The 57,671-nt window shown below is 62.9% G+C and carries 47 protein-coding genes (2 of these 47 running past the window's edge); 31 read left to right on the top strand and 16 right to left on the bottom strand.

Features of this window, described 5'->3' with window-relative positions; genetic code table 11:
• Both EOC94_RS08320 and EOC94_RS08315 read left to right on the top strand, forming a co-directional pair.
• Positions 1 to 89, top strand: the end of a protein-coding gene (locus tag EOC94_RS08320; protein WP_127289691.1) for an ABC transporter permease subunit. 1,894 nt of this gene lie to the left of the window's left edge; 89 of the gene's 1,983 nt are visible here — the last part of the coding sequence; its start codon lies off the left edge, out of view; the stop codon is at positions 87 to 89.
• A 49-nt stretch (positions 90 to 138) separates the two neighbouring features.
• Entirely contained in the window at positions 139 to 1,164 is a 1,026-nt protein-coding gene (locus tag EOC94_RS08315; RefSeq protein ID WP_127289689.1) for a serine hydrolase, read from the top strand.
• A 186-nt stretch (positions 1,165 to 1,350) separates the two neighbouring features.
• Here EOC94_RS08315 and EOC94_RS08310 read toward each other — a convergent pair whose 3' ends face one another.
• Positions 1,351 to 2,709, bottom strand: coding sequence for an NAD(P)/FAD-dependent oxidoreductase (locus tag EOC94_RS08310; RefSeq protein WP_127289687.1), 1,359 nt, complete (start codon positions 2,707 to 2,709; stop codon positions 1,351 to 1,353).
• A 257-nt stretch (positions 2,710 to 2,966) separates the two neighbouring features.
• On the opposite strand from EOC94_RS08310, the gene EOC94_RS08305 reads away from it, so the two are divergent.
• Positions 2,967 to 3,677, top strand: a complete 711-nt coding sequence (locus EOC94_RS08305) for an XRE family transcriptional regulator (protein ID WP_095483896.1) — start codon at positions 2,967 to 2,969, stop codon at positions 3,675 to 3,677.
• Between the two features lie 214 nt (positions 3,678 to 3,891).
• Here the strand turns inward: EOC94_RS08305 and EOC94_RS08300 are convergent, their stop codons facing one another.
• The 4 genes from EOC94_RS08300 to EOC94_RS08285 are packed head-to-tail and all read right to left on the bottom strand — an operon-like array spanning position 3,892 to position 7,648.
• On the bottom strand, positions 3,892 to 4,932 hold the full coding sequence (locus EOC94_RS08300) for a DUF3445 domain-containing protein (protein WP_126103350.1): 1,041 nt from the start codon (positions 4,930 to 4,932) through the stop codon (positions 3,892 to 3,894).
• Positions 4,933 to 4,941: 9 nt separating this feature from the next.
• Positions 4,942 to 5,907 (bottom strand): PDR/VanB family oxidoreductase, encoded by a 966-nt coding sequence (locus EOC94_RS08295; RefSeq protein ID WP_127289685.1) that lies wholly within the window; start codon positions 5,905 to 5,907, stop codon positions 4,942 to 4,944.
• Complete coding sequence (locus EOC94_RS08290; protein ID WP_127289683.1) at positions 5,904 to 6,500, bottom strand: dimethylamine monooxygenase subunit DmmA family protein; 597 nt, start codon at positions 6,498 to 6,500, stop codon at positions 5,904 to 5,906. The genes EOC94_RS08295 and EOC94_RS08290 overlap by 4 nt, the downstream gene beginning before the upstream one ends.
• Before the next feature lie 14 nt (positions 6,501 to 6,514).
• Positions 6,515 to 7,648, bottom strand: a complete 1,134-nt coding sequence (locus EOC94_RS08285; RefSeq protein ID WP_127289681.1) for an aminomethyltransferase family protein — start codon at positions 7,646 to 7,648, stop codon at positions 6,515 to 6,517.
• Between the two features lie 168 nt (positions 7,649 to 7,816).
• On the opposite strand from EOC94_RS08285, the gene EOC94_RS08280 reads away from it, so the two are divergent.
• From EOC94_RS08280 to EOC94_RS08215, 12 genes are all read left to right on the top strand, one after another.
• Entirely contained in the window at positions 7,817 to 9,214 is a 1,398-nt protein-coding gene (locus tag EOC94_RS08280) for an ammonium transporter (RefSeq protein ID WP_127289679.1), read from the top strand.
• A gap of 22 nt (positions 9,215 to 9,236) precedes the next feature.
• Complete coding sequence (locus EOC94_RS08275; protein WP_127289677.1) at positions 9,237 to 9,455, top strand: hypothetical protein; 219 nt, start codon at positions 9,237 to 9,239, stop codon at positions 9,453 to 9,455.
• 131 nt (positions 9,456 to 9,586) lie between these two features.
• Positions 9,587 to 10,483: a glutamine amidotransferase family protein gene (locus EOC94_RS08270; RefSeq protein WP_127289675.1), complete on the top strand. Its 897-nt coding sequence runs from the start codon at positions 9,587 to 9,589 to the stop codon at positions 10,481 to 10,483.
• 4 nt (positions 10,484 to 10,487) lie between these two features.
• Positions 10,488 to 11,219 carry a GXGXG domain-containing protein gene (locus EOC94_RS08265; protein ID WP_127289673.1) on the top strand — a complete coding sequence of 244 codons (732 nt, stop codon included), beginning with the start codon at positions 10,488 to 10,490 and terminating at the stop codon, positions 11,217 to 11,219.
• A 6-nt stretch (positions 11,220 to 11,225) separates the two neighbouring features.
• Positions 11,226 to 12,554, top strand: a complete 1,329-nt coding sequence (locus EOC94_RS08260; protein ID WP_127289671.1) for an FMN-binding glutamate synthase family protein — start codon at positions 11,226 to 11,228, stop codon at positions 12,552 to 12,554.
• A gap of 36 nt (positions 12,555 to 12,590) precedes the next feature.
• Entirely contained in the window at positions 12,591 to 13,898 is a 1,308-nt protein-coding gene (gene glnT / locus EOC94_RS08255; RefSeq protein WP_127289669.1) for a type III glutamate--ammonia ligase, read from the top strand.
• Between the two features lie 85 nt (positions 13,899 to 13,983).
• The gene (locus EOC94_RS08250; protein WP_127289667.1) at positions 13,984 to 15,237 is read left to right on the top strand and encodes a sarcosine oxidase subunit beta family protein; all 1,254 of its coding nucleotides are present in this window, start codon (positions 13,984 to 13,986) and stop codon (positions 15,235 to 15,237) included.
• A 16-nt stretch (positions 15,238 to 15,253) separates the two neighbouring features.
• The gene (locus EOC94_RS08245; protein WP_095483884.1) at positions 15,254 to 15,529 is read left to right on the top strand and encodes a sarcosine oxidase subunit delta; all 276 of its coding nucleotides are present in this window, start codon (positions 15,254 to 15,256) and stop codon (positions 15,527 to 15,529) included.
• Positions 15,529 to 18,513 carry a sarcosine oxidase subunit alpha gene (locus tag EOC94_RS08240; protein WP_127289665.1) on the top strand — a complete coding sequence of 995 codons (2,985 nt, stop codon included), beginning with the start codon at positions 15,529 to 15,531 and terminating at the stop codon, positions 18,511 to 18,513. The genes EOC94_RS08245 and EOC94_RS08240 overlap by 1 nt, the downstream gene beginning before the upstream one ends.
• Positions 18,506 to 19,132, top strand: a complete 627-nt coding sequence (locus tag EOC94_RS08235) for a sarcosine oxidase subunit gamma family protein (protein ID WP_127289663.1) — start codon at positions 18,506 to 18,508, stop codon at positions 19,130 to 19,132. The genes EOC94_RS08240 and EOC94_RS08235 overlap by 8 nt, the downstream gene beginning before the upstream one ends.
• A 270-nt stretch (positions 19,133 to 19,402) precedes the next feature.
• The gene (locus EOC94_RS08225) at positions 19,403 to 21,772 is read left to right on the top strand and encodes an aminomethyltransferase family protein (RefSeq protein ID WP_127289659.1); all 2,370 of its coding nucleotides are present in this window, start codon (positions 19,403 to 19,405) and stop codon (positions 21,770 to 21,772) included.
• 362 nt (positions 21,773 to 22,134) lie between these two features.
• A complete protein-coding gene (locus EOC94_RS08215) occupies positions 22,135 to 23,844 on the top strand; it encodes an APC family permease (protein ID WP_127289655.1) in 1,710 nt (569 codons plus the stop codon).
• A gap of 164 nt (positions 23,845 to 24,008) precedes the next feature.
• Here EOC94_RS08215 and EOC94_RS08210 read toward each other — a convergent pair whose 3' ends face one another.
• From EOC94_RS08210 to EOC94_RS08195, 4 genes are all read right to left on the bottom strand, one after another.
• On the bottom strand, positions 24,009 to 25,502 hold the full coding sequence (locus tag EOC94_RS08210) for an aldehyde dehydrogenase family protein (protein WP_127289653.1): 1,494 nt from the start codon (positions 25,500 to 25,502) through the stop codon (positions 24,009 to 24,011).
• An 84-nt stretch (positions 25,503 to 25,586) separates the two neighbouring features.
• Positions 25,587 to 28,733 (bottom strand): efflux RND transporter permease subunit, encoded by a 3,147-nt coding sequence (locus tag EOC94_RS08205; RefSeq protein WP_127289651.1) that lies wholly within the window; start codon positions 28,731 to 28,733, stop codon positions 25,587 to 25,589.
• Positions 28,734 to 28,980: 247 nt separating this feature from the next.
• On the bottom strand, positions 28,981 to 30,141 hold the full coding sequence (locus EOC94_RS08200; protein WP_185928189.1) for an efflux RND transporter periplasmic adaptor subunit: 1,161 nt from the start codon (positions 30,139 to 30,141) through the stop codon (positions 28,981 to 28,983).
• Positions 30,142 to 30,194: 53 nt separating this feature from the next.
• Positions 30,195 to 30,803: a TetR family transcriptional regulator gene (locus EOC94_RS08195; protein ID WP_095483877.1), complete on the bottom strand. Its 609-nt coding sequence runs from the start codon at positions 30,801 to 30,803 to the stop codon at positions 30,195 to 30,197.
• Between the two features lie 241 nt (positions 30,804 to 31,044).
• On the opposite strand from EOC94_RS08195, the gene EOC94_RS08190 reads away from it, so the two are divergent.
• Both EOC94_RS08190 and EOC94_RS08185 read left to right on the top strand, forming a co-directional pair.
• Positions 31,045 to 31,398, top strand: coding sequence for a VOC family protein (locus EOC94_RS08190; RefSeq protein ID WP_095483876.1), 354 nt, complete (start codon positions 31,045 to 31,047; stop codon positions 31,396 to 31,398).
• A gap of 25 nt (positions 31,399 to 31,423) precedes the next feature.
• On the top strand, positions 31,424 to 32,320 hold the full coding sequence (locus EOC94_RS08185; protein ID WP_127289647.1) for a PhzF family phenazine biosynthesis protein: 897 nt from the start codon (positions 31,424 to 31,426) through the stop codon (positions 32,318 to 32,320).
• A 30-nt stretch (positions 32,321 to 32,350) separates the two neighbouring features.
• On the opposite strand, the gene EOC94_RS08180 is transcribed toward EOC94_RS08185, so the two are convergent.
• The 3 genes from EOC94_RS08180 to EOC94_RS08170 all read right to left on the bottom strand — a co-directional run bounded on the left by EOC94_RS08180 (position 32,351) and on the right by EOC94_RS08170 (position 35,142).
• Positions 32,351 to 32,869 carry a DUF417 family protein gene (locus EOC94_RS08180; protein ID WP_127289645.1) on the bottom strand — a complete coding sequence of 173 codons (519 nt, stop codon included), beginning with the start codon at positions 32,867 to 32,869 and terminating at the stop codon, positions 32,351 to 32,353.
• Positions 32,870 to 32,983: 114 nt separating this feature from the next.
• Positions 32,984 to 33,394, bottom strand: a complete 411-nt coding sequence (locus EOC94_RS08175; RefSeq protein WP_210212066.1) for a nuclear transport factor 2 family protein — start codon at positions 33,392 to 33,394, stop codon at positions 32,984 to 32,986.
• Between the two features lie 107 nt (positions 33,395 to 33,501).
• Entirely contained in the window at positions 33,502 to 35,142 is a 1,641-nt protein-coding gene (locus EOC94_RS08170) for an acyl-CoA synthetase (RefSeq protein ID WP_127289862.1), read from the bottom strand.
• A 190-nt stretch (positions 35,143 to 35,332) separates the two neighbouring features.
• Between EOC94_RS08170 and EOC94_RS08165 the strand changes: the two genes are divergently transcribed.
• Both EOC94_RS08165 and EOC94_RS08160 read left to right on the top strand, forming a co-directional pair.
• Positions 35,333 to 36,298 (top strand): sugar-binding transcriptional regulator, encoded by a 966-nt coding sequence (locus EOC94_RS08165; protein ID WP_127289643.1) that lies wholly within the window; start codon positions 35,333 to 35,335, stop codon positions 36,296 to 36,298.
• A gap of 88 nt (positions 36,299 to 36,386) precedes the next feature.
• Positions 36,387 to 38,441, top strand: a complete 2,055-nt coding sequence (locus EOC94_RS08160) for a bifunctional aldolase/short-chain dehydrogenase (RefSeq protein ID WP_127289641.1) — start codon at positions 36,387 to 36,389, stop codon at positions 38,439 to 38,441.
• A 70-nt stretch (positions 38,442 to 38,511) separates the two neighbouring features.
• On the opposite strand, the gene EOC94_RS08155 is transcribed toward EOC94_RS08160, so the two are convergent.
• The 3 genes from EOC94_RS08155 to EOC94_RS08145 form a co-directional block, all read right to left on the bottom strand.
• Positions 38,512 to 39,567, bottom strand: coding sequence for a substrate-binding domain-containing protein (locus tag EOC94_RS08155; RefSeq protein ID WP_127289639.1), 1,056 nt, complete (start codon positions 39,565 to 39,567; stop codon positions 38,512 to 38,514).
• 61 nt (positions 39,568 to 39,628) lie between these two features.
• Positions 39,629 to 40,648 carry an ABC transporter permease gene (locus EOC94_RS08150; RefSeq protein ID WP_245461494.1) on the bottom strand — a complete coding sequence of 340 codons (1,020 nt, stop codon included), beginning with the start codon at positions 40,646 to 40,648 and terminating at the stop codon, positions 39,629 to 39,631.
• A gap of 36 nt (positions 40,649 to 40,684) precedes the next feature.
• Complete coding sequence (locus EOC94_RS08145; RefSeq protein ID WP_127289637.1) at positions 40,685 to 42,211, bottom strand: sugar ABC transporter ATP-binding protein; 1,527 nt, start codon at positions 42,209 to 42,211, stop codon at positions 40,685 to 40,687.
• Between the two features lie 137 nt (positions 42,212 to 42,348).
• On the opposite strand from EOC94_RS08145, the gene mtnK reads away from it, so the two are divergent.
• From mtnK to EOC94_RS08100, 9 genes are all read left to right on the top strand, one after another.
• Entirely contained in the window at positions 42,349 to 43,620 is a 1,272-nt protein-coding gene (mtnK, locus tag EOC94_RS08140) for an S-methyl-5-thioribose kinase (protein ID WP_127289635.1), read from the top strand.
• Positions 43,617 to 44,708 (top strand): S-methyl-5-thioribose-1-phosphate isomerase, encoded by a 1,092-nt coding sequence (gene mtnA / locus EOC94_RS08135; protein ID WP_127289633.1) that lies wholly within the window; start codon positions 43,617 to 43,619, stop codon positions 44,706 to 44,708. Before mtnK ends, mtnA begins: the two co-directional genes overlap by 4 nt.
• A gap of 348 nt (positions 44,709 to 45,056) precedes the next feature.
• Positions 45,057 to 45,884: a phosphogluconate dehydrogenase C-terminal domain-containing protein gene (locus EOC94_RS08130; RefSeq protein WP_127289631.1), complete on the top strand. Its 828-nt coding sequence runs from the start codon at positions 45,057 to 45,059 to the stop codon at positions 45,882 to 45,884.
• Between the two features lie 299 nt (positions 45,885 to 46,183).
• The gene (locus tag EOC94_RS08125; protein ID WP_095483864.1) at positions 46,184 to 47,125 is read left to right on the top strand and encodes a D-ribose ABC transporter substrate-binding protein; all 942 of its coding nucleotides are present in this window, start codon (positions 46,184 to 46,186) and stop codon (positions 47,123 to 47,125) included.
• 76 nt (positions 47,126 to 47,201) lie between these two features.
• On the top strand, positions 47,202 to 47,861 hold the full coding sequence (locus EOC94_RS08120) for a DUF2291 family protein (protein WP_095483863.1): 660 nt from the start codon (positions 47,202 to 47,204) through the stop codon (positions 47,859 to 47,861).
• Positions 47,858 to 49,414 carry a sugar ABC transporter ATP-binding protein gene (locus EOC94_RS08115; protein ID WP_095483862.1) on the top strand — a complete coding sequence of 519 codons (1,557 nt, stop codon included), beginning with the start codon at positions 47,858 to 47,860 and terminating at the stop codon, positions 49,412 to 49,414. The genes EOC94_RS08120 and EOC94_RS08115 overlap by 4 nt, the downstream gene beginning before the upstream one ends.
• Positions 49,407 to 50,471 carry an ABC transporter permease gene (locus EOC94_RS08110; RefSeq protein ID WP_127205350.1) on the top strand — a complete coding sequence of 355 codons (1,065 nt, stop codon included), beginning with the start codon at positions 49,407 to 49,409 and terminating at the stop codon, positions 50,469 to 50,471. The genes EOC94_RS08115 and EOC94_RS08110 overlap by 8 nt, the downstream gene beginning before the upstream one ends.
• Positions 50,472 to 50,473: 2 nt before the next feature.
• A complete protein-coding gene (locus tag EOC94_RS08105; protein ID WP_127289629.1) occupies positions 50,474 to 51,508 on the top strand; it encodes a Gfo/Idh/MocA family oxidoreductase in 1,035 nt (344 codons plus the stop codon).
• Complete coding sequence (locus EOC94_RS08100) at positions 51,505 to 53,343, top strand: hypothetical protein (protein ID WP_127289627.1); 1,839 nt, start codon at positions 51,505 to 51,507, stop codon at positions 53,341 to 53,343. Before EOC94_RS08105 ends, EOC94_RS08100 begins: the two co-directional genes overlap by 4 nt.
• A 2-nt stretch (positions 53,344 to 53,345) precedes the next feature.
• Here EOC94_RS08100 and EOC94_RS08095 read toward each other — a convergent pair whose 3' ends face one another.
• Positions 53,346 to 54,059 carry a transcriptional regulator NanR gene (locus tag EOC94_RS08095; RefSeq protein ID WP_095483858.1) on the bottom strand — a complete coding sequence of 238 codons (714 nt, stop codon included), beginning with the start codon at positions 54,057 to 54,059 and terminating at the stop codon, positions 53,346 to 53,348.
• Between the two features lie 141 nt (positions 54,060 to 54,200).
• On the opposite strand from EOC94_RS08095, the gene oiaX reads away from it, so the two are divergent.
• The 3 genes from oiaX to EOC94_RS08080 form a co-directional block, all read left to right on the top strand.
• Positions 54,201 to 55,451 (top strand): 3-oxo-isoapionate-4-phosphate decarboxylase OiaX, encoded by a 1,251-nt coding sequence (gene oiaX / locus EOC94_RS08090; RefSeq protein WP_127289625.1) that lies wholly within the window; start codon positions 54,201 to 54,203, stop codon positions 55,449 to 55,451.
• A 13-nt stretch (positions 55,452 to 55,464) separates the two neighbouring features.
• The gene (locus EOC94_RS08085; protein ID WP_127289623.1) at positions 55,465 to 56,799 is read left to right on the top strand and encodes a four-carbon acid sugar kinase family protein; all 1,335 of its coding nucleotides are present in this window, start codon (positions 55,465 to 55,467) and stop codon (positions 56,797 to 56,799) included.
• Positions 56,800 to 56,968: 169 nt separating this feature from the next.
• Positions 56,969 to 57,671, top strand: the 5' portion of a protein-coding gene (locus EOC94_RS08080; RefSeq protein ID WP_127289621.1) for an AraC family transcriptional regulator. It continues 182 nt past the right edge of the window; the window shows 703 of its 885 coding nt (coding positions 1-703); the start codon lies at positions 56,969 to 56,971; its stop codon lies beyond the right edge, outside the window.

Here is a 57,671-nt window from a genome sequence, read left to right as displayed (position 1 = left end):
TCGCCGGGCTGGCCATCGCCTTCATCGGCATCGTCGCCGACCGGCTGTTCAACGCCTGGACGGCGAAGGCACGGGCAAGGCTGGGATAGGATCGCGCCCCACCTTCGTCTTGCCCAAAATGCATCCCAAGCTGGCTTCATGCTGAAGCGCCCCACAGTGATTCTAGCTTTCCTCCTCATCCTTTCCGTCGCTGCTCACGGTGCGGATGGCCTGGAGGAGCGGCTTGAAAAGCTCTTTGATGAGGCCGAGCGCCTGACGCCGCTGCGCACGGTTGCCATCGCGCATGAGGGCGCGGTGGTGGCGGAACGTGGCTATCGCGGCCACTCTCCGGCACGTCCGGCCAACATAAAATCCGCCTCCAAGTCGATCATCTCCGCACTCGTCGGCATCGCCATCGACAAGGGCATGCTCCAAGGCATTGACCAGAAGATCGCTCCGCTTCTTCAGGCCGACCTGCCCGCCGACGTGGATCCGCGGCTCCAGCAGGTTACGATCGGTCATCTGCTTTCCATGCAAGCAGGGCTGGGTCGGACCTCCGGCCCAAACTACGGGCGCTGGGTGGCAAGCGACAACTGGGTGCGGACAGCGCTCGCCATGCCCTTCGACGACGAACCGGGCGGTGCCATGCTCTATTCCACCGGCTCGACCCATCTCCTTTCGGCGATCCTGACGCGCCGGACCGGCCGCTCAACGCTGGAACTGGCACGCGAATGGCTGGGGCCGCAGGAGGGCTTTTCCGTCGCCGCCTGGGACCGGGACCCACAGGGCATCTATCTCGGCGGCAACCAGATGGCCATGAGCCCGCGCTCGCTGCTCGCCTTTGGGGATCTCTACCGCAGCGGCGGGATGAGCCGCGGCGGGCGGCAGCTCGTGCCGGCCGATTGGATCAAGCTCTCCTGGCAGCCACGCACCGCCTCCCGTTTCACCGGTGACGGTTATGGCTATGGTTGGTTCATCCGTCAGATCGCGGGCGAAGCGGTCTTCTACGGGTGGGGGTATGGCGGGCAGATGGTCTATGTTGTGCCCGGGCGCGCGCTGACCGTGGTCATGACATCCGATGAAGACGGCCCCGCAGGCCGCAGCGGCCACCGCGACGATCTCCATGCCTTGCTCGAGCGGATCATTGAGGCGACGAAAGACGTGCGCGAGGCCCGCAGCAAGTAATGCATGTCGCGCAAAAGTGCGCAGCGGGTTTGCGGTAACGACATGCATAAAAAGAACTTAAAGCGCGTCGCATAAATCCATCCAAACGCGAAGCGCCTTAACTAGACCCTCTGCATAGAGGATTTGACGGTTCGATGGGTTGCAAGCTGGCAGGCTGTCATGCAGTCCGGCCCCGCGAGGAAGTCGCTATTCCGCCGCCACCCCTTTCACCTCCAGATAGCTCTCCATCGAATCGTCCATCGCCTGCAGCCACGGCGTATGGTGCAGCGGCGCCATCGTGCCGGTCATCAGCGAGCGGTAGGCGTGGTCGCGGAAGCTCATAATGTCTTCCACCTTGTGGTGCTCCCACTCCATGAAGGTCTGGTTGACAGCCTCGACGTCGAAGCCGGGATAGTCGGTCTGCTCCATCAGCTCCTTGGTGTAGTCGCCCTGGAACCAGATCATCTGCTCGGCGTCTTCCAGCGTTTCCTCGCGCGCCCGCCACTTCCTGCCGTGTTCCGCCATCGCCTCGGCCGAAGGCAGCTTGATGCGGCCCATGATGACATCGCGGGCGAACCAGGCCTGCGCGTCGAACATGTTGAAGGTGTAGAACTGGTCCTGCATGCCGATATAGGACAGCCGCGGGTTCTTCTCCCAGACGACGCCCTCGTAGAGCCCGTCCGGCCACATGCGGTTGGCGGTCTTGAGCTTCAGATCCTCGGTGAGGAACGGGAAGGCGTGCAGGTAGCCGGTGCACAGGATGATGGCGTCGACATCCCTGGTGCTGCCGTCCTTGAAATGCGCGGTCTTGCCGATGACCTTCTGCAGCAGCGGCACTTCCTTCCAATTCTCCGGCCATTTGAAGCCCATCGGCTTCGAGCGGTAGCTGGAGGTGATCGATTTCGCGCCGTATTTGTAGCATTGCGAACCGATGTCCTCGGCCGAATAGGAGCGGCCGATGATCAATATGTCCTTGCCCTTGAATTCCATGGCGTCGCGGAAATCGTGGCTGTGCAGGATGCGGCCGTTGAAGGTCGAAAAGCCCTCGAAATAGGGGACGTTGGGCACGGAAAAATGCCCGGAGGCAACGACGACGTTGTCGAACTCCTCCGAATAGGTGACGTCGTTGGCGCGGTCATGCGCGGTGACGGTGAACTTTTTCGTCGCGTCGGAGAAGGTCACCATGCGCACCGGGCTGTTGAAGCGCACCCATTTGCGCACGCCGGATTTTTCGACGCGGCCCTTGATGTAGTCCCACAGCACGGCGCGCGGCGGATAGGAGCCGATCGGCCGGCCGAAATGCTCCTCGAACGTATAGTCGGCGAATTCGAGGCATTCCTTCGGTCCGTTCGACCAGAGGTAACGGTACATCGAGCCATGCACCGGGTCGCCATGCTCGTCGAGGCCGGTGCGCCAGGTGTAATTCCACAGGCCGCCCCAGTCGGACTGCTTTTCGAAGCAGACGATTTCCGGGATGTCCGCGCCCTTGTCGGCAGCCGACTTGAAGGCTCGAAGCTGTGCCATGCCGGAAGGTCCGGCTCCGATGACGGCAATACGACTTTTCATTGCGGGCCTCCCGGTCTCATTTCTCTAACGAAACAAATTTCACTGACAGGACAGTAATTGCCCCTTCGATGCTGTCAACAGGCCTTGTTGCGAAACCTTGTTTTCGCCAGACTGGATCTCAGCGGAACCTGATCGTCACGGGTATGGAAAACAAACAAATCGATCGTGGATCGCTTGTGTGGCGGTTGCGCTCCTGTATCGGCACCGAATATGTTCACCGTGAGTGAAATAAATCCGCAAAACCCCGGGGTGGCGACATGGCGAAGAAAGCTTCCAATTTCAGGAATGGGGCAGCCCCCGCCAAGACCAAGCCATCGCCGAAGGGCGTGGCAACGATCCGGACGCCACTGACCCAGGACCCGCACGCCGTTCGCGATATCCGCGAAAAAGTCCTGGAGGTGGCGATCGGCCGCGAGGTGCGGGCGTTTCGCAAAAAACTCGGCATCACCGTCGCCGATCTTGCGGCTGCCACCGACATTTCGCTTGGCATGCTGTCGAAGATCGAAAACGGCATCACCTCGCCGTCGCTGACGACATTGCAGGCGCTGTCACGAGCGCTCGGCGTTCCGGTCACCGCTTTCTTTCGCCGCTTCGAGGAAGAGCGCAGCGCCGTCTTCGTCAAGGCCGGCGAAGGGCTCGATGTCGAGCGCCGCGGCACGCGCGCCGGCCACCAGTACAATCTGCTCGGCCATATCGGCTCGAACACCAGCGGCGTTGTCGTCGAGCCCTATCTGATCACGCTGACCGAGGATTCCGATGTGTTTCCGACCTTCCAGCATGAAGGCATGGAGTTTCTCTACATGCTCGAGGGCGAGGTCGTTTACCGGCACGGCAGCAATCTCTACCCAATGAAGCCCGGCGACAGCCTGTTCTTCGACGCGGATGCGCCGCACGGACCGGAAGTGCTGACGCAACTGCCGATGCGCTATCTCTCGATCATCTGCTATCCGCAGAGCAGCGCGGGGTGAGAGTTCGATCTCCCCCCTCGTGGGGGAGATGTCCGGCAGGACAGAGGGGGGCGCCATAGAGCGCCAACCTCGCGCCTGTCCTACGACCAGCAGAGAACCAGGTTGAGGGCGCAATTACGATCGATTGAGAGGTTGGCGGGACAGCGCCCCCCTCTGCCCTGCCGGGCATCTCCCCCACGAGGGGGGAGATTGGCAGCTTCGGCGACGGCAGCAGTCAATCCGGCCCGAAGCCTGCTGACGTCGGGCTGCCATCATCCAGCTTCGACAGCCACTCGAGCAGCGTCGGCCGATAGCGCGTCAGGCCTTTGTAATTGACGAGTTCCTCGGGCAGGTCGCGGATGACGCGATGCAGGCGCCTTGCCCATTTCGGCTGCGTCACTAGCTCGTCCATCTTGATCAGATAACAGCGGATCGGGAAGACGATGCCGTTCGAGCGCGGCAGCCGCCAGAAGCTCTGCAATTCGACGCGCAGATGGACCTTGTCGCCGACGTTTTCGGGCGTCACCGTCGTCCGGTCCGGTCCCCATTTGTGATAATTTTCCGGACTGGTGTCGAGGCGCGGATTGATGGTCATCGTCCAGTTCAGGCGGCGCGCCGGCTTGCCTTGCTGGATGTTGGTAAGGAACTTCAGCGCTCGGACGAATATGCCCTTCTCATGCGCCAGCGGAACCGGCGCGTGCCACTCGAAGAAGTTCATGCCGATATCGAAATCCAGCGACCAGTCGGCCTGGGTGGTGACCATGCCGGCATCCATCCACAGATTGCCGTCGCGCTGGTCGAGGATGCAGAAATCGCCCTGGCTCTGGCGCGTGATGTATTCCATCGGCCCATAGGGCAGCGTCGAGACGTCGCCGAAGGTGAAGGTGTCGTCGATGCCGAGCGGCCGGTTGATCCAGCGCCATCTGTCACCGTCGCGCGTCAGCGTGAAATGCTCGGGATAGCCCAGCGCCTGCTGTTCCATCAGAAGTTCGAGCAGGTCCCAGCCGGCCAGTGTCATGTGCGGCAGCGACTGGCAGCGCAGCGGGTCCTCCGCCAGCACCAGCGCGCGGTCTTGCATCTCGGCGACATAGTGCTCGTCGACGTCGATCAGGTTTTCGAGCACGCTGCCCTTCGGCCCCAGAACATGAGGTTCGATGTTGACCGCATACATGTAGCTGTCTTCGTGGAACGGGAACGGAAACCGCCTGATGTGCTCCGGGCTGTTCTTGAAGGTGAAGTCGTCGCGGAACGTTTCCTTGCGAAAGGTGATGCCCAAGCTCGCCTCCTATCTTTCCAGCACCAGCGACCTGCCCTCGAAGCGCGACACGCAGGGCATGATCTTCTTGCCGCAACGATGCTCTTCCTCGCTCAGCCAGTGGTCGTTGTGAATGAATTTGCCGTCCGAAGAAATGACGTTGGTTTCGCACTGGCCGCAGACGCCGCCGCGGCAGAGATAGGGCGGATCGACGCCGGCGGCCTCGATCGCCTCGAGCAGGCTCTGCTGCTCGCCGACGCGGATCGTCTTGCCGCTGACAGCCAGCGTCACGTCGAATGGGGCGCCGGGCTGGGGGGCTGCGAAATGCTCGAAATGCACGGTTTCCGCCGGCCAGCCGAGCGCGGCGGCACGGTCGCGCACCCAGTCGATCATGCCGGACGGACCGCAGACATAGAGATGCGTGCCGAGCGGCTGCGACGACAGCAGCCGATCGAGCTCGATGCGCTCGTCGCGGTCGTCGTGGTAGAGCCTGACCCGGCGGTCGTAACGCTCTCTGAGCACATCGGCATAGGTGCCGAGCGAGGCGGTGCGGCAGGTGTAGTGCAGCTCGAAATTGCCGCCATCCGCCGCCAACTGCGCGGTCTGCGCCATGAACGGCGTGATGCCGATGCCTCCCGCCAGCATCAGATGCTTCCTGGCGCGCAAATCGAGCGAGAACAGATTGACCGGATAGCTGATCACCATCTCCATGCCGGGCCTGACATTCCTGTGCATGAACAGCGAGCCGCCGCGGCCGACATCGTCGCGGCGCACCGAGATCGTGTATTCGCGCGTATCGAGCGGCGAGCCCATCAGCGAATAGGGATTGAGCCTGGTCCGCTCGCCGTCGCGCATTTCGACGACGACATGGGCGCCGCCGGAGAACGTCGGCAGCAGCTGCCCGTCACGCCTGCGGAAATGGAAGCGCGTCACCAATTCGTTGACCGGAACGACATCGCTCACCACGACGTCAAGCTTGGTAGTGCCGGTGCTCATCGAAAGATCTCCTCCGCCGGAGGAATTTCGCTGCGGTCTTCCGCATTGATGCAGACGCCCTGGAATGCCGCGAGGCGCCTGGAATAGTGATCGCGTACCAGAAGAAGCAGGCCGCAATGCGAACAGGTTGCCGGCTGCGTCGTGACGTTCTCGGTGATGCCCTTGCAGTGAACGCACTGCATGCGGCGCGCCAGCGAGCCGCGGTGCTCGGTCTGGATCGAGGTATGGTCGATACCGGCTTCGAGCGCCGCCTGCATGGCTTGGCCGATCAGCCCCTCGGTGCCGGCGAGATAGAGGCGCAGGCCCATATGGGCGTTGGCAAGGGTCTGCTTCAGCCGCGGCAAGGCGCTGGCAAAGGAAGGTCCTTGGTAGAGTTGCGCCGGCTTCAGCGCCTCAAGGGCGGCGACATGCTTGCCCTCATCGCCGGGGATGAAGATGATGTGCGCATCGGCAAAGAAGCCGGCGGGCACCTTGGGTGACAGATCCGTTATCGCCAACGCGCCCTCTGCATCCGCCACGAAAAGATGGTGCTTGCCGGGCTGCGGAGACAGGGTTCCGTAGACCGGCCGGCTGATGATGCTTTTCGCTGCCATCCTCTCAGTATGCCTCAGCCTTTAGCCGTGCGCTTGGTCTTCTTCGGATCATCGAACGGAAGCGGCTCAGCCGTCGCGCTGATGGCGCCGCTTTGGTTGCGGATCTCGAGCCTGGTGCCTTGGACGGCACAGTCGACGTCGAGCCGGGCGATGCCCATCGATTTCTTGACCAGCGGCGAATACATGGCGCAGGTCACCACCCCGACCTTTTTGCCGTCGCGATATACCGGTGCGCCCTCGTCGGCCGGCTCCTCGCCTTCGAGCAGCACGCCGAAGATCTTGAAGCGTTCCTTGCCCTTGAGGCGGTAGTGCTCCTCGGCGCCGCGAAAGCCTGTCTTGCCGGGGCTGACGGTGAAGTCGAGGCCGAGCTCCCACAGCGTATCGCCGGGGCCTTCGTTCTCGAACGGATACTTCTGCGAATTGTCGTAGGGGTAGAACAAGAGATAGCTCTCGACGCGCAGCATATCGAGCGTGGTGAACCGGCACGGGATGATGCCGGCGCTCTTGCCCTCGTCGAGAATGGTGTCCCAGATCGTGCCGGCATCCTGGCCGCGGCAGAAGATCTCGTAGCCGCGTTCGCCGGTGTAGCCGGTGCGCGAGATCATCACCGGAAAACCGAACAGCCGGGTCTGCATGTGATGGAAATAGGCGAGGTCGCGAATGCCGGGGACATGCTTTGCCAGATAGTCGACGGCTGTCGGCCCCTGCAGCGAAAGGTCGTGCAGATTGTCGTCGAAGCGCAGCGAGACATCGCGGCCCATCGCGGCGCGTTGCAACTCCTCATGGCCGGTGCCCGAACCATGCACGACCATCCAGGCATTCGGACCGGTGCGGTAGAGGATGCAGTCGTCGGTGAATTTTCCCGCCTCGTTGAGCATGCAGGCATAGGCCGACTTGCCAGGATATATTTTCTCGACGTCGCGCGTCGTCGCCAGGTCGATCAGATGCGAGGCATGCGGCCCGGTGATGTGGACCTTCTTCAGGCCCGACACGTCCATCAGCCCGGCTTTGGTGCGGATGGCGATGTATTCCTCGTCGGCGTCCTTGTCGTAGGTCCAGGCGGTGCCCATCCCGCTCCAGTCTTCGAGCTTCGAACCGAGCGCGCGATGGCGATCCGCCAAGGTCGAAAATCTCCAGGATGCCGTCATGGACTTGCTTCTCCTCAACATGATTGCCGACGTTTCGCCACTGCAGGGCACTGAGGCCCATGCGGCGGTCCGCGCCATATTGACTCAAAACTCCAAAAGCGCGCAATACTAAGATGCAAAAAGTTTTACTGAGAGGCAAGGAACGCAACTAAACGGAGGGGACATGAAATGGAAGGGAATCTCAACGCTCTGACGACCATTTTCACGGAGTTCTATTACTGGGTGACCATCGTCATGATGTTCCTCATCCATGTCGGGTTCTGCATGTACGAGGTCGGCGTGTCGCGTCGGCGCAATCACCTGAAAACGCTCATGAAGAACGCGATGGCGATCCCGCTCGTCACGATCACCTTCTATTTTTTCGGCTGGTGGATCTATTTCGGCTTCCCCAACGGGCCGGGCATCGCGGGCGGACTTGTCACCGCACCATTTGCCGAACCATGGAATCCGCTGATGGGCACCCACCTCTCCGGTGTCAATCCAGGCGAGACGGGGGTCACGCCTACCGATGCTGCGCTGTGGCACCGCCTCAACGGCGTGTTCTGGGGCGCCTTCCTGCTGTTTTCCATCACGACGGCGTCAATCATCTCGGGTTCGATCATAGAGCGCGCGCGCTCGGGTGCGTTCTGGATCGTCGCGGTGCTGGTCGGTTCGGTCCTGTGGATCCTCGACGCGTCCTGGGGCTGGCATCCGCAGGGCTGGATGGTGAAGCTCTGGGGCTATCATGATGCCTATGCATCGGGGGTCGTGCACGCGATCGCAGGCGGAGCGGCGCTCGCCTTTCTCATCGTGCTCGGTCCGCGCATCGGCAAGTTCAGGCCCGACGGCACGGCGCGCGACATCCCACCCCATAATGTCTGGCTGGTCACGATCGGCCTGTTCCTGATCTTCACCGGCTTCTGGGGCTTCTATGCCGCGTGCAACATTCCGCTGATCAGCCCGGCCACGATTGCCGGCCAGATCACCGGCGAAACCTGGACGGCAACCAACATCTATCTTGCGCCGACCACGCTCTCGGCGATCACCTTCAACTTCCTGATGTCGCTATCGGGCGGTATGCTGGCCGGCTACATCGTCTCGAAAGGCGATCCCTTCTGGACATTCTCCATGGGGCTTTGCGGCGTCATCTCAACCTCGGCCGGCAACGACCTCTATCACCCGATCCAGGCACTGCTGATCGGCGCGATCATCCCGACCATCTGCTACAAGCTGCACTATTTCGTCGAGCGCCGCTTCAAGATCGACGATGCGGTGGGCGCTGTTGCCGTGCATGGCTATGGCGGATTCCTCGGGGTCGTGGTGGCGGGCTTCATGCTGTGGGGACAGCCATCCTCGCCCTACGAGGGCTTCGCGCATATCAACCCGCTCGGCAATTTCGCTGGTGCGGTGCTGATGTTCATGCTCGGTTTCGTCCCCACCTTTGTAGTCTGCAAGATCCTCAACAGCATGAACCTCCTGCGCGTGCCGGCGAAGGTGGAACTCGAGGGCGTCGACTTTGCCCTCAACCATGCTTTCGAGGCCTCGGTCCGCGAAGTGGGAACCGCCGAAAAGGCCATGATCAAATAGCCAACGGGCAAGGAGAACCGCAATGTCTACCAATGGAATGGAAAGCTGGGCCGTCGACCTCAAAGACGTCGGCGCGATTTACCCGTTTCAGGGCTCTGAAGTCGTGATGGTCATCATCGGCCTCGTCTTCTGGATCGGGTGGCACGTCGTCCAGACGCGCCACGAGAGCGCTGAAATCGAAGCCGATATGGCCGCGGATCGCAGCGGAGAGGAAACGAGAAAGGCGATCGACCGCCATTAAGTCGCCACCGGGTCGTCTGGCGCGTCATTGCGCCAGACGACTTGTCCAAGATGAAAAAAACTTTCATACGAGTTGAATTCAACTCATGAAGCTGGTAGCACCTAAATCATACCTTACCTCGGGAGCCTGACATGTGCGGAATCGTCGGACTGTTTTTGAAGGACAAGTCGCTCGAGCCTCAGCTCGGCTCGATGTTGTCGCAGATGCTGATCTCGCTCAGCGATCGCGGTCCCGACAGCGCCGGCATCGCCATCTACGGCGCGCCAGCCGGCAATGAGGCTAAGATCACCATCCAGTCGGCAAAGCCGGAGCGTGACTTCCGCGGTCTCGACGCCGAACTGGCCAAGGCCATCGGAGCCCCAGTCAGCATTGCGGTGAAGTCGACCCATGCAGTCGTCAGGACCACGCCCGTCAAGATCGATGAAGCGCGCGAGGCCATCCAGACGCTTCGCCCTGATATCCGCATCATGGGCGCCGGCGATGTTGTCGAGATCTACAAGGAAGTCGGCCTGCCCGAAGCGGTCGTCGATCGTTTCGACGTGCGCAGCATGACCGGCACGCACGGCATCGGCCATACCCGCATGGCGACGGAATCGGCTGTCACAACGATGGGCGCGCATCCGTTCTCGACCGGCGCCGACCAGTGCCTTGTGCACAATGGCTCGCTGTCCAATCACAACAATGTCCGCCGCGAGCTGATCCGCGAAGGCATGAAATTCGAGACCGAGAACGACACCGAAGTCGCGGCCGCCTATCTCTCGTCGCAGATGGCGCATGGCAAGAATCTCGGTGAAGCGCTGGAAGGCACGCTGAGCGACCTCGACGGCTTCTTCACCTTCGTCGTCGGCACCAAGAACGGCTTCGGCGTGGTGCGCGATCCGATCGCCTGCAAGCCCGCCGTCATGGCCGAGACCGACCAGTATGTCGCCTTCGGCTCGGAATATCGCGCGCTCACCAAACTGCCCGGCATAGACAATGCGAGGGTCTGGGAACCCGAGCCCGCAACCGTCTATTTCTGGGAGCACTGAGTCCATGCCGGCAATCAACGTCTCCAAAGCACTCGACCAGAGCCATGCGTCACGGGTCTTCGACCTCAGCGGAATGCCGCTGCGCGATCTCAATCAGGCGCTTCACGATTTGACCCCCGGTTCGAACGAGACCGCCTGGGAAGTGCTTCATCCGAAAGGCAGCCACTCGGTCGCCGTCGGGGTCGACCAGCCGATCACCATCGATGTCCGCGGCAGCGTCGGTTATTATTGCGGCGGCATGAACGACGGCAGCGCCATCACCGTGCATGGCTCGGCCGGGCCCGGCGTCGGCGAGAATATGATGTCGGGCTCGATAACGGTGAAAGGCGACGCCAGCCAGTATGCCGGTGCCACCGGCCGGGGCGGGTTGCTGGTCATCGAAGGCAATGCGTCGTCGCGCTGCGGCATTTCGATGAAAGGCATCGACATCGTCGTTCATGGCAATATCGGCCACATGTCGGCGTTCATGGCGCAGTCCGGCAATCTGGTGGTGCTGGGCGATGCCGGCGACGCACTCGGCGATTCCATCTACGAGGCGCGGCTCTTCGTGCGCGGCAAGGTCGAAAGCCTCGGCGCCGACTGCATCGCCAAGGAGATGCGGCCCGAGCATATGGAATTGCTGCAGGGCCTGCTCGAACGCGCCGGGGTGACCGGCGTCAAAGCGGCGGAATTCAAGCGTTACGGCTCGGCGCGCACGCTCTACAATTTCAACATCGACAACGCCGACGCGTATTGAGGCAGCATGACCTATCGCAACCCGCCGACGACGCCGCGCAAATCCGCGACCTTCGACGACTACACGCTCTCCGAGATCCGCCGCGCGGCGGCGACCGGCATCTATGACATCCGCGGCGCCGGCGCCAAGCGCAAGCTGCCGCATTTCGACGACCTGCTGTTCCTCGGCGCCTCGATCTCGCGTTATCCGCTCGAAGGCTATCGCGAGCGCTGCGACACCAGTGTCGTGCTGGGCTCGCGCCATGCCAAGAAGCCGATCGAGCTGAAAATCCCGATCACCATCGCCGGCATGAGTTTCGGGTCGCTGTCCGGCCCGGCAAAAGAGGCCTTGGGCCGCGGCGCGACGCTGTCCGGCACCTCGACGACCACCGGCGACGGCGGCATGACCGAGGAAGAGCGCGGCCACTCGCAGACGCTGGTCTATCAATATCTGCCTTCGCGCTACGGCATGAACCCGCGCGATTTGCGCCGGGCCGATGCGATCGAGATCGTCGTCGGCCAGGGCGCCAAGCCCGGCGGCGGCGGCATGCTGCTTGGCCAGAAGATCTCCGACCGGGTCGCCGAAATGCGCACGCTGCCGAAAGGTATCGACCAGCGCTCGGCCTCGCGTCATCCCGACTGGACCGGGCCGGATGATCTCGAGATCAAGATCCTGGAGCTGCGCGAAATTACCGACTGGGAAAAGCCTATCTACGTCAAGGTCGGCGGCGCGCGGCCCTATTACGATACAGCCCTTGCGGTGAAGTCAGGCGCGGACGTCGTCGTGATCGACGGCATGCAGGGCGGCACCGCCGCAACCCAGGAAGTGTTCATCGAGAATGTCGGCCAGCCGACACTTGCCTGCATCAGGCCGGCGGTGCAGGCGCTGCAGGATCTCGGCATGCACCGCAAGGTGCAGCTGATCGTCTCCGGCGGCATCCGCAACGGCGCCGATGTCGCCAAGGCGCTGGCGCTCGGCGTCGATGCTGTTTCGATCGGCACGGCGGCGCTTGTCGCGCTCGGCGACAACGACCCGCGCTGGGAGGCGGAATACAACGAACTCGGCACCACCGCCGGCGCCTATGACGACTGGCATGAGGGGCGCGATCCGGCCGGCATCACCACGCAGGATCCCGAGTTGATGAAGCGGGTCGATCCGATCGCTGCCGGACGGCGATTGGCGAATTACCTGAAGGTGATGACGCTGGAGGCGCAGACCATTGCCCGTGCGTGCGGCAAGAACAGCCTGCACAATCTCGAGCCCGAGGATCTCGTCGCGCTCACGATCGAAGCCGCCGCCATGGCCGGCGTGCCGCTGGCCGGCACCAACTGGATACCGGGGAAGAACGGCTTCTAAGACGTCACAACAAAATTCCATAAGCGAGGAACTATAATGGGGAACGATCTCGCCGCCTTTGCCAAAGAGAAGGGCGTCAAATATTTCATGATATCCTACACGGACCTGTTCGGCGGCCAGCGCGCCAAGCTGGTGCCGGCGCAAGCCATCGCCGACATGCAGAAGGACGGTGCCGGCTTTGCCGGCTTTGCCACCTGGCTCGACCTGACGCCGGCGCATCCCGACATGCTGGCGGTGCCGGATCCGGATTCGGTCATCCAGTTGCCGTGGAAGCCGGAGGTCGCCTGGGTCGCCGCCAACTGCATCATGGACGACAAATCGGTCGCCCAGGCGCCGCGCAACACGCTGAAGCGGCTGATTGCCGAGGCAGCCGGCGACGGCATGCATGTCAAGACCGGCGTCGAGGCCGAATTCTTCCTGATCTCGCCGGACGGCAAGACGATTTCCGACGAATACGACACGGCGTCGAAGCCCTGCTACGACCAGCAGGCGGTGATGCGCCGCTACGATGTCATCGCCGAGATCTGCGACCACATGCTGGCGCTCGGCTGGGGCGCCTACCAGAACGACCATGAGGACGCTAACGGCCAGTTCGAGATGAACTGGGCTTTCGACGATGCGCTGGCGACCGCCGACAAGCATTCCTTCTTCAAGTTCATGGTGAGGTCCGTTGCCGAAAAGCACGGCCTGCGCGCGACCTTCATGCCGAAGCCATTCCCCGGCCTGACCGGCAATGGTTGCCACGCGCACATTTCGGTGTGGGACAAGGACGGCAAGACCAATGTCTTTGCCGACAATGCCATGGAGCTCGGCCTGTCGGCGAAGGGCAAGAATTTCCTTGGCGGCATCATGAAGCATGCCTCGGCACTTGCCGCGATCACCAACCCGACGGTCAATTCCTACAAGCGCATCAACGCGCCGCGCACCGTTTCGGGCGCGACCTGGGCGCCCAACTCGGTGACCTGGACCGGCAACAACCGCACCCACATGGTGCGCGTGCCCGGCCCCGGCCGCTTCGAGCTGCGCCTGCCCGACGGCGCGGCAAACCCTTATCTGCTGCAGGCTGTCATCATCGCCGCCGGCCTCGACGGCATTCGCTCGCAGGCCGATCCCGGCAGGCGCTACGACATCGACATGTACCAGTTCGGACACACGGTGGAGGGCGCGCCGAAGCTGCCGCTCAACCTGCTCGATGCATTGCGCGAGTTCGACAACGACAAATCGCTCAAGGCGGCGCTGGGGGAGGAATTCTCGTCGGCTTACCTAAAGCTCAAGCACCAGGAATGGAATTCCTATGCTTCCCACTTCACCCAGTGGGAGCGTGACCACACGCTGGATATCTAGAGCATCGGACCGTGAAGCGGTTTTCGGATGAATCCGATGCGTCAAGAAAGCTCCTGCGTGGCGCGAGCGACCTCGGAATAGATTTATGAAATACTCGATCTTCTCCCTCGCCCGCGCCGCCTTTTCCGGCCACAAGACCTGGCAGCGCACCTGGCGCGATGCCAGCCCTAGGGATCATTACGACGTGGTGATCATCGGCGGCGGTGGCCACGGCCTGGCGACGGCGTGGTTCCTGGCCAGCGAGTACGGCATCAGGAATGTCGCCGTGCTGGAAAAGGGCTGGATCGGCTCCGGCAATGCCGGCCGCAACACCACCATCATCCGCTCCAATTACGGGCTGCCCGGCAATACCGGCTTCTATGAGCTGTCGATGAAGCTGTGGGAGCGCATGGAGCAAGACCTCAACTACAACACGATGGTCAGCCAGCGCGGCGTCATCAACCTCTATCATTCCGACGCGCAGCGCGACGCCTATGCGCGTCGGGGCAACACCATGCGCATCAACGGCATCGATGCCGAGCTGCTCGACTTGGCCGCGGTCAAGAAGATGATGCCATTCCTGAACTTCGACAATGCGCGCTTTCCCGTGCAAGGCGGGCTGTTGCAGCGGCGCGGCGGCACGGCGCGGCATGACGCCGTCGTCTGGGGCTATGCCCATGCGGCGAGTGCGCTCGGCGTCGACATCATCCAGAATTGCGAAGTGTCCGGCTTTGTGCGTGACGCCAACGGCAAGGTGACCGGCGTCGAGACGACGCGCGGCAAGATCGGCGCCGGCAAGGTCGGCATGGCCGTTGCCGGCAGTTCGTCGCGCGTCGCTTCGATGGCTGGACTGCGGCTGCCGATCGAAAGCCATGTGCTGCAGGCCTTCGTCTCCGAGGCGATCAAGCCGCTGATCCCCAACGTCATGACCTTCGGCGCCGGCCATTTCTACGTCAGCCAGTCCGACAAGGGCGGGCTGGTCTTCGGCGGCGACATCGACGGCTACAATTCCTATGCCCAGCGCGGCAACATGCCAGTCATGGAAGACGTGTGCGAGGGCGGCATGGCGCTCATGCCGATGATCGGTCGCGTGCGCCTGTTGCGGCAATGGGGTGGCATCATGGACATGTCGATGGACGGCTCGCCGATCATCGACAAGACGCCGGTGGACGGACTCTATCTCAACGCCGGCTGGTGCTATGGCGGCTTCAAGGCGACGCCCGGCTCCGGTCTTGTCTTTGCCCATCTTCTGGCCCGCGACGAACCGCACAAGGAGGCGGCGCGATTCCGCCTCGACCGGTTCCGGCGCGGCGCGATGATCGATGAAAAGGGCGTCGGCGCCCAACCGAACCTGCACTGAGGACGGTCCAGAAAACATGCGTATTGTCTGTCCCTTCTGCGGCGAACGCGAACTCGGCGAGTTCACCTATCTCGGCGACGCCAAGCCGGTGCGTCCGGCGGCCGGCGCCTCGGAGGACGACGTCTTCGACTACGTCTATCTGCGCGACAACATTGCCGGCGAGACGACCGAGCATTGGTATCATGGCGGCGGCTGCCGGGCCTGGCTGAAGATCACCCGCAACACGCTGACACACGAGATTTCGTCGGTCGAGCCGGCGGCAGGCGCCGGCGCCGCCAAGGTTGGGGCCTGATGGTCAGTCGCGCACAGACACACCGGCTGGAGAGCGGCGGCCTTATCGATCGTTCGGCACCGTTGAATTTTCGCTTCGACGGCAAAACCCTTGCCGGCTTCGAGGGTGACACGCTTGCCTCGGCGCTGATTGCCAATGGCGTCAAGCTGGTCGGCCGCTCGTTCAAATACCACCGGCCGCGCGGCATCCTGACCGCTGGCTCGGAAGAGCCCAACGCCTTGGTCGAGCTGCGAACGGGGGCGCGCCGCGAGCCAAACACCAAAGCGACCACGGCCGAGCTTTACGATGGTCTCGAAGCCGCCAGCCAGAACCGCTGGCCGTCGCTGCGCCACGATCTGATGGCGGTGAACCAGCTGTTCGCGCCGATCTTCATTGCCGGCTTTTACTACAAGACCTTCATGTGGCCGGCAAAATTCTGGGAAGCGATCTACGAGCCGGCAATCCGCCGCGCCGCCGGTCTTGGCCGCGCAGCTGGCGTCGCCGATCCCGACCATTACGACAAGGCCTGGGCGTATTGCGACGTTCTGATCGCCGGTTCCGGCCCGGCCGGGCTGGCGGCAGCGCTTGCCGCCGGGCGCAGCGGCGCCCGCGTCATCCTGTGCGAGGAAGATTTTGCGCTTGGCGGCCGCCTGCTTGCCGATGGCGGCACGATCGACGGCATGACGGCGGCCGAATGGATTTCGCGCACGCTGGCCGAGCTCACGACGCTGCCCGATGTCTGCATAATGAGCCGCACGACGCTGTTCGGCGTCTATGATGGCGGCACCTATGGCGCGATCGAGCGGGTCAACGACCACCTGCCCTCCCCGCCCGAACACCAGGTGCGCCAGCGGCTGTGGCGGATCGTGGCAAAGCGCTCGATTGTTGCCGCCGGTGCCATCGAACGGCCGATCGTCTTTGCTGGCAACGACACGCCCGGCGTGATGATGGCTTCGGCAATGCGGACCTATGTCGAGCGCTATGCGGCAACCCCTGCGAAGAGGATCGCGCTGTTCACCAACAATGAGGATGGCTGGCGCACGGTCGAGGCGGCACTTGGCGCCGGATTGCAGATCGCGGCGGTCGTCGATGCGCGGCCGGACGTGTCCGACGCGCATCGCGCTCTCGCCGCCAAAGCCGGCTTTCCGGTGCTCAGTGGATCCGTCAACGGCGTCGATGGCGGGAAGGACGGTGTCCGAAAAATCTCGGTATCGCTCACCGGCGGCGCACGCGCCGAGGTCGAAGCCGACGGGCTTGCCGTTTCCGGCGGCTGGAACCCGGCGGTCGGGTTGACCTCCTATCATCGCGGCCGGCCGAAATGGCAGGACGATATATCGGCCTTCGTGCCGGACAGCGCCCCTCCGGGCATGGTGGCTGCCGGTGCTGCCAACGGCGCCTTCGGTCTCGGTGCCTGCCTGCGCCAGGGGTTTGCCGCCGGTGCGGCTGCGGCAGCTGGCGCCGGGCGTAGCGGCAATGCCGGCACGCCACCAGTCGCCGACGACGAGGCTTTTTCGCTGACGCCGCTCTGGCATGTTGCCGGAAAAGGCAAAGCCTTTGTCGACTACCAGCATGATGTTACCGCTTCGGACATCGAACTGGCGCAGCGCGAGGGCTTTGAATCGGTCGAGCATCTGAAGCGCTACACGACGCTCGGCATGGCTACCGACCAGGGCAAGACCTCGAATGTCGCCGGCCTCGCCATCATGGCGGCGGTATCAGGCAAATCCATTCTCGAGACCGGCACGACGATCTACCGTCCGCCCTATGTGCCGGTCGCCATCGGCGCCTTCGCCGGCCATCATCGCGACGAGAACTTCCATGCGACAAGGCTGACGCCGTCGCATCACTGGGCAGCCGAACAGGGTGCGGTTTTCGTCGACACCGGCCTGTGGAAGCGCGCGCAGTGGTATCCGCGCGCCGGCGAAAAGGACTGGCTGGAGTCGGTCACCCGCGAGGTCAAGGCGGTGCGCGGCGGCGTCGGCTTCTGCGACGTCTCGACGCTCGGCAAGATCGACGTGCACGGCGCGGATGCCGGCGCCTTCCTCGACCGCGTTTACATCAACACCTTCTCCAGTCTGGCTGTGGGAAAAGCGCGCTACGGGCTGATGCTGCGCGAGGACGGCATGGTCTATGACGACGGCACCACGTCGCGGTTGGCCGAGGATCATTATTTCCTGACCACCACGACTGCCAAGGCCGGGCCGGTGATGCAGCATCTCGAATTCTGCCGGCAGGTGCTGTTTCCGGAGCTCGACGTGCAGCTGACCTCTGTCTCCGACCAGTGGGCGCAATTCTCGATCGCCGGGCCGAAAACCCGGGACCTGCTTCGGGAAATCGTCGATCCCGCCGAGGATCTGTCGAACGAGGGCTTTCCGTTCATGGGAGCGCGGGAAGTGGCGCTGCGCGGCGGCATCAAGGCGCGGCTGTTCCGCATCTCGTTCTCCGGTGAGATGGCGTTCGAGATCTCCGTTCCGGCCCGCTACGGCGATGCGCTTGTGCGCAATCTGACGCTAGCCGGCAAACAATTCGGCGTGACGCCCTATGGCACCGAGGCGCTCGGCGTCATGCGCATCGAAAAGGGCCATGTCGCCGGGCCGGAACTGAACGGCACCACGACCGCCGCCGACCTCGGCCTCGGCAAGATGATGTCGACCAAGAAGGATTTCATCGGCCGCGTCATGGCCGGACGCGAAGCGCTGGTCGCGCCGGACCGACAGGTGGTGGTCGGCATCAAGCCGACGAACAGAGCGCGCCGCCTGCGCTCCGGCGCGCATATCATTCCGAAGGGCGAGATACCGGGTTCCGCCAACGACCAGGGCTATGTCACCTCGGTCTGCTTCTCGCCATCGCTCGACCAGTGGATCGGGCTGGCGCTTGTCGAGCGCGGCCGCGAGCGGATCGGCGAGATCGTCCATGCGCATGACCCGCTGCGCGGCGAAGACTATGACGTCGAACTGTGCAATCCCGTCTTCTACGATCCGGATGGAGGGCGTCAGCGTGGCTGAATTTTCTTGGGCTGCTCGCAGTCCGCTGGAGCACGCGCTTGTTGCGGGCGCCTATGGTGCACGCGGTGATGCCGGTGTCTCGCTGACCGAGATCCGCAATTTCGACCTCGTCCAGGTGATGACGCGGCGTGGCAAAGGGGCGGAACTGGCAAGCACCGCCAAAGCCCGTTTCGGGGTTGCCGCGCCTGATACACCGAAGGTGATCAAGGCTTCGGACGCCGTGCTCGTGTGGTCGGGACCGGATCAGTTCTTCGTTCTGTCGAAGGGCGGAAGACATACGCTGGAGGCACTGAGCCAGGCGTTTTCGCAATCGGCTTCGCTGTCGAACCAGTCGCATGCGCGCGCCCTGATCAGCGTTTCGGGTGCCAAGGCGCGCGCCATGCTGGCGAAGCTCTCGTCGATCGATCTGCACCCGGCGGCGTTCCCAGTCGGTGCTGGCGCTGCGACTTCGATCGACCACACCAGCGTCAATCTGTGGCGCGGCAATGACCGGCCGGATGGCCAGGCGGTGTTCAACCTTCTGGTGTTTGCCACCTTCGCCGAAAGCCTGTGGCACACGATGCTCGACGCTGCCGCCGAGTATGGTATCGACGTCGGGCATTCCGAGGAATTAGGGTAGCGCCTGCCTCTTCCCTTCTCCCCTTGTGGGAGAAGGTGGATTGGCGTGTAGCGCCAAGACGGATGAGGGGTGTTGGACGGAGTGCCGTCGATGCCAAGCTGGAGCACCCCTCATCCGACCGAGCTTCGCTCGGCCACCTTCTCCCACAAGGGGAGAAGGAAGAGTAGGAACGCCACCTTCGCCTTGCCAAATCCAGCCTTCCAAGCCTATTCTTGCCGCTAAAATAATTTCACGTACAGGCAAACTTATTTCCTAGAACACAGGGTCGAGATGAGCCAGTCGCCCTACCCCGCCATCGCAGCCGGACCGCCCCGGCCGAGCCTCGTCCTGCGGCCCGGCCAGATCGTGCTGCCGGCCGGCATGGAACGCTATTTCGTTCAAGGCAATGGCGCGGTGCTCATCGAGATCGAGGCCGGTGACACCATCACCGTGCGCAATGTCGAAGGCGGGCAGGCCTGCGAACTGCTGGCATGGGACAAGACCGGCGCGACCGATCCCGGCATTCTCAGTGAGAAATCGAACAGCAATCCCGCCGGCATCAAGGCGCTGCTGGCCGATGGCGACGACAGCCTCGCGTCGTTGCGCCGGGGGCTCGAGCGACGCCAGGTGCAGCTTGATCAGGCAAAAGCGGTTCGCGTCTTCGGCGGCGCGACTCCTGCCGGCACCGAACAGGGTTTTACCGTCGCCCGCGACGGCGCGATGCTGATCGCCGCGCCGGGCGGGCCAATGCTGGTCGATGGCCACGACACGGCGACACCGCTCAGCGTCATCGTGCGGCGCGCCACCATTCGCCCGGCGGCGAAGTCGCGGCTTGGCGACCCGCTGGCCGATCCGGTGCTCGATTTGCGCGTCCATTCGGCGACCGCGGAATCCTATTTCGTCAAGGCGGGCGACTATCTGCAGATCATCGACGTCGACGGGCGCCAATGCACCGACTTCCAGTGTTTTTCGGCACGCAAGCTCGACAAGGGGCGCGACCATCCGCTCGACGTGACCACGACCCGCACGCTGATGGGTTCGAGCTATCCAATGCCCGGCCTGCATTCGAAATACTACGATCAGGACATGGAGCCGCTGGTCGAGGTGGTGCAGGACACGTGCGGCCGGCATGATGCATTCGCGCTCGCTTGCGCGGCCAAATATTACGACGACATCGGCTATCCCGGTCACCCCAACTGTTCGGAGAACTTCAACCGCGCGCTCTCGGACAAGGGCGTAAATCCCCGCGCGGGCTGGATGGCGATCAATTTCTTCTTCAACACGGCGATCGACGCGCATGGCGTCATGGTTTCCGACGAGCCATGGTCGCGGCCGGGCGACTATGTGCTGCTGCGGGCGCTTACCGACATCGTTTGCGTCTCGTCCGCCTGCCCCGACGACACGACGCCGGCCAATGGCTGGAACCTGACCGACATCCATGTGCGCACCTATTCCGGCCAGCACAAATTCTCGCGAGCGATCGCCAGACGCATGACGCCCGATTCGGAACCGAAAATGACCCGCGAGACATCATTTCATTCGAGCTTTGCCAAGCACACCCGCAACTTCGTCGAGTACAAGGGCTATTGGCTGCCCAATTCCTTCGCCAAAGAAGGGGCTATCGCCGAATACTGGGCCTGCCGGCAGGATGCGGTGATCATGGACCTGTCGCCGCTGCGCAAATTCGAGGTCACCGGCCCGGATTCGGAAGCGCTCCTGCAATACACGCTGACCCGCGACGTCAAGAAACTCGGTGTCGGCCAGGTCGTCTATTCCGCCATGTGCTACGAGCATGGTGGCATGATCGACGACGGCACGCTGCTGAGGCTCGGCGGGGACAATTTCCGCTGGGTCGGCGGCGACGATCTTTCCGGCGAATGGCTACGCGAGACGGCAATGAGCCTCGGCCTCAACGTGCTGGTGCGCTCGTCCACCGACCAGATGCACAATGTCGCGGTGCAAGGGCCGAAGAGCCGCGACATCCTCAAGGAGATCATCTGGACCTCGCCGTTGCAGCCATCGATAGAGGAGCTCGAATGGTTCCGTTTCGCCGTCGCGCGGATCGGCGGTGGCAACGGCATTCCGGTCGTCGTCTCGCGCACCGGCTACACCGGCGAGCTCGGCTACGAGATCTGGTGCCATCCGCGCGATGCCGAAAAGGTGTTCGACGCCATTTGGGAGGCCGGCCGGCCGCACGGCCTGAAGCCGATGGGACTGCAGGCGCTCGACATGGTGCGCATCGAGGCCGGGTTGATCTTTGCCGGCTATGAATTTTCCGACCAGACCGATCCGTTCGAGGCGGGCATCGGCTTCACCGTGCCGCTGAAGACCAAGGCCGACGACTTCATCGGCCGCGAGGCGCTGATCCGGCGCAAGGAAAACCCGCAGAAGAAGCTGGTCGGCCTCGACATCGACGCCAATGTCGCGGTCGGCCATGGCGATTGCGTCCATGTCGGCCGCGCCCGGATCGGCGAGGTCACCTCGAGCACGCGTTCGCCGGTGCTGAACAAGAACATCGCGCTGGCCAGGCTCGATGTCACCCATGCCGCCATCGGCACCAGGGTCGAGATCGGCAAGCTCGACGGCCACAGCAAGCGGCTGCCGGCGCGGGTCGTCGCCTTCGCCCATTACGACCCACAAAAGATCAGACCGCGTTCCTGACGGCAGCATCCCTTGCCTTCTCCCCCTGTGGGAGAAGGTGGATCGGCGCGCAGCGCCGAGACGGAAGAGGGGTGTTGGACGAAGTGCTGTCGGTGCCAAGCTGGATCACCCCTCATCCGACCTCGCTTCGCGAGGCCACCTTCTCCCGCAAGGGGAGAAGATAAGAGCGTGTTCCACATCTGCGATGTGCACAGCTTCACAAAATGCTTGACGTGAAAGCGTGACGGATCAATCTTCACTGCTAAGAAAAAAATACTACTGAGCGGAAAACGCCTGAGGTCGTTCAACGCGTGCGTCGGTGACGCATCGCGAGGTGTCGGCCGTCGCCGATGGGGAACATCAAAAATGGGGAATTCACGTAAATGAGCACGATAGTCTCTGCCTTGGTGCCGGCTGCCGAAGGGAAGTTGCACCGGAACATCGATTGGCGCGGTGCCTTCTGGGTGGCAAGCGGCGTTCCCGCCCTTGTGCTGTTTTCGATCGGCGGCATTGCCGGCACGACCGGGAAGCTGGCCTTCCTAATCTGGACAGTGTCCATGATCATGGGCTTCCTGCAATCGTTCACCTATGCGGAAATCGCCGGCCTGTTTCCGAACAAGTCCGGCGGCGCCTCGATCTATGGCGCCACCGCCTGGCTGCGTTATTCCAAATTCATCGCGCCGCTTTCGGTGTGGTGCAACTGGTTCGCCTGGTCGCCGGTGCTGTCGCTCGGCTGCTCGATCGCCGCCGCCTACATCCTCAACGCGCTGGCGCCGGTGCCGCTGTTTACCGGCACCTCGCCGGAAGTCGCCGCCTATATCGCGGCTAATGCCGGAACGAGTGCCGCCGACGCCATCACGGCGGTGAGCGCGGCGGCCACACCGGCGATCCGCAACTGGACGCTCTACGGTCACACGCTGGGTCCGGTCTCCTTCACCTTCAACGCCACATTCTTCATCGGCGCGGTGCTGATGCTGATCATCTTCTCTATCCAGCATCGCGGCATCCTGGGCACGGCCAACGTGCAGAAATATATCGGCCTGTTCGTGATCATTCCGATGCTGATCGTCGGCGTCGTGCCGATCGTCACCGGCCAGATCGACTGGGCGAATTTTTCGCCACTGGTGCCGCTGGCGGCCGCCTACGCGCCGGAGCCCGGGGCGTGGAACATCGCTGGCTGGACCCTCGTTCTCGGCGGCATGTTCATCGCCGCCTGGTCGACCTACGGTTTCGAGACAGCCGTCTGCTATACGTCGGAGTTCAAGAATCCCGGCACCGACACCTTCAAGGCGATCTTCTATTCCGGCCTGCTGTGCATGCTGCTGTTCATCCTGGTGCCGTTCACCTTCCAGGGCGTGCTCGGCTTGAACGGCATGCTGGCGACCCCGATCGTCGATGGCTCCGGTGTTGCCGATGCCTTGGCCGGCATGGTCGGCGGCGGACAGCTGATCCATAGCCTTCTGGTGATGCTGATGATCCTGGCACTGGTGCTGTGCATCATGACGGCGATGGCGGGGTCCTCGCGCACGCTCTATCAGGGCTCGGTCGATGGCTGGCTGCCGCGCTATCTCAGCCACGTCAACGAGCATGGCGCCCCGACGCGGGCGATGTGGACCGACCTCATCTTCAATCTGTTCGTGCTGGCCATCGCTTCGGCCGATGCGACCAGCTTCTTCTTCATCCTCGCCGTGTCGAATTGCGGATACATCATCTTCAACTTCCTCAACCTCAACGCCGGATGGATCCACCGCATCGACAACGGCCATATCGCGCGGCCTTGGAAGGCACCGAGCTGGCTGCTTGGCCTCGGTGCCGTTCTTGCCTATGTCAACATGATCTTCATGGGCGCCGGTGCAAAGATCTGGAACCCGATGGCGCTGTGGGCAGGGCTGATCACGGCTGCCCTCATCATCCCAGTGTTCTGCTTCCGGCATTACATCCAGGACAAGGGCAAATTCCCCGACCACATGCTGGCTGATCTCGGCATGACGTCGTCCGATCTCGCCGTCAGAAAGGCGGGCATCCTGCCCTATTTGACGCTGATCGCGGGCGTGGTGGTGATGCTCCTCGCCAACTGGTTGTTCGTCATCTGACCCCGCCTGAAGGGATCAAGCGCGCGATGCGCTCGATCCCTTGCATACTTTGTTCTTGCTTTGTGCCGGCAGTTATGCTAATGATTTCGCTGTAGTGCCGATTGGCACCGATGACCCGCCGCCCGAGGCGGGTTTTTCGTTTCAGGGCCTATTCGGCGGACTGTTCAGTCGATCTTGATGAACACGCCCTTGGTGTTGAGATACTCGTCGAGGTGCTCGGCGCCGCCCTCACGGCCGTAACCGCTCATCTTGTAGCCGCCGAACGGCACGGCCGGATCGATGGCGTGGTAGGTGTTCACCCAGACCGAGCCGGCGCGAATTTTCCGCGCAAGCTGGTGCGCTGTGGCAACGTTCTGGGTGAAGACCCCGGCCGCGAGACCATAAGGCGTGTTGTTGGCCCGCTCGATCGCCTCATCGAGCGTATCGAACGGCAGCGCCGAAATGACCGGTCCGAAGATTTCTTCGCGCGCGATCCTCATGTCGTCCGAGACACCGGCAAAGACCGTCGGCGCGACGAAATTGCCGGCGGCAAGCGCGCCTTCCACGAGGCGCGTGCCGCCGGTGACGAGGGTCGCCCCTTCCGCAGTGCCGGCCTCGAGGTAATCGGTGACCCGTAGCAGCTGCTTTTCGGAGACGAGCGGGCCGATCTCGGTCGCCGGGTCGATGCCGTCGCCGATCTTGAGACCCTTGGCATAGGCCGCCAGCCGTTCGACGAACTCGTCATGGATGGAGCGTTCGACGAACAGGCGCGACCCGGCGATGCAGATCTGGCCGGAATTGGCGAACACCGACATCGCCGCCACGGGCACCGCTCTGTCGAGATCGGCGTCGGCGCAGACGATGACCGGCGACTTGCCGCCAAGCTCCAGCGAGACCCGCTTGAGGTTGCCGGCCGACGCCCGGACGATCGACTGGCCGGTCGCCGTCGAGCCGGTGAAGACGATCTTGTCGACGCCCATATGCTCGGCGAGTGCGGCCCCTGCCTCGGCGCCGGTGCCGGTCACGATGTTGACGACGCCTGGCGGAACGCCGGCCTCGTTCATGATGTCGGCGATCAGCAGCGGCGTCAGCGGCGCTTCCTCGGAAGGTTTCAGCACCACCGTGCAGCCGGTGGCCAGCGCCGGCCCGATCTTCCAGATTGATGCGGCCGTCGGCGCGTTCCAGGGGATGATGGCGCCGACGACGCCGACCGGCTCCTTGCGGGTGAAGGAGACGATCTCGCCCGGCAGCGAGTTCTCGATCGTCTCGCCATGCAGGGACGTCGCCATGCCGGCGTAATAGCGCAGCATGCCGATGACACGGTTGCGGTTGGCGCGGGTGCGCACGATCGGCATGCCCATGTCGGTCGTGTCCGAGCGGCTGATCTCCTCCCAATGTTTTTCGAAGAGGTCGGCGATCTTGAGGAGCAGCACCTGCCGCTCATAGGGCTTGAACCGGCTCCACGGCCCGTCGAAGGCCTTGCGCGCCGCGGCCACCGCCAGCTCGATATCCTGGCGATCGCTGCGCGGCACCGTGGCAATGACCGCGCCGGTCGCAGGATTGCGGGTTTCCATGGTGCGGCCCGTGCGGGCGTCGACCCAGGCGCCATCGACGAACATCTGGCGATGGCGTCCGTCGATCGGCCGGCGCAGTGACACCGGTGTCTGAGCTATGGTCATGACGTCCTCCTCCAGCGCTCCTGCCGGTGGGCGGATTTAACCCCTGGATATCACATCTGCCAACAGCTCTATTCGGCCGCCACTCTATTCGGCGGCCAGAGGCAGTCGCGGCCTGTCGTCGTTGTCTGCCAGCTCCGGCTCGGCCGCCTGCTCCACGTCCTTGGCCTTCTTGCTCTCCCTGCCGAAGAACAAGGCATAGGCTGCCGGAAGCACGAGGATGGTAAGCACCGTGGCGACGAGAATGCCGCCCATCATGGCGTAGGCGAGCGGACCCCAGAACACGCCGCGCGAAATCGGGATCAGCGCCAGGACCGCGGTCAACGCCGTCAGCATGATCGGCCGGAAGCGGCGGACCGCCGAGCCGATGATCGCCTCCGAGCGTTCCATGCCGGCCGCTATATCCTGATCGATCTGGTCGACCAGGATGATCGAGTTGCGCATGATGATGCCAAGCAGCGCAATCACGCCAAGGATGGCAACGAAGCCGAAAGGCGCGCCACTGATCAAAAGTGCTGCCGCTGCACCGATGATGCCGAGCGGACCGGTCGCCAGCACCAGCATCGCCTTGCCGAAATGCTGCAGCTGGATCATCAGCAGCACGACGATGACGGCCAGCATGATTGGAGCTTTCGCAGCAATCGAGGCCTGGCTTTCGGCCGAATCTTCGGCGCCGCCCTGGATCTCGATGTTGTAGCCGGGTGCGAGGCCGTCGCGCAGGCCTTGCATCTCGCTGTACATCTTCATCACGACATCGTTCGACTGCACGCCATCCGGCAGCGTGGCACGCACGCTGATGGTCGGCAGGCGGTCGCGCCGCCATTCGACGCCTTGCTCCAGCCCCGGCACGACCTTGGCGACCTGCGACAGCGGCACGAAGCCACCGAAATCCGTCGGGATAGAAACGGAGTCGACCGCCGACAGCAGGTGACGGCTCGCCTCCGGTTCGCGGGCGACGATCGAAACGGTCTCCTCGCCGTCCCGGAAATCATCGAGCGGCGCTCCCGACATGGTTGCCTGCAGCATCTGGCGGATGCGTTGCGAGGAGACGCCGAGCGCACGCGCGCGATCCTGGTCGATCACCAGCTTCATCTCCGGCACCGGCTCCAGCCAGTCGTCGTGGACGGCGCCGAGCAGCGGATTTGCCTGGAACTTCGCCTTCACCTCGTCGGCGATGCGGCGCACCTCCTGGCGATCCGGGCCCATGACGCGCATCTGCACCGGCCAGCCCGTGGGCGGCCCGAGGAACAGGCGGTCGACCTTGGCGCGGATCGACGGGAAATCCTCGGCCAGAATGGTGCGCAGCTTGACGATCAGCCGTTCGCGGGCCGGTTCGTCATTGGCCATCACCAGAAGCTGGGCAAAATTCGGATTGCGAAGCTGCTGGTCGAGCGGCAGGAAGAAGCGCGGCGCGCCCTCACCGATATAGGTGGCGATGAAGCGCTTGTCCTTGTCGTCCATCATCCTGGTTTCGAGCGCCTTGGCCTGCGTCTCGACTTCCTTGATGCTGGTGCCTTCCGGCAGCCAGAGGTCGACAAGGATTTCCGGACGCGACGACTGTGGGAAGAAATTCTGCGGGATGAACTGGAATGCCCAAAGACTGGTTGCGAAGGTCACCAGTGTCATAACCAGCACGATGATGCGGTGGCGCACGGACCAGCTGACGGTGGCGCGAAGCCGGCGATAGAAGCGCGTGTCGAAGACATCGTGATGGTTGCCGGCGTGCTTTCGCTGCTTGAGGATCATGTTGCCGAGCCACGGCGTGAAATAGACCGCCACGAACCAGGACACGACCAGCGCGATGCCGACGACATAAAACAGCGTGCGCACATACTCACCGGCCGTCGAGGCGGCGAAGCCGACCGGGATGAAGCCGGCGGTGGTGATCAGCGTTCCGGTCAGCATCGGGAAGGCCGTCGAGGTATAGGCGAAGCTCGCCGCCTCGACCTTGACCAGTCCTTCCTCGAGCTTGCGTTCCATCATTTCGACGACGATCATCGCGTCGTCGACGAGCAGGCCGAGCGCTATGATCAGCGCGCCGAGCGAAATGCGCTGCAGGTCGATGCCGATCTCGTACATGATGGCGAAGGTCGCGGCCAGGACGAGCGGAATGGTGATCGCGATCACCAGGCCCGAGCGCCAGCCGATCGTCAGGAACGAGACGACAAGCACGATCAGCAGCGCCTCGCCAAGCGCCTTCATGAACTCACCTACCGCTTCCCGCACGACTTCCGGCTGGTCGGCGATCTGATCGACCGAAACGCCGTAAGGCAGCGCCTCTTCGAAGCGGTGGTAGGTCGCTTCGACGTCCTTGCCGACATCGGTGACATTGAAGCCTTTGGCCATGACCACACCGACCTGGACGCTGTCGTGGCCGTTGTAGCGGTATTTGCGCTGATAGGGATCCTCGAGGCCGGAGGTCACGGTGGCGATGTCGCCCAGGCGGGTCACCTGGTTGCCGGCGCGCAGGCGAAGTTCGCGGATATCGGCCGCCTTGGTCACGTCGCCCTCGACCGAAATGCGCACTGAGTTCGTGCCGGTATCGACCGAGCCCGCCGGATCGACATTGTTCTGGCCCTTGATCGCGTTCTGCAGGTCGGTGAGCGTCAGGCCGCGCTCGGCAAGCGCCTTGGACGAAACGTCGATATAGAGTTTTTCCGGCTGGTCGCCGATGATCACGGCCTTCTCGACGCCGGGCGTCGTCAGCAGCATGTCACGCGCCTGAATGGCTAATTTCTTCAGCTCGGGATAGCTGTAGCCGTCGCCGCTGATCGAATGCAAAGTGATGAAAGTGTCGCCGAACTCATCGTTGAAGTAGGGCCCGAGCAGCCCCTGAGGCAGCTCGTTGGCGATGTCGCCGACCTTCTTGCGCACCTGGTAGAAGGCATCCGCGACCTGCGCGGGGTTGGTGTCGCCTTCCACCTGCAAGGTGATTATGGCGCTGCCGGCGCGTGTGTAGGAACGGACAAAATCGAGATGCGGCGTTTCCTGCAGCTTGCGCTCGATCTTGTTGACGACCTGGTCCTCCATGTCCTGGATCGAGGCACCCGGCCAGACAGCCTGGACGACCATGACGCGGAAGGTGAAATCCGGGTCTTCCTTCTGGCCCATGCGCATCAGGCCGAGCGCGCCGGCAACGATGATCAGGCCGAACAGGAACCGCGCAATGCTCGGATGCCCGATTGCCCAGCGCGAAAGGTTGAAGGGCCGCTTTTCATTGGTGTCGGTGGTCATAGCGCCAGTCCATTTGTCTGATCGTCAGCGCACGCACGTGGCATGCCCACGGAACTTCTAATGCTGGCTTCCGGGCGGCGAGGCTTTCCGAGCGGAGAGACACTCATCGCGGTGGGACGCGAGGATCGATGTGGGGGTTACATCGACCCGACGTCTCGACAATCGGGCACCTGCCGCCCGGAAACCATGAACCGCTTGACCTCGCGGCTTGCGCCGATGCGAGGAAAAGCCGTTTTATTCTTGGCCGTCAGCGCACGCGCTTGGCGGCGTCGCCATCATCGTCCGCAGATGCGGACTGTTGCACCGCATCGCCGGTCAGCTTGACCTTCAGATTCTCGGTCATGAATTGTGTGCCCGCCGCAACGACGACGTCGCCGGGTTTCAATCCTTCGGCAACATGCACGCCGTCGGCGGTGAACTCGGCGACCTTGACCGGACGCGCGTGGACGGTCTCGCGGTTGCGATCCACGGTCCAGACGATCTGCTGGCCATCCTTCTGCGCCAGCGCGCTCAACGGGACCGATACGCTTTGTGGGCGGTTGTTGGCCGCCGAAGCTTCGATGTTCGCGGTCATGCCGAGAAGCACGCGCGGATCGTTGGGCAGGCTGACGCGGACGGCAAAGGTACGCGACTGCTGATCGGCGCTGCCGGCGACTTCGCGGACCTTGCCGTCGAGCGTCAGCGCATCATCCGACCAGAAGCCTGCCTTGACGTCCTTGCCCGGCTTGAACTGGGCGATATCCATTTCCGGAACGGCGATCAGCACTTCCTTTTCGCCATCGACGGCAACGGTCACAACCGGTGTGCCGGAGCCGACCACCTGACCGACATCGGCGGCGACTGATGTGACGATGCCGTTCCTGTCCGCCTTGAGGTCGGTGTAGAGGACCTGGTTTTTCGCCTGGTCAAGCGTTGAGCGGGCGGAATTCCGGGTGGCGACCGCCTGGTCATAGCTGAGCGTTGCCTGTTCGAGCTGCGATTTCGACGCGAAGTTCTTGGCAAACAACTGTTCGGCACGACGACGGGCAAGGCCTGTTGTCTCGACCTGCCGCTCGGCGGCCTCGAGGCTGGCCTCGGCGCTGTTGACCGAAAGGTCATAGTCGGCGGGATCGATGCGGGCCAGAACGTCGCCCGGCTTCACGCGCTGGCCGATGTCGACCAGGCGCTCGGTGATCTTGCCGTTGATGCGGAACCCGAGATTCATCTCGGTGCGGGCGCGCACCGATCCGGAGTAGGAAAGCTCACGGGTATCGTTGGCCTTGGCGATCTCGACGACCTTGACCGGCCGAATGATGTCCTTGACTTCCACTTTTTCTTGCGAGCAGCCGGCGAGCCCGAACGCCGCGACGACGACCAGAGCCGGACCGACGGCCGACAGCCTGTTCATGATGGATTTGGACAAAGGCACTTGCGTACTCCCGAACTGGAGATGAATTGTCGAGGACCGACGGACGCCGCCGGTCATTTCTTCAAGGCCCTGATCGCAAACTCGATAAGATCGTCCGGCATTGCCCGGTTCTCTTTGGCAAGGCACTGGGCGACCATCTGCGGGTGACAGAGGGTGATGATAGCTGCGCCGAAGCACCGCGAAGCGACTTCCGGATCCTGGTCGGCAAACTCGCCGGCTGCGATCCCGTCGCTGATCACCTCCGCCACCAGGCTGCGGATCCGGTCGATGTGCTTCTCGATGACATGCCAATCGCGTTCGATGGCAACGACGACCATCTCGTGCACCTTCTCCTGGTCGAGCATGGTGTCACGGGTCCACTGATAGTGGGTTTGCGCGTAGCGGCGAAGCTTTTCGCTGGCGGTTCCGGGACTATGGCAGGCGTCGTAGGTCAGTTGGTAGCAGGTAGCGAGCATGCGGCCGCAAACGGCCTGGTGGATCTCGACCTTGGAGGCGAAGAAACGGTAGATATTGGCCGTCGACATGCCGAGTTCGCGCGCTATGTCGGCGACATTGGTCTTGCCGTAGCCGTAGTGGCGGAACAGTCGCTCCGCGCAATCCAGGATGCGCGCGACATTCTCCTGCCGGACTAGGTCGGCCGTCGTATCGAGAGTATCATACATCTTGTTTCATCAGCTCATTACGAATGACGAATTTTGAATTTCGTCACTCGTAATTCGAAATCGACGGAATGTCAACACGTGACATTATCGGTCTTGGGCGACTGGTGACATCTGTTGACACCACTCGGCGTGAACAGCGTTAATGAAGCCTGCTGCGGGCAGTGCACGGGCCCCTCGCCATCTATGCTGAGCCCGCGGAACTATGCATTGTCATCCGATGCCGCGGAAAGGAGATCATGGGATGACCGTGCTGCGCATCGTCACGAATATCGCAACAGACAGCATTCCGGATGTTCGGAAGTTCTATTCCGACCTGTTCGGGCTCGACGCCGTCATGGATCACGGGTGGCTGGTCACGCTGGCGTCCCGCGAAACAACCATCCCTCAGATCAGCATCGCCAGCGAGGGCGGCTCAGGCACCCCCGTGCCCGATCTGTCGATCGAGGTCGACAATGTGGACGAGGTGTATCTTCGCGCAAAAGAGATCGGTTGCAGAGTGGTCTACGATTTGACCGACGAACCGTGGGGCGTGAGACGTTTCTTCATTGCCGACCCGACCGGAAAGCTGCTCAACGTGCTCACGCATCTTCGCTAGCCCAATTGCGGTCATCGGAGGAAACATGAGCAGAACAATCCCATTTCATTTCGTCGATGTCTTCGCGGTAGAGCCGCTGACGGGCAATTCACTGGCGGTGGTTGACGGCGGCGCCGAGTTGGCGCTTGAGCTCATGCAGAACATTGCACGTGAGTTCAACCAGTCCGAGACCACCTTTGTCTTACCGGCGACCCGGGCGAACGCCGACTGGAGGTTGCGCTCTTTCACGCCGAAGGGCGTAGAGGTTTTCGGTGCAGGCGGCCACAACACGTTAGGGGCTTGGTGGTGGCTCGCTGCAGCAGGGCGGCTCGATCTGGGCGATGGCCCAACATGGTTCCACCAACAGATCGGCGACTTGGTATATCCGTTGGCGATCTGGCAGAGCCAAGGACGGCTCGAAAAGATCATTATGCAGCAAGAGGCCCCACTGGCCGGCCGGCAGCTCTCAAACCTTGGCGCTCTTGCCACCGCACTCGGCCTTCGTACCGAAGAAATAGTGGCTGATATCGTGCCTTGCCAAGTGATCTCGACTGGAGCCGCCCATCTCCTGGTGCCAATCCGCGATCGCGAAGCCGTCGACCGGATTTTGCCTGATGCTAAACAGCTTTTCGACCTGCTCGACGAGGTCGGCGGGGAAGGCTGCTACGTCTTCTCGCTCGATCCGCTACAACCCGGAACCACGGCGTATGCACGCTTTTTCAACCCGACCGTCGGCATTTCTGAGGATCCGGCAACCGGTACGGCGGCTGGTCCGCTCGCCGCACATCTCGTTGCACACGGTCTTGCACAGCCCGGTGTAATCAAGATCGAGCAAGGCACGGCTCTCGGACGTACCAGCATCATTGAGGTCGATGTAGATGCCGGCTCAGTGAGCATTTCTGGGCGCGGCATTGTAGTGGCGAGCGGGGCATTTTCGATCTAGTCGAAGCCACTCGTCTTCGACTGGATTCGCTTAGGTAGCCGATCTGTTTAATCTGTTCAGGCCTTCGCCCAGTATGACAAGCGCGATGCCGAGCAGCGCAATGTCCTTGATCAGGAACTGACCGGCGGGACCGAGCGCGGGAAAGCCCAGCGTAGGCTCCCAGATCGGCAGGGCAACCATGATCGAACAGGTGACCAGGAAAATCAGGGCGGCCAATGCCCCGCCGGCCACACCGGCGCGCACCGACCAGGGGGACGCAATCAGCAGAAGCGCGGTCGCAATCTCGACGACGCCAAGCACGTAAGAAGCACCGGCTTCACCAAATACCGGATACATCCAGGCGAGCCAAGGCGTGCCGCCGATTAGCGGCCTCAACGCCTCGATCTCAACAGCCGTGAACTTCATCCCGCCGATCATGAGAAGCGGCAGTATGACCCCGGTCAGGGCGACGATCCGCCCGGCTGTCCTGACCGCGGCGGCTTTTCGCGCCCATGGCCGAGAAAGGGTCCCGTCTTGACCTTCAGGCTCTGATGTTCTGAGAACCGGCATGAGTTTCCTCCTCCAACTGCCAATTGCACCGCCCGCGCCGTAAATTTATCCCTTGCCCCTAGCGGCTGGCCAATCGCCGCCGCTGTCACGGTCGCTCGATTACCCGATGCGCTGTCAGTCCGGCTTATAAGGGTATGAGTGATGCTCGTGAGCGATGATCCAAAGGTCACCTTCCTTCCGCAGTCCGACGGTAAGCCGGAGGCGGGTTGCCGGGTCCCTTTCAAGCTCTTCCCTGGTGCCGCACCGCAGCAATGCGGTCGCAAAAGCGACCCGGTCTCCCGCCGTGACATCCAGCCGCTCGATCGCGAAAACGCCGCCTTGCTTGAAGTGCTCGAAGAACGGACCCCAACTATCCCGGTAGGCCTCAATTCCACTGAGTTCGTTCGGGGGTGGGACATCGAACATCAGAAGGTCCGTCGCGTGGTCTGCAATGATTGTCTCAAGGTCTTGCTGCTGCACGGCGTTCGCCCAACGCTCGATCAGCGCCCGGATATATGCCTCGGCGTCACGCTCCATGTTCTCCATTAGAATTCTCCTCCTGCCAGATCCTCTTCTGTCGAGTTGGTTCTGTATCGAGGACGATCGGGAGGCACTCGATCCGACACTGAGTGATGTTTTTGCTCTTCGCGTGGCTAGGCTCCCTTGGCCATCTCCCTCAGCCGGAACTTCTGGATCTTGCCGGTCGAGGTCTTCGGGATTTCGGCGAAGATCACCGCTTTCGGCACCTTGAAGCGGGCGAGCAGCGCGCGGCAGTGATCGATGATCTCGGCCCCGGTCGCCATCTTGCCCGGCTTCAGCTCGACATAGGCGACCGGCACCTCGCCCCATTTGTCGTCGGGCCTGGCAACGACGCCGCAGGAGGCGACGGCAGGGTGCTTGTAGAGCGCCTCCTCGACCTCGATCGAGGAGATGTTCTCGCCGCCGGAAATGATGATGTCCTTGGAGCGGTCCTTGAGCTGGATGTAGCCGTCGGGATGCATGACACCGAGGTCGCCCGAGTGGAACCAACCGCCGGCGAAGGCCTCGTCGCTCGCCTTGCGGTTCTTGAGATAGCCCTTCATGACGATGTTGCCGCGGAACATGACCTCGCCGATCGTCTCGCCGTCGGCCGGCGTCTCCTCCATCGTCTCGGGGTCCATCACCGTCAGGCCTTCGAGCGCGGCATAGCGCACGCCTTGCCTGGCCTTCCTCGCCGCCCTGAGACCCTTTTCGAGCCCGTCCCACTCGCCATGCCATTCGTTGACGACGGCCGGGCCATAGGTCTCGGTCAGGCCATATAGGTGGACGACCGCAAAGCCCGCATCAGCCATGCCCGACAGCACCGCTTCCGGCGGCGGTGCCGCGGCCGTGTTGAAGGTGACCGTCTGCGGAAATTGCCGCTTGTCCTCCTCCCCAGCATTGATCAGCACCGACATGACGACCGGCGCGCCGCACAGATGAGTGACGCCGTGATCGGCGATGGCGTCGTAGATCGGCTTTGGCCGCACCCATCGCAGGCAGACATGGGTGCCGGCCTGCAAGGCCAGCGTCCATGGAAAGCACCAGCCATTGCAGTGGAACATCGGCAGCGTCCACAGATACACCGCATGCTTGCCCATGCCGGCATGGATGGTGTTGGCGTAGGCCATCAGCGCTGCACCGCGATGGTGATAGACCACGCCCTTCGGATTGCCTGTCGTGCCGGACGTGTAGTTGAGCGCAATAGCATCCCATTCGTCGTCTGGCATCGACCAGGCGAAATCCTCGTCGCCACCCGCGACAAAGTCCTCGTAGTCGAGCGTGCCGATCCGCTCGCCCTTGGGATAGGGGGCGTCAGTGGCGTATTCGGGATCGTCATAGTCGACGACCAGCGGTTTTACCTTGGCCAGCGCCAGCGCCTCGCTGACGACATTTGCGAATTCGCGGTCGACGATCAGCACCTTGGTTTCGGCATGGTCGAGCTGGAAGGCAATGACCGCGGCGTCGAGGCGGGTGTTGAGCGAATGCAGCACCGCCTTGGTCATCGGCACGCCGAAATGCGCTTCCAGCATCGCCGGCGTGTTGGACAGCATGACGGTGACGGTGTCGCCCTTGCCGATGCCGCGCTTGGAGAGCGCCGAGGCAAGCTTCAGCGACCGCCGCCAGAAATCGCGATAGGTCGTGCGCTGGCGGCCATGGATGATGGCGACATGGTCGGGAAAGGTCTTTGCCGCCCGCTCCAGATAGCTGAGCGGCGTCAGCGGCTGGTGGTTGGCCGGATTCTTGTCGAGATCCTGTTCGTAGGGATTGCCCATCCCGTCCTCCCGTAACGTCGTCATCGAGATCTTCTATCCATAGGCTTTCCGCCCGTCACCACCAACGATGCCATGATAGAGCGCATTTGGCACAAGGATGATCTAGATAAAGCAAACGAAAGAGCATCGTTTGCCCTCGCTCAATTTGACTTTTGTCGAGAGCCGTGAATAATGTCAGCAAGGAGATGGCATGGCGATCCGACCGGCAGAACAGCTTATTCACAAGGCCGCGTGGCTCTATTATGCCCACGGCCTGCGTCAGGACCAGGTGGCCAGCCAGCTCAAGATTTCCCGGGCCTCGGTCGCCATGTATCTGCGCAAGGCGCGCGAGACCGGCATCGTCAATATCTCGACCTCGACCCAGCTTTTCACCGACGATGTCCTGGCACGCAAGCTTGAAGACGCGTTGAAGCTCGATGCCGTCTGGATTGCGCCGGAAAACGGCCATGTCGCCGATCCGTCGACCGACATTGCTGTGCTGGCAGCGAGCGTCTTTCTCGAACTGGTCAAGAAGGGTGACCGGATCGGCGTCGCCTGGGGGCGGACCGTCTATACGATCGCCGACATCATGTCATATGCCGATCTGCAGGATGTCACGGTGGTGCAGCTCTGCGGCAATCTTGGCGCCCCCTATTCCTACCGGCCCGACCAATGCACCATGGAAATCGCGCGCCGGCTCAACGCCCAGGGGCTCAACTTCTATGCGCCGCTGGTGCTGACCACGGAAGAACTGGCACGCGGCCTGCGCGCCGAGCCGGTGATCCGCGAGCAATTGTCGGGCATCAGTGAATGCGACCTGGCGCTGTACTCGGTCGGCACCGTCGACGCCGACAGCCATGTCGTCAAATGCGGCGCGCTGACTACCAGCGAAATGGATGTTCTGCGCCGTGCCGGCGCTGCCGGCGTCATCGCCGGCCAGATCATTGATGCGCAAGGCAAGGCGCTCGACTGCAGCTACAACCGGCGGGTCATTTCGGCAGAGCTGTCATCGCTGCGCAAGATTGAAAAGCGCCTCGTGGTGGTGCAGGAGGACAGCAAGTTCGGACCGCTGATGGCGGCGATAGCGGGTGGGCTGTGCACGCATCTGGTGGTCGGCGCACGGATGGCGCGACGGCTGCTCGACCATGCCGGATCGGCAGCGGAAAAGGTCGCCTAGATACGCAAAACTCCGCCGCGGGCGCATTGTCATCAAAGCGTCGCGGCGTTCCTGTTCACAACAAAAAGAGAAATCGGACGAAGCGAACATGAAGAACCTATGGAATGACGGCGACGCGGAGAAGCTGGTTGCCGACTATGCAAAGAAGGGTGTGGCCCGCGACCTGGCGCTGCGCGTCTACACGACGCGGCTTCTGGGCGGCGAACCGCGGCTTGTCCTGCATGGCGGCGGCAACACCTCCTGCAAGACAAAGGCCACCGACCTCGTCGGCGACGAATGGGACGTGCTCTGCGTCAAGGGCAGCGGCTGGGACATGGGCGTGATCGAGCCGCAAGGCCTGCCGGCGGTCAAGCTCGGCGCCCTGCTCAAGGCACGGTCGCTCAGAAAGCTCTCCGACGAAGATATGGTCGCGCTGCAGCGGGCGAACCTCATCGATCCGTCTTCGCCGAACCCTTCGGTCGAGACGCTGCTGCATGCCTTCCTGCCGCACAAATTCGTCGACCACACGCACTCGACCGCCATTCTGGCTATCGTCGACCAGGACGACAGCAAGGCGTTGAGCAAGAAGGTCTTCGGCAGCAAGATGGGTTACGTGCCCTACATCATGCCGGGCTTCGATCTGGCGAAGGCGGCTGCCGATGTCTTCGACGCCGATCCGACGGTCGAAGGCCTCATCCTCGACAAGCATGGCATTTTCACCTTCGGCGACGATGCCAAACAGGCCTACGACCGGATGATCCATTATGTGAACGTCGCCGAGGATTTCATCGCCAGGAATGGCAAGCCGCCTGCCGAAAAATCGACCTTGCCAGCCAGGCTGGCCAAGCCCGCGGACATTGCGCCGATGCTGCGCGGCGCGGTGGCCGTAGCGCGCGGCGATGGCCGCTTCGATCGCATGATCAGCGACTTCCGCACCTCGGACGCGATCGTCGATTTCATCAATTCGGCCAGGATTGCCGACTATGCCGGGCGCGGCGTATCGACACCCGACCTGTCGATCCGCATCAAGACCGGACCGATGGCGCTGCCGGCGCCCGACGCGGACAAGATCGGCGACTACAAATCCGCCATCCGCCAGCATGTCGAGGAATTCGCCGAGGACTATCGCGCCTACTTCGAAACCAACGACGCGCTCGATGACCTGAAGCGCACGATGCTCGACCAGATGCCGCGGCTGACGCTGGTGCCGGGCCTCGGCATGTTCGGCCATGGCCGCACGCTGAAGGATGCGAAGATCGCCTCCGACGTCGGTGAGATGTGGATCGAGGCGGTACGCGGAGCCGAAGCGGTCGGCGATTTCCGTCCACTGTCCAAAGCCGACCTGTTCCCGCTCGAATACTGGTCGCTGGAACAGGCCAAGCTCGCTTCCAACAAGCCGAAGCCGCTAACCGGCCAGGTAGTGCTGGTCACCGGCGGCGCCGGCGCAATTGGCGCCGCCACCGCAAGGCTGTTCGCCGATAATGGCGCCCATGCCGTCGTTGTCGATCTCGACGCGTCAAGGGCTGCCGAGGCAGCAAAAAAGGCTGGCAACAGTTCGATCGGCATCGGCGCCGACATCACCGATCCGGCACAGATGCGCGCTGCGTTCGACAAGGCGGTCGCCGTCTTCGGCGGCCTCGACATCCTGGTTTCCAACGCGGGTGCTGCTTGGGAAGGCAGGATCGGCGAGCTCGACGACGCCACTTTGCGCAAGAGCTTCGAGCTCAATTTCTTCGCCCATCAGTCGGCGGCCCAGAACGCAGTGCGCATCATGCTCGAACAGGGCACCGGCGGCGTGCTCCTGTTCAACACCTCCAAGCAGGCGATCAATCCGGGTCCGAAGTTCGGCGCCTATGGCATCCCCAAGGCGGCGACGCTTTTCCTCTCCAGGCAATATGCGCTCGACTACGGCGCGCATGGCATCCGCTCCAATGCCGTCAATGCCGATCGTATTCGTTCGGGGTTGCTGACCGACGCCATGATCGCCAGCCGCTCGGGCGCGCGCGGCGTATCGGAGAAGGAGTACATGGCGGGCAACCTGCTTGGGCAGGAAGTGACGGCCGAAGACGTGGCCCAAGCGTTCCTGCATCATGCGTTGGCCGAGCGAACCACCGCCGATGTGACGACGGTGGATGGCGGCAACATCGCGGCGGCGTTGAGGTAGGCTCAAGAACAGTCCAGACGCAAAAAGAGCGGCCCGAAAGCCGCTCTTTTCTTCTGCCTGAGATCGAAACCTACTTGGCGTTCGGGTTCGGCATCCAGGCCGGCATAGCGACATCGGCATGGGCGAACTGCGGCAGCTTGGCCGAAAGGTCTTCCATGTTCTTGATGTCCTTGTCGATCAGCTCCTTTTGGGTGATCAGTGTCGGCGGCACGATGACATTATGGCCGGGGTCTTCGCCGGCCAAAAGCTGCGCCAGCGCGCGCACCGAGACCTGGCCGACGACGGCCGGATTGGTGGCGGCGGTTGCCGCCCAGGCGCTGTCGGGCTCGCGCATCGCGGCGATGTCGGAGGTCGAGATGTCGGCCGAATAGATCTTGATGTCCTGGGACAGACCGGCCTCGTCGACGGCGATCTTCACGCCCTTGGCGAATTCATCATAGGGCGCAAACATCACCTTGATGTCGGGGTTGGCCGACAGCACCGAGCGAGCCTGGTTGGCGACGGAATTGGCGATCGGATTGTCGAGCGTGCCGAACATCGCCGCCTCGTTGATGCCCGCATATTTCTTCTTGAAGTCGACCCAGGTCTCGTTGCGGCGGTCGAGCGGCGCGATGCCGGCGACATAGACATAGCCGGCTTTCCAGCTCTCGCCATTGTCCTTGATCGCCTGTTCGAGCGCGAGGCGCGCCAGATCGCGGTCGGACTGCTCGATCTGCGGGATTTTGGGGTTTTCGACATTGACGTCGAAAGCGACGACCTTGATGCCGGCGTCGACCGCGCGCTGGGCGGCTTCCTTCATCGATTCCGTCAGGCCGTGCTGGATGATGATGCCCTGGACGCCAAGCGCAATGGCCTGGTCGACCATGTCTGCCTGAAGGGCGGCATCCTGACGGCTGTCGAGGACGCGCAGATCGACGCCAAGCGCCTTGGCCTGCGCTTCGACACCGGACAGATAGGCCTGGAAGAAGTCACCAGTCGAGAGATAGCGGACCAGCGCGATCTTGACGGCGCCGGGCTTGTCGAACGGCGCCGGCTTATCCTGCGCCATCGCCGGCACCTGCATAAGCAGCGCGGCGCCGGCAAGCCCAAGCGCTGCCGCCCCCAATAGTCTTCTTGTGATCTTCATGTTTCTTCCTCCACTTGTTGAACTCAAATTTCAGCCGGTCGAAATCCTATCTGTCGAAATCCTACCTCTTGCCCCTGCCGGAAAGGGCGAAGGTGAAGACAAGGGCAACCACGAGAACCACGCCCTTGATGAAATCCTGCGTGTAGTAGGGCGCGTTCATCATCGTCAGGCCCTGCAGCAGCACGCCGACAAACACCGCACCGACGGCCGTGCCGAAGGCGTTCGGCTTGGCGGCCCCGAGGACCGCGTAGCCGATGAGCGCCGCGGCGACAGCGTCGAGCAGGAGATTATTACCCGAGGCGATGTCACCGCGTCCAAGCCGGGCAGCGAGCAAAATGCCGCCGATCGAAGCAAAAACTCCTGAAATAACGTAGGCCCAGATTTTGTATGCCTTGACAGGCGCGCCAGCGAGCTCGGCAGCCCGCTCGTTGCTGCCGACCGCGTACATCATGCGGCCGAAACGGGTGTATTCGAGAAAGAACCAGATCAGCACTGCAAGCACGAGCAGGACGACGACCGAAACGGGAATGAGGTTGGGGATGAAGAAATCGAAGCGGTGGCGGCCAAGCGCCAGGAAGGCGGCGCTGAATGTGCCGTTGGCCACCGAGCCATCGGGCATCGTCATGCCGGTGGCGATCGAGCGGCCTTCGGTCGGGATGCGCTGCAAGCCGACGAGCAGGAACATCATGCCTAGTGTCGCCAGAAGGTCCGGCACGCGCATATAGACGATCAGCCAGCCATTGATGAGGCCGACGATGACACCGATCGCGAGACAGGCGATAACCGCGACGACGGCGTTCTGCTCCAGCACCACCATGACATAGGCTGCCGCCATCATGGCGCTGGTGGCGACCGAGCCTATCGACAGGTCGAAGCCGCCGACGACCAGAGTGGCGGTGACGCCAAGCGCCAGCACGCCGGTGATGGCGACCGACTGGAAGATGAAGACGGCACTTTGCGGCGAGACGAAGCCGCCGGCGGCGATCGCGAAATAGGCGATCAACCCAAACAGCAAAACGATGAACCCGTAGCGGATGGCAAGGTCGCGCGCGGCTGCCATCTCAATCCAACCCGAACTCATGCCCTCTCCATTCCAATTCTCACCATCTGCCCGCTCTCAGGCCGCGCTCTGCGACGGCCCGCCCGCCACTTCGGCCAGCAGACGCTCAAGGTCGATGTCGGCGTTGCGATGCTCGCCAACGATCGTCTGCTCCGACATCACCAGGATGCGGTCGGCGGTCTCCAGCGCCTCGTCGAGCTCAGTAACGAACAGCAGCGTCGCACGGCCGTTCGCGCTCGCCCGCAGCTTGGCCGCGATATCGCGCCTGGCCGAAATGTCGACGCCCTGGAACGGCTCGTCCAGAATGAACAGTCTTGCTGCCTGCGACATCCAGCGGGCGACCATCACCTTCTGCTGGTTGCCGCCGGACAGGGCGGACATCTCGTCCTTCTCCGAGCGGCAGACGATGCCCAACTCCTGGATTTGCTGGCGGGCGGTGGCGCGCTCGATGCGGCGCTTGAGCACGCCGAGACGCGACATCCGCTTGTGGAACGGGAGACTAATATTTTCCTGGATGTTGAAGTCGCCGACGATGCCGTTTTCGCCCCGGTCCTTGGCGACAAGAAACACGCCGGCGGCGATCGCCTCGCCCGTCGAACCCGGTGCGTAAGGTTTCCCGTTCAGCACCATGGTCCCGGACAGCGGCTTGCGCACGCCAAACAGCGTCTCAGCGAGCGCCGTCTTGCCGACGCCGACGAGGCCGGTGATGGCAACGACCTCACCGTCGCCGAGCGTCAGCGAGATCGGCCTGGAACCGTCTACAATGCGCAATCTGTCGATCGTCAGGACAGGCTTGGCCGAGTTCCTGGCGACGATCCGGTCGAGGTGGATCTTGCGGCCGAGCATGGCGTTGACCGCGCCCTCATAGTCGAGTGGCTTGCGGTCGAAAACACCTGAGATGACGCCGTCGCGCATCGAGACGATCCGGTCGGCAAGCCGCCTGATGTCGGACATGCGGTGCGAGATGTAGAGGATCGCGACACCGTGCTCGCGAAGCCTGTCGAGCAGCGCGAAAAGCCGGTCGGCCTCGGCGCTGGACAAAGAGGAGGTCGGCTCGTCGAGGATCAGCACTTTCGGCTGGTGCGCCATGGCGCGGGCAATCGCCACCATCTGGCGGTCGGCCAGCGAGAGATCGCTGATCCTGGCTTTCAGGTCGATCGTCAGTCCCATGCGGTCGGCGACCGCTTTTGCCTCGCGGCGCACCCGGCCCGGATTGAACAGGGTCGGCGCGCCGCTGCCGCTCAGCCTGTCCAGCGTCAAATTGGTGGCGACGTCGAGGTCGGCGACGACCCCGTCATTGATGTTCTGGTGAACGGTGACGACGCCGGCGCGGATCGCCTCCGCCGGCGTTTTTGGCGCGAAGTCTTGGAGCGCGAAGTCCTGGCCGGCGAGGCTCATCGTGCCGCCACCGCGCTCGTAGACGCCGCTGATGATCTTGACCAGGGTGGATTTTCCGGCGCCGTTGGCGCCCATCAGCACGGTTACTTCGCCGGCATGCAAATCGAGCGAGACGCCGCCAAGCACCTCGATATGGCCGAAGGACTTCCTCAGGCCGTCCACGCGGAACACGGCATCATTGCCCATTCGTTCCTCCCTGACCGTGACGCTAGGGGCTGTCCCGGCAATTGTCAACACGATTGACAATTGCCAGAGAGCTTCCTAGCTTGGACCAACCGCCATGGCTTCACTATGATGGGAGTCACCTAAGCGGGAGGGTGAGGATGACTGCGAAATTGCCATTCGAAGCACTGTCGGTCGAGACATTGGCGGCACGCCTCGGCGCCAACGAGGCCCTGTGTTCGCATATCGGCAAGGATACGGCCCGTTGGAAGGTCCGCGAGGTCGGCGACGGCAATCTGAACCTGGTCTTTATCGTCGAGGGCGCCACGGGTGCTGCCGTCGTCAAGCAGGCCCTGCCCTATGTCCGCTTGGTCGGTGACAGCTGGCCGCTGCCGTTGAAGCGCTCCTTCTTCGAATATCATGCGCTGACACGACAACAGGCGAGAGCGCCCGGTTCGGTGCCGGCGATCCATCACTTCGACGAAGGCCAGGCGCTAATCATCATGGAATATCTGTCGCCGCACATCATCCTGCGGCGCGCGCTGATCGAAGGCCGGCAATTGCCCAACATCGCCAGAGACATCGGCCTGTTCATGGCCCACACCCTGTTTCGCGGCTCCGACCTGCATATGGCGGCCAAGGACCGCAAAGCCGATCTGGCGCTGTTCGCCGACAATGTCGAGCTTTGCGACATCACCGAGAACCTGGTTTTCTCGGACCCCTATTTCGATGCCAAGATGAACCGGCATACGAGCCCACAGCTCGACCGCATCGTCGCCGAGCTGCGCGCCGACCGCGACCTCAAGGTCGAGGCGCAGCGGCTGAAGCACATCTTCGCGGCCAATGCAGAGACGCTGCTGCATGGCGACCTGCATTCCGGGTCGATCATGGTCACTGACACCGAAACGCGGATGATCGATCCCGAATTCGCCTTTTACGGCCCGATCGCGTTCGATGTCGGCATGCTGCTTGCCAATTTCTGGATGGCGTTCTTCTCGCAGCGCGGCCACGAGCAAAATGGAAAGCGCGACACCATGCGCGCCTATCTGCTCGACGTCACGGTCGAGACATGGTCGGTGTTCCGCACCGAGTTCTCGCATCTGTGGCGGACCGAGCGCACGGGCATGCTCTACCAGAAGAGCCTGTTCGAGGATCAGGGCGACAGGCTTGGTGCCGAACAGGCGCTCGACCACATGCTGCATCAGGTCTGGACAGACATGCTGGGCTTTGCCGGCGTCGAGGTGCACCGGCGCATCCTGGGCCTCGCGCACAACGCCGATTTCGAGACCATTGCCGACGAGGATCTGCGCGCCACATGTGAGGCGAAGGCGCTGAAGTTCGGCCGTCACATCGCCGTCAACCGGCGCCAGATTCACAGCATCGACGAGGTCAACAAATTGGCCGCGCTGATCGAACGGGAGAACAGGATTTGAACGTCGGCGACCGCCACTACCGGACCATCTGGCTGAGCGACGACGCGCGTTCGGTGGAGATCATCGACCAGCGCTGGCTGCCGCATGATTTCCGCGTGGAAAAGGTCGGCACGGTCTCCGGCATCGCGACGGCGATCCGCGACATGTGGGTGCGCGGCGCACCGCTGATCGGCGTCACATCAGCCTATGGCGTCGCCATTCAGATGGCCGACGACCCTTCGGATGCCGCACTCGACGGCGTTTGGGAGGTCTTGCACGAAACACGCCCGACGGCGATCAATCTGCGCTGGGCGCTCGACGAGATGCGCAATTTCCTGCGGCCGCTTCCATCTGGACAACGCGCCGAGGCTGCTTACCGGCGCGCAGGCGAAATCGCCGACGAGGATGTCAGCCTCAACCGCGCCATCGGCGCCAATGGGCTTGAAATAATCAAGGAAATCGTGGCGCGCAAGCAGCCGGGCGAGCCGGTCAACATCCTGACCCACTGCAATGCCGGCTGGCTGGCCACCGTCGACTACGGCACCGCCACGGCGCCGATTTATTTGGCAACGGAAGCGGGCATTCCCGTTCACGTCTATGTCGACGAAACGCGCCCACGCAACCAAGGTGCCCAGCTGACAGCATGGGAAATGGCCGGCCACGGCGTGCCGCACACGCTGATCGTCGACAATGCCGGCGGCCATCTGATGCAGCGCGGCGAGATCGACATGGTCATCGTCGGCACCGACCGCACCACCGCCGACGGCGATGTCTGCAACAAGATCGGCACCTATTTGAAGGCGCTGGCCGCGGCGGATAACGACGTGCCGTTCTATGTCGCGCTGCCCTCGCCGACCATTGACTGGACGGTGGGCGACGGGCTGGCCGAAATTCCGATCGAGCAGCGCTCCAGCGACGAGGTCTCGCTGGTCTGGGGCAAGACCGCGAGTGGCGAGATTGCGCAGGTCCGCATCTCGCCGGAGACGACGCCCGCGGCAAACCCGGCCTTCGACGTGACGCCGGCGCGACTGGTCACCGGATTGATCACGGAACGCGGTGTCGCCAAGGCCTCGCGCGAAGGCTTGAAGGCAATGTTTCCCGGACGCTGATTCGGCTTCATTGACTTTCGAAAGCGGCATCAGCGGATAAGCGAGGCCAGCTGCCCATATCCGTGGCAGGGGCGCTGCTTGGGTGCATCCAGAGTAGCTCATTTTCTGACAGCCGGCATTTTGACGGCGGACGATTCTGCCTGACATCCTGATACTCGCCTCGCCGGCAGCCGGCTAAGGCGAGGCGATCGTCCATCGATGCGATAACAACCAAAGGCACTGGAAGGGGCCGGCCGAAACTGGCCGCATCCGATTCCTATCCGGTTGCCAAAATATGGTAGGGTGATTATACCAGCTACTAAGATGACGATCGGCAGGGCCATCGTTGGAGATCAGGAGTACGGCTAGATGACAACGATTGCGCTGTTTGGCGCCGGCGGCAAAATGGGTTACCGCCTGTCGACCAATTTTCGCGGCTCTCCCTATACGATACGCCATGTAGAGGTCAGCGATGCCGGCTGCGAGCGACTAAAGACGGGGCTGGGCATCGACGCGGTCAGCGCCGATGAAGCCCTGAATGGCGCCGAAGTGGTGATCCTGGCGGTTCCCGACACCCATATCGGCAAGGTCGCGGCCAGCATCGAGAGCAAGCTTGCTGCCGGCACGATGGTGGTCGTGCTCGACGCCGCAGCACCTTTCGCCGGCCATTTGCCGAAGCGGCCGGACCTGACCTATTTCGTCACCCATCCCTGCCATCCGCCGATCTTCAACGACGAGACCGATATGGCGGCCAAGAAGGACTATTTCGGCGGCGTCAAGGCTAAGCAGCATATGGTCAGCGCACTGATGCAGGGGCCGGAGGAAGATTTCGCCAAGGGCGAAGCGATCGCCAAGATCATATGGGCTCCGGTCATGCGGTCGCATCGCGTCACGGTCGACCAGATGGCGCTGCTCGAGCCGGGCCTTTCGGAGACTGTCTGCGCCTCGCTGCTCGTCGTCATGAAGGAAGCGGTCGACGAGGTCGTCGCGCGCGGGGTTGACCAGCAGGCGGCGCTCGACTTCCTGCTTGGCCACATGAACGTGCTCGGCGCCGTCATCTTCGGTGAAACCAAGGGCGTGTTCTCCGACGCCTGCAACAAGGCCATCGAGTTCGGCAAGCCGGTCTTGATGCGCGACGACTGGAAGCGGGTCTTCGAGCCGGAAGAGATTGCGGCAAGCATTCAGCGGATTACCTGAGATGACCTTTTCCTTCTCCCCGAGGGGCGAAGGAAAGTCGCGGGCGTGCCGACACATGTCATCTGAATTAGTGATTGACTCATTATACCAGTTGGCTTAGCTGTACGGTGGCTAGGGCCATCAGGCTTCGAAGCAAATTCGGGCCTGGGGTGGAGGATGGCTGGGGAGCGACGTTCCGTTGAGATGAACCGGCAAACGGCTTTGAACCCAGCTATCCGCGCCCGAGCCATCTAAATGAATTGCATGCAGACAGCAGCCTTGGGTTGATCAAGGCATAGTTTTCAAAACGGGAGGAAATCATGAAACTCACTCGCAGAATGACGCTTGCGGCTTTTGCCGGCATGCTGGCACTCGGCACGGCCGCACCCGCTTATGCGGCGGATCTCATTGCCATCATCACGCCTTCGCACGACAATCCGTTCTTCAAGGCCGAAGCCGTCGGCGCTGAAGCCAAGGCCAAGGAACTCGGTTACGAAGCGCTGGTGCTCGTCCATGACGACGACGCCAACAAGCAGTCCGAGCTGATCGACACGGCGATCGGCCGCGGCGCCAAGGCAATCATCCTCGACAATGCCGGCGCCGACGCCACCGTCGCCGCCGTGCAGAAAGCCAAGGACGCCGGCGTTCCGTCCTTCCTGATCGACCGCGAGATCAACGCCACCGGCGTCGCCGTCGCGCAGATCGTCTCGAACAACTACCAGGGCGCCCAGCTCGGCGCGCAGGAGTTCGTCAAGCTGATGGGCGAGAAGGGCAATTTCGTCGAGCTGGTCGGCAAGGAATCCGACACCAATGCCGGCATCCGCTCCAAGGGCTACCACGATGTCATCGACGACTATCCGGACCTGAAGATGGTGGCGCAGCAGTCGGCCAACTGGAGCCAGACCGAGGCCTATTCCAAGATGGAATCGATCCTCCAGGCCAATCCTGACATCAAAGGCGTGATCTCCGGCAACGACACGATGGCGATGGGCGCCTATGCCGCGCTCGCTGCCGCCGGACGCAAAGACGTCATCGTCGTCGGCTTCGACGGATCGAACGACGTTCGCGACTCGATCGCCTCAGGCGGCATCAAGGCCACAGTCCTGCAGCCGGCCTATGCGCAGGCGCAGATGGCAGTCGAGCAGGCCAACGACTTCATCAAGAACAAGAAGTCTCCGGCCGAGGAAAAGCAGTTGATGGACTGCGTCCTGATCAACGGCGACAATGCCGCCAAACTGGAAACTTTTGCGCTCACCAACTGAGCCGGCGTAACATCAATCGCAAGGGACGAGCTTCCGGCTCGTCCCTTGCTTCCATTTCCTGGGTGCCCTGACCGCCATGCCGAACAAGCCGACATGCTCGATCCTCGCCGCGCCGATCCTTGTCGCGATGGTCGGCATCAGCCTGACCGCCTGCAAGATCCTGCCGACACCGTCCGGGGAAAACGGCGGCAATGCGCCAGCCTTCAATGCGGACAAGATGGTCGGTGATATCTGGGCTGCCAAGGTCGTGCCCTATCTCCAGCAGAAGGCCGGATCGTTTCCCGAGGTTCACGCCCTGGCGAAAGCCGATCCAGCGGCTGCCGGCGCCAAATACGGCAATCCAAAGAAGCAGGCGAATTCGCCGTGGACCTTCGCGGTTCGTCTTGAAGGCAAGGTGGTCGCCGCAAACACGCAATCGCGCGCGGCGACCATGGACGTTGATGCCGACGGCGACGGCAAGGCCGATGCACGGGTGCAGATCGGACCCGCGATGCGTGGCACCGCGCTGCGCGACAGTCTCGATTTCATCCAGTTCAACGATTTCACCAACCAGATCGACTTCGCCCAGTTCGGCAAGGCGTTTAACATCCATGCCGACAAGACAGTGCTTTCCAAGCTGCCGCGCGAAGCGCTGGAAGGCCGGAGCGTTAGGATTGTCGGCGCCTATGTCATGGGCAGCGGCCAGGACCTGCCGCTGGTGACGCCGGCGGAGGCAGAGATCGGGCCGAAGCCATGAATGCCGCCATCGATCATGATGTCATCCTGAAGCTGGAAGACGTCTCGAAGGTCTATTCGGGCACCGTCGCGGTCAAGCGCGCGAATTTCGAGGTGCGCAAGGGCGCGGTCAACGTGCTGGTCGGCGAGAACGGCGCCGGCAAATCGACGCTGATGAAGATCATCGCCGGCGTCGAACAGCCGACGCTCGGCCGCATACTCCTGGAGGGCGAGGAGGTTTTCTTCTCGTCATCCGGCGACGCGGTGAACCGCGGCATCGGCATGGTGTTCCAGGAGCTTAACCTGTTCGGCAACCTGACGGTCGCCGAAAACATTTTCGCCACCCGCGAGATCACCAACCGGTTCCGCAAGATCGACAGCAGAGAACAGGAGCGCCGCGCGGCGGAATTCCTCGAGCGCCTGGAAGCCGGCATCCGGCCCGACATGCTGGTCGAGGACCTGCGCATCGGCCAGCAGCAGCTGGTCGAGATCGCCAAGGCGGTTTCGCTTGATGCGCGCATCCTGATCATGGACGAACCGACCTCGGCACTGAGTGCGGCGGAAGTCGAAATCCTGTTCAAGGTGATTGCCGACCTCAAGGCGCGCGGCGTGGCGATCGTCTACATCTCGCACCGGCTCGAGGAACTGATCCGCATCGGCGACTACATCACCGTGCTGCGCGATGGACGGATCACCGGCCAAGAGAAGATGAAAAATGTCGACACGCGATGGATCGTGCGGCAGATGATCGGCTCGGACGCCAAGGACTTCGCCAAGGCCGACGGCCATGTTCCGGGCGAAGAGATCTTCCGCGCCGAGGACATCTGCCTGCCACGCGTGACCGGCGGGCTTGCGGTCGATCACGTCTCGCTGTCGCTGCGCACCGGCGAGATCCTCGGCATCTATGGCCTGATGGGCGCCGGGCGCAGCGAGCTGTTCGACTGCATCATGGGTCGCCACGGCCATGCCACCGGGGCGATCTTCATTGCCGGCAAGAAAGTGAAAGAACGTGATACGACGCGCCGCATCCGGCGCGGACTGGCGCTGATCCCCGAGGACCGCCAGCGCGAAGGGCTGGTGTCGATACTCTCCGTCGCCAGCAACCTGACGCTGGCCAGCCTGTCGCGGTTTGTGCGCCTGTTCCATATCAGCGGCGCCAAGGAAAACCAGGCGGTGACGCAGATGGTGCGGGAGCTGGCGATCAAGGTCGCCAATCCGGCGCAAGAGGTCTCGTCGCTGTCGGGCGGCAATCAGCAGAAGGTGGTGATCGGCAAGGCGCTGCTCACCGGACCGAAGGTGCTGCTGATGGACGAGCCGAGCCGCGGCATCGACGTTGGCGCCAAGGCCGACGTCTTTCGCACCATGCGCAAACTGTCCCGCGACGGACTGGGCATACTGTTCGCCACCTCCGATCTCGACGAGGTGATGGCGCTGTCCGACCGCATCGCGGTGATGAGCAATGGAAAACTGACCGGCATGTTCGATCGCGCCGAGGCGACGGAGGCGGCACTCGTCGCCGCATCGGCGCTTGGCCACGGACCGGTCCCGCACACGGAGAACACCGCCCATGACTGACATCCCGGCCAAGGCGGCTGTTGCCTCCGCCTCGAACGGCTCCGTCCTGCTGACGCTGATGAAGGCGAGGACGTTCATCGCGCTGATCGCCGTCCTGATCTTCTTCTCGATCGCGGCACCGAATTTCCTGTCGGCCGCCAACCTGATCCTGATGTCGAAACACGTGGCGCTGAACGCGTTCCTGGCCATGGGCATGACCTTCGTCATCATCACCGGAGGCATCGACCTGTCGGTCGGCTCGATCGTCGGTCTTTGCGGCATGGTCGCCGGCTATCTCGTGCTCAACGGCATCGACCTGCAGGTCGGCTACACGATCTATTTCAACGTCTTCGAGATCGCGCTGATCACGCTGGCGGTCGGCATATTGATCGGCGCCGTCAATGGATTGCTGATCACCAGGCTGAACGTCGCGCCGTTCATCGCCACGCTCGGCGTGCTCTATGTCGCGCGCGGCCTGGCGCTGCTGTCGTCCGACGGCCGCACCTTCCCGAACCTTGTCGGCAAGCCCGATCTGGGCACGACGGGCTTCGGCTTCCTCGGCGCCGGCCGGCTGCTCGGCCTGCCGGTCTCGATATGGATTCTTGTCGTCGTAGCACTTGGGGCGGCCTATCTCGCCAAATACACCCCGCTCGGCCGCCACATCTTCGCCGTCGGCGGCAACGAGCGGGCGGCGCGGATTTCGGGCGTCCGGGTCAACATGGTGAAGATGTTCGTCTACATGTTCTCCGGTTTCTGCGCGGCGATCGTCGGCCTGATCATCTCGTCCGAACTGATGGCCTCGCACCCGGCGACCGGCGAAAGTTTCGAGCTCAACGCCATCGCAGCGGCGGTGCTCGGCGGCACCTCGATGTCGGGTGGCCGCGGCACGATCGGCGGCACCATCGTCGGCGCCTTCGTCATCGGCATCCTCTCCGACGGACTGGTCATGATGGGCGTAAGCTCGTTCTGGCAGATGGTCATCAAGGGTCTCGTCATCATCGTCGCCGTCGTCGTCGACCAGGCGCAGCGCCGGCTGCAACAGCGCGTTACACTGATGCAGATGGCAAAGGCGGGCTGAGCATGGCGGAGCTGCGGGGAGCGCTGATCGGCTGCGGCTTCTTCGCCGTCAACCAGATGCACGCCTGGCGCGACATCGCCGGCGCCTCGATCGTCGCTATTTGCGATCGCGACCCGGAACGGCTCAAGGTCGTCGGCGACCAGTTCGGCATCACGCGGCGCTACACCGACGCGGCAGCACTTTTTGCCGGCGAAAGCCTGGATTTCGTCGATATCGCCACCACCGCGCCGAGCCATCGTCCGCTCGTCGAGATGGCAGCACGGCACCGCGTTCCGGCAATCTGCCAAAAACCGTTCGCGCCGACGCTTGCCGACGCCAAGGCCATGGTGAAGGCCTGCATTGACGCAGGCGTGCCGCTGATGGTGCACGAGAACTTTCGCTGGCAGTCACCCATCCAGGCGGTGCGTGCCGTGCTCGACAGCGGCGAAATCGGCACACCCTTCTTCGGACGGATCTCGTTCCGCTCGGCCTATGACGTGTTTTCCGGCCAGCCATATCTGGCAACGGGAAAGCGCTTCATCATCGAGGATCTTGGCATCCACATCCTCGACATTGCCCGCTTTCTGCTGGGCGACGTTTCGACGATCACGACACGCACCGCTCACATTAATCCTGAGATCGCCGGCGAGGACGTCGCCACCATGCTGATGGACCACAAGAGCGGCGCAACGTCTGTGGTCGATTGCAGCTATGCGACCAAGCTCGCGACCGAGCCGTTTCCGCAGACGCTGGTCGAGATCGACGGCAGCGACGGCACGATCCGGCTTGCACAGGATTACCAGCTTACCATCACCGGCAGGAACGGAACGGTGGTAAGCGACGTCTCGCCGCCGCTGCTGCCCTGGGCATCGCGGCCGTGGCACAACATCCAGGAAAGTGTCGTCGCCATTCAAAAGCACTGGGTCGATTGTCTCGCGAAGGGAACCGACCCGGCAACCTCGGGTGCGGACAATCTTAGGACTTTGGCACTGGTCGAAGCCGCCTATGCCGGTGCTGCAAGCCGTGAACCGGTGCAGCTCGACGCTTTGCTGAGATGACCGCCGACGCCTTCCTCCTCTATGGCACGCGCGCGGTCGAGGCCGACCCTGTCAGGCTGCGCGCCGGCGCGCTCACCGCCGACTTCGCCAACGGCAATCTACGGACCATCCGCCATGGCGGCATCGAAGTGCTGCGTGCCATCGCCTATATCGTCAGGGATCGCGACTGGGGCACCTACGAGCCGGCGCTCACGGATTTAGTCATCGACCAGGGCTCCGATACTTTCACTGTCAGCTATTCGGCAAGTTATGTCGGACCGGAGGGAAGCCGGCTCGACTTTCGCGCGACGATCGAAGGTTCCGCCGACGGCCAGCTGGTTTTCGACGTGAGCGCGCTTCCCGAAAGCGATTTCGAGACCAATCGCTGCGGCTTCTGCATCCTGCATCCGATCGCCGGCCTGGCCGGCAGCCAGGTCACGGTCGAGCACACCGACGGCAGCATGGTGGAAACAAAGCTTCCCGACCTGATCGACCCTTGGCAGCCTTTCAAGGATTTGCGGGCGATCACCCATGAGGTCCGGCCCGGCGTCACCGCCGAATGCCGGATGGAAGGCGACGCGTTCGAGATGGAGGACCAGCGCAACTGGTCGGATGCGTCCTACAAGACCTACGTCCGGCCGCTCGCGCTGCCATGGCCCTACATGCTGCCTGCCGGCGAGATGCTGCGCCAGACGATCAGCCTGCGTGTGTCCGGTGACGGGAAAGTGCCGGCTGCCGCCGCAACCGCCGAGCCAATCCGCGTCGAGCTCGGCGAAGCCGGACCGGCGCTGCCGGATATCGGCGTGATCATCTACCCGGACGAGGTCGAGACGGCGCTTGCAAACCTGCCGACACTGTCCGCGCTCGGCCCGCAACAGTTGATGTTCCATTATGATCCGACGCGCGGCCACGGCCTCGACGCCTTGCAGTCCTATGCCCGGCTCGCCGCCGCCTATCCGGCCAAGACGACGCTCGAATGCGTCGTTTCCTGCGTCGGCGATCTCGACGCCGAGCTTTCAGGCGTCGCCGGCATGGTCCGCCAGGCCGGGATGAAGCTTTCGGCCATAGCCGTTTCGCCTTCGGTCGACCGGCAGTCGACGCCGCCGGGCAGCGCATGGCCTGAATGCCCGCCGCTCGAAGATGTCTATGCCGCGGCGCGCCGCGCCTTTCCCGATATCCGCCTCGGCGGCGGCGTGTTCAGTTATTTCACCGAACTCAACCGCAAGCGCGTTCCCGCCGACTTGCTCGATTTCGTCACCCACTGCACCTGCCCGATCGTGCATGCCGCCGACGATCTCAGTGTCATGCAATCGCTGGAAGCGCTGCCTTTCATCGCCGCATCGGTGCGGGCGATCTTCGGTGCAAAGCCGTACCGGATCGGTCCTTCGACCATCGCCATGCGTCAAAATCCCTATGGCGGCGCGACCAAGGACAACCCTGGTGGCCAGCGCATCGCCATGGCCGACCGCGATCCACGCCACGCAGGCCAGTTCGCGGCGGCATGGACGATCGGCTACGCTGCGCGCGTCGCGCCGGCCGGACTGGAGATGCTCACGCTTTCCAGCTTCACCGGACCGTTCGGCGTGCTGGCGGCATCCGGGGAACCCGTCGGCGAAGGTGAACCCCGGCCGATCTTCGGGGCGATCAAGGGGCTGTGTGAACTGGCCGGCTTCAGACATGTGGCGGCGAGGACGAGCGATGAGACGCGGGTGCTCACGCTGGCAGCCCGTTCTGCCTCGGGCAAGACCGTCATATGGCTGGCGAACCTGACGGCGAGCGAAGTATCGGTTGATATTTCCGGGTTCGAACGACGCCACCTTGCGATGACGCCTTACGCGATCACCCGGATCGGGTGAAATCAGTTGCCGGAATTCATCACATAGAGCGCGCGCGAGCGTTCGAGGTGCTTGATCATCGCCTTCTCGGCGCCGTCCGCATCCTTCTGCTCGATGCGCCCGATGATCTCTTCATGCTCGGTCAGCGTGAACTTTTCCTTGCCGGTCCAGATCAGCATTTCGGTATGATATTCCTTCAGCCAGCCCAGCATCGCTTCGCTGACCGCAACATAGATCGGGTTGCCGGATATTGCCGCGATCTGGGTATGAAACTTCATGTCGGCCGATATGAAGGCCTCGGAATCGCCGCGAAAGCTCCGCTGTTCGGCAACGGTTGCCCGCAACCGCTGAACGTCCTCGGCAGTGGCTTTTTCTGCGGCTTCCCTGACCATGCCGCGCTCGAAGAAGATGCGCGCGTTCTTGAGGTGCTCCAGCGTGTCCTTCGACGACGACAGGATGATCTTGGCCGCGCCGTCGACCTGTTTGATGATCGACTTGGCGGTCAGCTGAAGCACTTTCGCCCGCTCGCCATGCGAGATCGCCACGAGACCCATATTGCTCAACGCCTGCATCGCTTCGCGGATCGCCGGCCTGCCGACCTCGAAGCGCTCCATCAGCTCACGCTCCGACGGCATGTCATCGCCCGGCAGCAATTCGCCGCTGGTGATCAAGCGCTTCAGTCTCAAAAATACTTCGTCGGAAAGCTTGCGCCGGACGATCGGCTCCGAACGGTTCATCGTCGCGAATCACTCCTTTGACCGGTGTCTGTTTAGCATTGTCGCCGCGATTCCCGGAATGTCTGCCCAAGCGGATATCGCTTGCAATACTTATGTACTCATTATACCAGATTTCGAAGATCAGGGAACTTTTTTCGAACTATGATCACCCTCACCTATCGCATCGAGACCTCGGCTAGCATCGAGGCGCTGGCGGCCAAGATCGCCAGCGACCAGTCGACCGGAACCTTCGTCGCGCTGGCCGGCGAGACCGAAGAGCTCAAGGCGCGGGTAGCGGCGCGCGTCCTGGCGATACGGCCTCTGCCGGACGGCGATCGCCCGTCCCTTCCCGAGGCCAGCGACGGACCCTTCAAGCGCGCCGATGTCGACATCGCGTTTCCGCTCGATGCCATCGGCACCGACCTTTCGGCGCTGATGACCATCGCCATCGGCGGCGCCTTTTCGATCAAGGGCCTGTCCGGCATTCGCGTCGTCGACATGAAGCTGCCGGAGGAATACCGGGCAGCGCATCCAGGTCCGCAGTTCGGCGTCGCCGGCAGCCGCCAACTGACCGGCGTTGAGCACCGCCCGATCATCGGGACGATCGTCAAGCCTGCGCTGGGGCTTCGGCCGCACGAGACGGCGGAGATGGTCGGTGAGCTGATCGCCGCCGGCGTCGACTTCATCAAGGACGACGAGAAGCTGATGAGCCCGGCCTATTCGCCTTTGTCGGAACGGGTCAAGGCAATCATGCCGCTCGTCCTCGACCACGAGCAGAAGACCGGCAAGAAGGTCATGTATGCTTTCGGCATCTCGCATGCCGACCCTGACGAGATGATGCGAAACCACGATCTGGTGGCGAAGGCCGGCGGCAATTGCGCGGTGGTCAACATCAATTCCGTCGGCTTCGGCGGCATGGCCTTCCTCAGAAAGCGCTCCAGCCTGGTGCTGCACGCTCACCGCAACGGCTGGGACATCCTCACCCGGCACCCCGGCCTCGGCATGGACTTCAAGGTCTGGCAGCAATTCTGGCGGCTGCTCGGCGTCGATCAGTTCCAGATCAACGGCATCGCCTCGAAATACTGGGAGCCGGACTGGTCCTTCGTCGAGTCCTTCAGGGCGGTGACCACCCCGATCTTTTCGCCTGATGATTGCGCGCTACCGGTGGCCGGCTCCGGCCAGTGGGGCGGACAGGCCCCCGAAACCTTCGAGCGAACCGGCCGAACGGTCGATCTCCTTTACCTCTGCGGCGGCGGCATCGTCAGCCATCCGGACGGGCCGGGTGCCGGCGTCCGCGCCGTGCGGCAAGCCTGGCAGGCGGCGGTCGAGGGCATCCCGCTGGAGGAGTTCGCCCTGACCCATCCCGAACTGGCGCGGTCGATCGAAAAGTTCGGCGACGGCAAAGCGGCCTGAGCAAAGCGACGCCATGCAAAACCTGCTTCTCAGTTACTATGGCGACGACCTCACCGGCTCCACCGACGTCATGGAGGCGCTCGAGCTTGGCGGTGTGCCGACCGTGCTGTTCATGCACCAGCCGGACGAGGCCCTGCTTTCGCAGTTCAGGCATTGCCGTGCCATCGGCCTCGCCGGCACCAGCCGAAGCGAGACGCCGCAGTGGATGGACACGCATCTGCGGGGCGCCTTCGCCTGGCTGAAGACCCTGAACGCCGATATCTGCCACTACAAGGTCTGCTCGACCTTCGATTCCAGCCCGGCGATCGGCAGCATCGGCCGGGCCATCGAGATCGGCCGCTCGGTTTTCAGCCAAGCCAGCGTGCCGCTGGTGGTCGGCGCGCCGCAGCTCAAGCGCTACACCGCCTTCGGCCATCTGTTTGCGGCCTACCGCGAAAAATATTTCCGTATCGATCGCCATCCCGTGATGAGCCGGCACCCGACCACGCCGATGGATGAGTCGGACCTGCTGATCCATCTGTCGCGCCAGACGGATCTCAGCTCGGGCCTGGTCGACCTAGCGACGCTGCAGTCGGCGTTCCGCTCGGAAGCGTTCGATCGCCTGATCGAGAATGGCAGCGATATCGTGCTCTTGGATGTCGACAGCCGCGAGACTCAGGCGCTTGCGGGCAAGGAGATATGGCGCGTTCGCAGGCCTGGCGGCACTTTCGTCGTCGGCTCTTCGGGCATCGAATATGCGCTGCTGGCTGAATGGGCGTCTGACGGGATTGTCCGTGCCGAGCCCGGCTTTTCGCCCCCGGGTGCGGCCGACCGGATCGCGGTGGTCTCGGGCAGTTGCTCGCCGACAACGGAGCGGCAGATACGGCATGCTTTGACGGACGGTTTCGACGGGATCGAGGTGGATCCTATCGAACTGGTTTCCGAAGCCTCCAGCGACGCGATTGCGCGCGCGGTCTTCACCGGACGCGCCAGCCTGGAAGCCGGGCGCAGCGTCGTCCTCTATACGGCGCTTGGACCAACAGCCGACCGTGGCGCCGAAATCGACCGGCAGGAAGGCGCCCGCCACAAGCTTGGCCGCGGCCTCGGCGAACTTCTTCGCGAGCTGACGATCGAGCAGAAATTGCAGCGCGTGGTCATCGCCGGCGGCGATACGTCGAGCCACGCACTCGGCCAGATGGGCGTCGATGCGCTGACGGTGCGGATGCCGCTGCCCGCCTCGCCGGGCTCGCCGCTTTGCGTCGCCCACTCGCGCGTCAAGGCGATCGATGGACTGGAGGTTGCCCTGAAGGGCGGGCAGGTCGGAACCGATCGCTATTTCTGCGCCATCCGCGATGGGCTCGGCGGTTGACAGAAGGCGCGCTGGATTTGACCGATCTCACGACTTCTTGAACACTGCGCGGTTACCAACGCGCGATGCCTGTCCCACATAAACCGCCATATGCGTAGCGGCGGGGCGGCGCACAACGCTCAAGCCGGGGCTGGCCACGGCTCCGCGAGTGAACCAGCGGGATACCGCGATGTCATTCAGACCGTTGCTTGGTGACGGACGGGTTCGGAGCCAGGAGGAGAAGTCGGAGCCTCTGCAAACCGCGTCATGGGTCAGCTCCTCGATCGTTTTCGACAATCGGCGGTGGGCGTGCCGGGAGGCGGAACTCCGCTGGACAGCCCCTCATCATCTGATCGTGCTGACCGAAGAGGGCGGAACGTCCCACACATCCATCCGGCACGAGGCAAGATCCCTCTACGACGGGATGGACCGGCCCGGAGTCCTCACCTTCGTCCCCGCAGGCGCGGAGCGGCTCGGCTTTTATCGCGACGTAAACCTCTCCTATTCAGCCTTGTGGATCGATCCCGATATCGGGCTTCCCGGATGCGAACGCCTGAGAGACCTGCCGATCCTGGTGAACAAGAAAGACATAGTCGTCGCCACGCTCCTGAGTTCGCTTCGCGACGAGATGGCACTCGGCCACAAGCCGGACACTGCCTATGTCGAGCATCTGGTCGCCCTCGTCAGCCTCCGCGTGGCCAACCTGAACCGGGAGCAACACCCGTCCATACGTCACGGCTGTCTCAGCCGTCGGGCGCTTGGTCGAGTTCGGGCTTACATCGATGCACATATGAATTCCGACATTTCGTTAAGCGAGCTGGCAGCCGTCGCGGGAATGGCCGTCGACAGTTTTGCGCGCCGATTCAAGGCGACGACCGGCCTTGCGCCCTATG

The sequence above is a fragment of the Mesorhizobium sp. M6A.T.Ce.TU.016.01.1.1 genome (assembly GCF_003997065.1).
Classification (GTDB): domain Bacteria; phylum Pseudomonadota; class Alphaproteobacteria; order Rhizobiales; family Rhizobiaceae; genus Mesorhizobium; species Mesorhizobium mediterraneum.
This window is presented reverse-complemented; position numbering and strand designations above follow the sequence as displayed.

What these genes read in the sequence shown, in the direction of transcription:
- EOC94_RS08210 (WP_127289653.1), bottom strand. Translation starts at nt 25,502, where the DNA reads ATGACCATAGCTCAGACACCGGTGTCACTGCGCCGGCCGATCGACGGA.
- EOC94_RS08265 (WP_127289673.1), top strand. Translation starts at nt 10,488, where the DNA reads ATGCCGGCAATCAACGTCTCCAAAGCACTCGACCAGAGCCATGCGTCA.
- EOC94_RS08100 (WP_127289627.1), top strand. Translation starts at nt 51,505, where the DNA reads ATGACCGCCGACGCCTTCCTCCTCTATGGCACGCGCGCGGTCGAGGCC.
- glnT (WP_127289669.1), top strand. Translation starts at nt 12,591, where the DNA reads ATGGGGAACGATCTCGCCGCCTTTGCCAAAGAGAAGGGCGTCAAATAT.
- EOC94_RS08115 (WP_095483862.1), top strand. Translation starts at nt 47,858, where the DNA reads ATGAATGCCGCCATCGATCATGATGTCATCCTGAAGCTGGAAGACGTC.
- EOC94_RS08145 (WP_127289637.1), bottom strand. Translation starts at nt 42,211, where the DNA reads ATGGGCAATGATGCCGTGTTCCGCGTGGACGGCCTGAGGAAGTCCTTC.
- EOC94_RS08150 (WP_245461494.1), bottom strand. Translation starts at nt 40,648, where the DNA reads ATGAGTTCGGGTTGGATTGAGATGGCAGCCGCGCGCGACCTTGCCATC.
- EOC94_RS08305 (WP_095483896.1), top strand. Translation starts at nt 2,967, where the DNA reads ATGGCGAAGAAAGCTTCCAATTTCAGGAATGGGGCAGCCCCCGCCAAG.
- EOC94_RS08310 (WP_127289687.1), bottom strand. Translation starts at nt 2,709, where the DNA reads ATGAAAAGTCGTATTGCCGTCATCGGAGCCGGACCTTCCGGCATGGCA.
- EOC94_RS08155 (WP_127289639.1), bottom strand. Translation starts at nt 39,567, where the DNA reads ATGAAGATCACAAGAAGACTATTGGGGGCGGCAGCGCTTGGGCTTGCC.
- EOC94_RS08290 (WP_127289683.1), bottom strand. Translation starts at nt 6,500, where the DNA reads ATGGCAGCGAAAAGCATCATCAGCCGGCCGGTCTACGGAACCCTGTCT.
- EOC94_RS08245 (WP_095483884.1), top strand. Translation starts at nt 15,254, where the DNA reads ATGCGTATTGTCTGTCCCTTCTGCGGCGAACGCGAACTCGGCGAGTTC.
- EOC94_RS08285 (WP_127289681.1), bottom strand. Translation starts at nt 7,648, where the DNA reads ATGACGGCATCCTGGAGATTTTCGACCTTGGCGGATCGCCATCGCGCG.
- EOC94_RS08085 (WP_127289623.1), top strand. Translation starts at nt 55,465, where the DNA reads ATGCAAAACCTGCTTCTCAGTTACTATGGCGACGACCTCACCGGCTCC.
- EOC94_RS08185 (WP_127289647.1), top strand. Translation starts at nt 31,424, where the DNA reads ATGAGCAGAACAATCCCATTTCATTTCGTCGATGTCTTCGCGGTAGAG.
- oiaX (WP_127289625.1), top strand. Translation starts at nt 54,201, where the DNA reads ATGATCACCCTCACCTATCGCATCGAGACCTCGGCTAGCATCGAGGCG.
- EOC94_RS08110 (WP_127205350.1), top strand. Translation starts at nt 49,407, where the DNA reads ATGACTGACATCCCGGCCAAGGCGGCTGTTGCCTCCGCCTCGAACGGC.
- EOC94_RS08275 (WP_127289677.1), top strand. Translation starts at nt 9,237, where the DNA reads ATGTCTACCAATGGAATGGAAAGCTGGGCCGTCGACCTCAAAGACGTC.
- EOC94_RS08105 (WP_127289629.1), top strand. Translation starts at nt 50,474, where the DNA reads ATGGCGGAGCTGCGGGGAGCGCTGATCGGCTGCGGCTTCTTCGCCGTC.
- EOC94_RS08315 (WP_127289689.1), top strand. Translation starts at nt 139, where the DNA reads ATGCTGAAGCGCCCCACAGTGATTCTAGCTTTCCTCCTCATCCTTTCC.
- EOC94_RS08260 (WP_127289671.1), top strand. Translation starts at nt 11,226, where the DNA reads ATGACCTATCGCAACCCGCCGACGACGCCGCGCAAATCCGCGACCTTC.
- EOC94_RS08190 (WP_095483876.1), top strand. Translation starts at nt 31,045, where the DNA reads ATGACCGTGCTGCGCATCGTCACGAATATCGCAACAGACAGCATTCCG.
- EOC94_RS08225 (WP_127289659.1), top strand. Translation starts at nt 19,403, where the DNA reads ATGAGCCAGTCGCCCTACCCCGCCATCGCAGCCGGACCGCCCCGGCCG.
- EOC94_RS08165 (WP_127289643.1), top strand. Translation starts at nt 35,333, where the DNA reads ATGGCGATCCGACCGGCAGAACAGCTTATTCACAAGGCCGCGTGGCTC.
- EOC94_RS08240 (WP_127289665.1), top strand. Translation starts at nt 15,529, where the DNA reads ATGGTCAGTCGCGCACAGACACACCGGCTGGAGAGCGGCGGCCTTATC.
- EOC94_RS08270 (WP_127289675.1), top strand. Translation starts at nt 9,587, where the DNA reads ATGTGCGGAATCGTCGGACTGTTTTTGAAGGACAAGTCGCTCGAGCCT.
- EOC94_RS08130 (WP_127289631.1), top strand. Translation starts at nt 45,057, where the DNA reads ATGACAACGATTGCGCTGTTTGGCGCCGGCGGCAAAATGGGTTACCGC.
- EOC94_RS08195 (WP_095483877.1), bottom strand. Translation starts at nt 30,803, where the DNA reads ATGTATGATACTCTCGATACGACGGCCGACCTAGTCCGGCAGGAGAAT.
- EOC94_RS08250 (WP_127289667.1), top strand. Translation starts at nt 13,984, where the DNA reads ATGAAATACTCGATCTTCTCCCTCGCCCGCGCCGCCTTTTCCGGCCAC.
- EOC94_RS08175 (WP_210212066.1), bottom strand. Translation starts at nt 33,394, where the DNA reads ATGGAGAACATGGAGCGTGACGCCGAGGCATATATCCGGGCGCTGATC.
- EOC94_RS08215 (WP_127289655.1), top strand. Translation starts at nt 22,135, where the DNA reads ATGAGCACGATAGTCTCTGCCTTGGTGCCGGCTGCCGAAGGGAAGTTG.
- EOC94_RS08295 (WP_127289685.1), bottom strand. Translation starts at nt 5,907, where the DNA reads ATGAGCACCGGCACTACCAAGCTTGACGTCGTGGTGAGCGATGTCGTT.
- EOC94_RS08280 (WP_127289679.1), top strand. Translation starts at nt 7,817, where the DNA reads ATGGAAGGGAATCTCAACGCTCTGACGACCATTTTCACGGAGTTCTAT.
- EOC94_RS08120 (WP_095483863.1), top strand. Translation starts at nt 47,202, where the DNA reads ATGCCGAACAAGCCGACATGCTCGATCCTCGCCGCGCCGATCCTTGTC.
- EOC94_RS08125 (WP_095483864.1), top strand. Translation starts at nt 46,184, where the DNA reads ATGAAACTCACTCGCAGAATGACGCTTGCGGCTTTTGCCGGCATGCTG.
- EOC94_RS08180 (WP_127289645.1), bottom strand. Translation starts at nt 32,869, where the DNA reads ATGCCGGTTCTCAGAACATCAGAGCCTGAAGGTCAAGACGGGACCCTT.
- EOC94_RS08160 (WP_127289641.1), top strand. Translation starts at nt 36,387, where the DNA reads ATGAAGAACCTATGGAATGACGGCGACGCGGAGAAGCTGGTTGCCGAC.
- EOC94_RS08205 (WP_127289651.1), bottom strand. Translation starts at nt 28,733, where the DNA reads ATGACCACCGACACCAATGAAAAGCGGCCCTTCAACCTTTCGCGCTGG.
- EOC94_RS08170 (WP_127289862.1), bottom strand. Translation starts at nt 35,142, where the DNA reads ATGGGCAATCCCTACGAACAGGATCTCGACAAGAATCCGGCCAACCAC.
- mtnK (WP_127289635.1), top strand. Translation starts at nt 42,349, where the DNA reads ATGACTGCGAAATTGCCATTCGAAGCACTGTCGGTCGAGACATTGGCG.
- EOC94_RS08095 (WP_095483858.1), bottom strand. Translation starts at nt 54,059, where the DNA reads ATGAACCGTTCGGAGCCGATCGTCCGGCGCAAGCTTTCCGACGAAGTA.